At 72.2% G+C, this 55,668-nt stretch carries 53 protein-coding genes (1 of these 53 running past the window's edge); 35 read left to right on the top strand and 18 right to left on the bottom strand.

The window, feature by feature from the left end; translation table 11 throughout:
- The 12 genes from BLW17_RS13385 to modC all read left to right on the top strand — a co-directional run.
- On the top strand, positions 1 to 11 hold the final stretch of the coding sequence (locus BLW17_RS13385) for an EscE/YscE/SsaE family type III secretion system needle protein co-chaperone (RefSeq protein ID WP_036705272.1). Its footprint begins 259 nt before the window's first position; the window shows 11 of its 270 coding nt (coding positions 260-270); its start codon lies off the left edge, out of view; its stop codon occupies positions 9 to 11.
- 15 nt (positions 12 to 26) lie between these two features.
- A complete protein-coding gene (locus BLW17_RS18175) occupies positions 27 to 188 on the top strand; it encodes a hypothetical protein (protein WP_156114476.1) in 162 nt (53 codons plus the stop codon).
- 143 nt (positions 189 to 331) lie between these two features.
- Positions 332 to 1,276: a SctD/MshK family protein gene (locus tag BLW17_RS13380; RefSeq protein ID WP_074826828.1), complete on the top strand. Its 945-nt coding sequence runs from the start codon at positions 332 to 334 to the stop codon at positions 1,274 to 1,276.
- Positions 1,276 to 1,659 carry a hypothetical protein gene (locus BLW17_RS18170; protein WP_074826826.1) on the top strand — a complete coding sequence of 128 codons (384 nt, stop codon included), beginning with the start codon at positions 1,276 to 1,278 and terminating at the stop codon, positions 1,657 to 1,659. The genes BLW17_RS13380 and BLW17_RS18170 overlap by 1 nt, the downstream gene beginning before the upstream one ends.
- A complete protein-coding gene (locus tag BLW17_RS18165) occupies positions 1,656 to 2,135 on the top strand; it encodes a hypothetical protein (protein WP_074826824.1) in 480 nt (159 codons plus the stop codon). Before BLW17_RS18170 ends, BLW17_RS18165 begins: the two co-directional genes overlap by 4 nt.
- On the top strand, positions 2,132 to 4,204 hold the full coding sequence (gene sctV / locus BLW17_RS13365; RefSeq protein WP_036735220.1) for a type III secretion system export apparatus subunit SctV: 2,073 nt from the start codon (positions 2,132 to 2,134) through the stop codon (positions 4,202 to 4,204). The genes BLW17_RS18165 and sctV overlap by 4 nt, the downstream gene beginning before the upstream one ends.
- Complete coding sequence (locus tag BLW17_RS13360) at positions 4,201 to 5,427, top strand: type II and III secretion system protein family protein (RefSeq protein ID WP_036703203.1); 1,227 nt, start codon at positions 4,201 to 4,203, stop codon at positions 5,425 to 5,427. The genes sctV and BLW17_RS13360 overlap by 4 nt, the downstream gene beginning before the upstream one ends.
- Entirely contained in the window at positions 5,424 to 5,846 is a 423-nt protein-coding gene (locus BLW17_RS13355) for a hypothetical protein (protein ID WP_036735222.1), read from the top strand. The genes BLW17_RS13360 and BLW17_RS13355 overlap by 4 nt, the downstream gene beginning before the upstream one ends.
- Positions 5,847 to 5,933: 87 nt before the next feature.
- Positions 5,934 to 6,689, top strand: coding sequence for a tetratricopeptide repeat protein (locus BLW17_RS13350; RefSeq protein WP_036735224.1), 756 nt, complete (start codon positions 5,934 to 5,936; stop codon positions 6,687 to 6,689).
- Between the two features lie 91 nt (positions 6,690 to 6,780).
- Positions 6,781 to 7,542: a molybdate ABC transporter substrate-binding protein gene (gene modA, locus BLW17_RS13345; protein ID WP_036735225.1), complete on the top strand. Its 762-nt coding sequence runs from the start codon at positions 6,781 to 6,783 to the stop codon at positions 7,540 to 7,542.
- Between the two features lie 11 nt (positions 7,543 to 7,553).
- Positions 7,554 to 8,264 carry a molybdate ABC transporter permease subunit gene (gene modB, locus BLW17_RS13340; protein WP_036735227.1) on the top strand — a complete coding sequence of 237 codons (711 nt, stop codon included), beginning with the start codon at positions 7,554 to 7,556 and terminating at the stop codon, positions 8,262 to 8,264.
- On the top strand, positions 8,261 to 9,349 hold the full coding sequence (gene modC / locus BLW17_RS13335) for a molybdenum ABC transporter ATP-binding protein (protein ID WP_036735230.1): 1,089 nt from the start codon (positions 8,261 to 8,263) through the stop codon (positions 9,347 to 9,349). The genes modB and modC overlap by 4 nt, the downstream gene beginning before the upstream one ends.
- Before the next feature lie 21 nt (positions 9,350 to 9,370).
- Here the strand turns inward: modC and BLW17_RS13330 are convergent, their stop codons facing one another.
- Positions 9,371 to 11,071, bottom strand: a complete 1,701-nt coding sequence (locus tag BLW17_RS13330) for an AMP-binding protein (RefSeq protein WP_036735233.1) — start codon at positions 11,069 to 11,071, stop codon at positions 9,371 to 9,373.
- 74 nt (positions 11,072 to 11,145) lie between these two features.
- Positions 11,146 to 12,549, bottom strand: coding sequence for an aldehyde dehydrogenase family protein (locus tag BLW17_RS13325; RefSeq protein WP_036735235.1), 1,404 nt, complete (start codon positions 12,547 to 12,549; stop codon positions 11,146 to 11,148).
- Positions 12,550 to 12,659: 110 nt separating this feature from the next.
- Between BLW17_RS13325 and qhpR the strand changes: the two genes are divergently transcribed.
- The gene (qhpR, locus tag BLW17_RS13320) at positions 12,660 to 13,643 is read left to right on the top strand and encodes an AraC-like transcriptional regulator QhpR (protein ID WP_036735237.1); all 984 of its coding nucleotides are present in this window, start codon (positions 12,660 to 12,662) and stop codon (positions 13,641 to 13,643) included.
- Here the strand turns inward: qhpR and BLW17_RS13315 are convergent.
- From BLW17_RS13315 to peaA, 6 genes are read right to left on the bottom strand one after another with little or no spacing between them, the layout of a single operon-like run.
- Complete coding sequence (locus BLW17_RS13315; RefSeq protein ID WP_036735238.1) at positions 13,550 to 15,295, bottom strand: ABC transporter transmembrane domain-containing protein; 1,746 nt, start codon at positions 15,293 to 15,295, stop codon at positions 13,550 to 13,552. The genes qhpR and BLW17_RS13315 overlap by 94 nt on opposite strands.
- A complete protein-coding gene (gene qhpE, locus BLW17_RS13310; protein WP_074826821.1) occupies positions 15,292 to 15,942 on the bottom strand; it encodes a subtilisin-like serine protease QhpE in 651 nt (216 codons plus the stop codon). The genes BLW17_RS13315 and qhpE overlap by 4 nt, the downstream gene beginning before the upstream one ends.
- The gene (peaD, locus tag BLW17_RS13305) at positions 15,942 to 17,015 is read right to left on the bottom strand and encodes a quinohemoprotein amine dehydrogenase subunit beta (protein ID WP_036735970.1); all 1,074 of its coding nucleotides are present in this window, start codon (positions 17,013 to 17,015) and stop codon (positions 15,942 to 15,944) included. Before peaD ends, qhpE begins: the two co-directional genes overlap by 1 nt.
- A gap of 5 nt (positions 17,016 to 17,020) precedes the next feature.
- A complete protein-coding gene (gene qhpC, locus BLW17_RS13300; RefSeq protein ID WP_036709981.1) occupies positions 17,021 to 17,347 on the bottom strand; it encodes a quinohemoprotein amine dehydrogenase subunit gamma in 327 nt (108 codons plus the stop codon).
- On the bottom strand, positions 17,344 to 18,777 hold the full coding sequence (gene peaB / locus BLW17_RS13295; RefSeq protein ID WP_036735969.1) for a quinohemoprotein amine dehydrogenase maturation protein: 1,434 nt from the start codon (positions 18,775 to 18,777) through the stop codon (positions 17,344 to 17,346). The genes qhpC and peaB overlap by 4 nt, the downstream gene beginning before the upstream one ends.
- Positions 18,778 to 18,789: 12 nt before the next feature.
- Positions 18,790 to 20,346 carry a quinohemoprotein amine dehydrogenase subunit alpha gene (peaA, locus tag BLW17_RS13290; RefSeq protein ID WP_036735967.1) on the bottom strand — a complete coding sequence of 519 codons (1,557 nt, stop codon included), beginning with the start codon at positions 20,344 to 20,346 and terminating at the stop codon, positions 18,790 to 18,792.
- Between the two features lie 196 nt (positions 20,347 to 20,542).
- Between peaA and qhpG the strand changes: the two genes are divergently transcribed.
- The gene (gene qhpG, locus BLW17_RS13285) at positions 20,543 to 21,817 is read left to right on the top strand and encodes a flavin-dependent monooxygenase QhpG (protein ID WP_074826817.1); all 1,275 of its coding nucleotides are present in this window, start codon (positions 20,543 to 20,545) and stop codon (positions 21,815 to 21,817) included.
- Between the two features lie 38 nt (positions 21,818 to 21,855).
- Here qhpG and BLW17_RS13280 read toward each other — a convergent pair whose 3' ends face one another.
- The 7 genes from BLW17_RS13280 to BLW17_RS13250 form a co-directional block, all read right to left on the bottom strand.
- Positions 21,856 to 22,995: a M20/M25/M40 family metallo-hydrolase gene (locus BLW17_RS13280; RefSeq protein WP_170835611.1), complete on the bottom strand. Its 1,140-nt coding sequence runs from the start codon at positions 22,993 to 22,995 to the stop codon at positions 21,856 to 21,858.
- Positions 22,995 to 24,170 carry a M20 aminoacylase family protein gene (locus tag BLW17_RS13275; RefSeq protein ID WP_036735963.1) on the bottom strand — a complete coding sequence of 392 codons (1,176 nt, stop codon included), beginning with the start codon at positions 24,168 to 24,170 and terminating at the stop codon, positions 22,995 to 22,997. The genes BLW17_RS13280 and BLW17_RS13275 overlap by 1 nt, the downstream gene beginning before the upstream one ends.
- Before the next feature lie 68 nt (positions 24,171 to 24,238).
- The gene (locus BLW17_RS13270) at positions 24,239 to 25,897 is read right to left on the bottom strand and encodes an ABC transporter ATP-binding protein (protein WP_036736167.1); all 1,659 of its coding nucleotides are present in this window, start codon (positions 25,895 to 25,897) and stop codon (positions 24,239 to 24,241) included.
- Positions 25,897 to 26,682 (bottom strand): ABC transporter permease, encoded by a 786-nt coding sequence (locus BLW17_RS13265; protein ID WP_081969248.1) that lies wholly within the window; start codon positions 26,680 to 26,682, stop codon positions 25,897 to 25,899. Before BLW17_RS13265 ends, BLW17_RS13270 begins: the two co-directional genes overlap by 1 nt.
- A 74-nt stretch (positions 26,683 to 26,756) precedes the next feature.
- Complete coding sequence (locus tag BLW17_RS13260; protein ID WP_043130917.1) at positions 26,757 to 27,698, bottom strand: ABC transporter permease; 942 nt, start codon at positions 27,696 to 27,698, stop codon at positions 26,757 to 26,759.
- Between the two features lie 111 nt (positions 27,699 to 27,809).
- Positions 27,810 to 29,393 (bottom strand): ABC transporter substrate-binding protein, encoded by a 1,584-nt coding sequence (locus BLW17_RS13255; protein WP_036736175.1) that lies wholly within the window; start codon positions 29,391 to 29,393, stop codon positions 27,810 to 27,812.
- A gap of 69 nt (positions 29,394 to 29,462) precedes the next feature.
- The gene (locus BLW17_RS13250) at positions 29,463 to 31,010 is read right to left on the bottom strand and encodes a M81 family metallopeptidase (protein WP_052176611.1); all 1,548 of its coding nucleotides are present in this window, start codon (positions 31,008 to 31,010) and stop codon (positions 29,463 to 29,465) included.
- A 58-nt stretch (positions 31,011 to 31,068) separates the two neighbouring features.
- Here BLW17_RS13250 and BLW17_RS13245 point away from each other — a divergent pair, with 58 nt between their 5' ends.
- The 12 genes from BLW17_RS13245 to BLW17_RS13190 all read left to right on the top strand — a co-directional run bounded on the left by BLW17_RS13245 (position 31,069) and on the right by BLW17_RS13190 (position 42,692).
- A complete protein-coding gene (locus BLW17_RS13245) occupies positions 31,069 to 31,899 on the top strand; it encodes an IclR family transcriptional regulator (RefSeq protein WP_081969247.1) in 831 nt (276 codons plus the stop codon).
- A 234-nt stretch (positions 31,900 to 32,133) separates the two neighbouring features.
- A complete protein-coding gene (gene hemP, locus BLW17_RS13240) occupies positions 32,134 to 32,271 on the top strand; it encodes a hemin uptake protein HemP (protein WP_074826909.1) in 138 nt (45 codons plus the stop codon).
- A 22-nt stretch (positions 32,272 to 32,293) separates the two neighbouring features.
- Entirely contained in the window at positions 32,294 to 33,562 is a 1,269-nt protein-coding gene (locus BLW17_RS13235; RefSeq protein ID WP_036737056.1) for an imelysin family protein, read from the top strand.
- A 110-nt stretch (positions 33,563 to 33,672) separates the two neighbouring features.
- Positions 33,673 to 35,271: a di-heme oxidoreductase family protein gene (locus BLW17_RS13230; protein ID WP_083388377.1), complete on the top strand. Its 1,599-nt coding sequence runs from the start codon at positions 33,673 to 33,675 to the stop codon at positions 35,269 to 35,271.
- Positions 35,253 to 36,239, top strand: coding sequence for an imelysin family protein (locus BLW17_RS13225; RefSeq protein ID WP_074826814.1), 987 nt, complete (start codon positions 35,253 to 35,255; stop codon positions 36,237 to 36,239). The genes BLW17_RS13230 and BLW17_RS13225 overlap by 19 nt, the downstream gene beginning before the upstream one ends.
- Complete coding sequence (locus BLW17_RS13220; RefSeq protein ID WP_074826811.1) at positions 36,239 to 37,297, top strand: DUF1513 domain-containing protein; 1,059 nt, start codon at positions 36,239 to 36,241, stop codon at positions 37,295 to 37,297. The genes BLW17_RS13225 and BLW17_RS13220 overlap by 1 nt, the downstream gene beginning before the upstream one ends.
- A gap of 78 nt (positions 37,298 to 37,375) precedes the next feature.
- On the top strand, positions 37,376 to 37,687 hold the full coding sequence (locus tag BLW17_RS13215) for a ribbon-helix-helix domain-containing protein (RefSeq protein ID WP_036736864.1): 312 nt from the start codon (positions 37,376 to 37,378) through the stop codon (positions 37,685 to 37,687).
- Between the two features lie 69 nt (positions 37,688 to 37,756).
- Positions 37,757 to 38,152, top strand: coding sequence for a VOC family protein (locus tag BLW17_RS13210; protein ID WP_036736865.1), 396 nt, complete (start codon positions 37,757 to 37,759; stop codon positions 38,150 to 38,152).
- A 140-nt stretch (positions 38,153 to 38,292) separates the two neighbouring features.
- Positions 38,293 to 38,790: a twin-arginine translocation pathway signal gene (locus BLW17_RS13205; protein ID WP_036736868.1), complete on the top strand. Its 498-nt coding sequence runs from the start codon at positions 38,293 to 38,295 to the stop codon at positions 38,788 to 38,790.
- A 12-nt stretch (positions 38,791 to 38,802) separates the two neighbouring features.
- The gene (locus BLW17_RS13200) at positions 38,803 to 40,380 is read left to right on the top strand and encodes a GMC family oxidoreductase (protein WP_036736866.1); all 1,578 of its coding nucleotides are present in this window, start codon (positions 38,803 to 38,805) and stop codon (positions 40,378 to 40,380) included.
- A gap of 621 nt (positions 40,381 to 41,001) precedes the next feature.
- Complete coding sequence (locus BLW17_RS13195) at positions 41,002 to 42,123, top strand: PQQ-dependent sugar dehydrogenase (protein ID WP_197055314.1); 1,122 nt, start codon at positions 41,002 to 41,004, stop codon at positions 42,121 to 42,123.
- Positions 42,120 to 42,692: a c-type cytochrome gene (locus BLW17_RS13190; protein WP_036736655.1), complete on the top strand. Its 573-nt coding sequence runs from the start codon at positions 42,120 to 42,122 to the stop codon at positions 42,690 to 42,692. The genes BLW17_RS13195 and BLW17_RS13190 overlap by 4 nt, the downstream gene beginning before the upstream one ends.
- 236 nt (positions 42,693 to 42,928) lie before the next feature.
- On the opposite strand, the gene BLW17_RS13185 is transcribed toward BLW17_RS13190, so the two are convergent.
- Positions 42,929 to 44,035 (bottom strand): ParB/RepB/Spo0J family partition protein, encoded by a 1,107-nt coding sequence (locus tag BLW17_RS13185; protein ID WP_036736652.1) that lies wholly within the window; start codon positions 44,033 to 44,035, stop codon positions 42,929 to 42,931.
- Entirely contained in the window at positions 44,032 to 45,336 is a 1,305-nt protein-coding gene (locus tag BLW17_RS13180; RefSeq protein ID WP_036736649.1) for an AAA family ATPase, read from the bottom strand. Before BLW17_RS13180 ends, BLW17_RS13185 begins: the two co-directional genes overlap by 4 nt.
- 508 nt (positions 45,337 to 45,844) lie before the next feature.
- On the opposite strand from BLW17_RS13180, the gene BLW17_RS13175 reads away from it, so the two are divergent.
- Both BLW17_RS13175 and BLW17_RS13170 read left to right on the top strand, forming a co-directional pair.
- Positions 45,845 to 46,546 (top strand): DnaA N-terminal domain-containing protein, encoded by a 702-nt coding sequence (locus tag BLW17_RS13175; protein ID WP_036734632.1) that lies wholly within the window; start codon positions 45,845 to 45,847, stop codon positions 46,544 to 46,546.
- Positions 46,547 to 46,601: 55 nt separating this feature from the next.
- Entirely contained in the window at positions 46,602 to 47,036 is a 435-nt protein-coding gene (locus BLW17_RS13170) for an RbsD/FucU family protein (protein WP_036734629.1), read from the top strand.
- Here BLW17_RS13170 and BLW17_RS13165 read toward each other — a convergent pair.
- Positions 47,026 to 47,790: an IclR family transcriptional regulator gene (locus tag BLW17_RS13165; protein ID WP_036734624.1), complete on the bottom strand. Its 765-nt coding sequence runs from the start codon at positions 47,788 to 47,790 to the stop codon at positions 47,026 to 47,028. The genes BLW17_RS13170 and BLW17_RS13165 overlap by 11 nt on opposite strands.
- A 105-nt stretch (positions 47,791 to 47,895) precedes the next feature.
- On the opposite strand from BLW17_RS13165, the gene BLW17_RS13160 reads away from it, so the two are divergent.
- The 7 genes from BLW17_RS13160 (at position 47,896) to BLW17_RS13130 (ending at position 55,190) form a co-directional block, all read left to right on the top strand.
- Positions 47,896 to 48,630: an SDR family oxidoreductase gene (locus BLW17_RS13160; protein ID WP_036734622.1), complete on the top strand. Its 735-nt coding sequence runs from the start codon at positions 47,896 to 47,898 to the stop codon at positions 48,628 to 48,630.
- Positions 48,630 to 49,427, top strand: coding sequence for an amidohydrolase family protein (locus BLW17_RS13155; protein WP_036734620.1), 798 nt, complete (start codon positions 48,630 to 48,632; stop codon positions 49,425 to 49,427). Before BLW17_RS13160 ends, BLW17_RS13155 begins: the two co-directional genes overlap by 1 nt.
- Positions 49,424 to 50,938, top strand: coding sequence for a sugar ABC transporter ATP-binding protein (locus BLW17_RS13150; RefSeq protein WP_197055289.1), 1,515 nt, complete (start codon positions 49,424 to 49,426; stop codon positions 50,936 to 50,938). The genes BLW17_RS13155 and BLW17_RS13150 overlap by 4 nt, the downstream gene beginning before the upstream one ends.
- Entirely contained in the window at positions 50,935 to 51,927 is a 993-nt protein-coding gene (locus BLW17_RS13145) for an ABC transporter permease (protein WP_036734614.1), read from the top strand. The genes BLW17_RS13150 and BLW17_RS13145 overlap by 4 nt, the downstream gene beginning before the upstream one ends.
- A gap of 49 nt (positions 51,928 to 51,976) precedes the next feature.
- Positions 51,977 to 52,915 carry an ABC transporter substrate-binding protein gene (locus BLW17_RS13140; RefSeq protein WP_036734609.1) on the top strand — a complete coding sequence of 313 codons (939 nt, stop codon included), beginning with the start codon at positions 51,977 to 51,979 and terminating at the stop codon, positions 52,913 to 52,915.
- Between the two features lie 148 nt (positions 52,916 to 53,063).
- On the top strand, positions 53,064 to 54,335 hold the full coding sequence (locus BLW17_RS13135) for an L-fuconate dehydratase (protein WP_036734607.1): 1,272 nt from the start codon (positions 53,064 to 53,066) through the stop codon (positions 54,333 to 54,335).
- 96 nt (positions 54,336 to 54,431) lie between these two features.
- Positions 54,432 to 55,190, top strand: coding sequence for an L-fucose dehydrogenase (locus BLW17_RS13130; protein WP_036734606.1), 759 nt, complete (start codon positions 54,432 to 54,434; stop codon positions 55,188 to 55,190).
- Positions 55,191 to 55,668: the final 478 nt, after the last annotated feature.

Genomic DNA, 55,668 nt, shown 5'->3' with positions numbered 1-55,668 from the left:
ACCCCCTCTGACCGGAGCACTACGACATGAACGCTGCTGACCTCGGCAAGATGCTGTCCGACACCAAGGCTGAGAACGCCCAGATGCTGGCCTTCCAGTCGGCGATGAACACCCAGTCCAAGCTGTTCAACGGCGCGATGGCCGCGCTGGACGCGCAGAAGAAGGCCTGGGACAAGATCCACGGCTGATCCCGGACGGCGCGGGGCGGTTCCTGCCCCGCGCCGGTTTCCCCCCGAAGCTTTCCCGGTCCCGCTGCCCCAGTCCTGTTGACCAGTCCCGCACGTGTCACGTCGGAGCCGGCCCCGGCTGCCCGGCGTCGAGGAGTATCACGATGGCACGACCCGACACGGCGACATTCCTGCTGACCGTGCTCACCGGCCCGAACGCGGGCGCGACCGCGCCGCTCGGGCGCGGCCGCTCGACCGTGGGTGGGGCCGAGGGCGACGGCGTCATCCTGTCGGGCGTCGGCCCCGGCCTGCTGGGCGTGACGCTCGAGGAGAACCGGGCGCGGCTTCTCGCCCACGCGCCCGGCGCGCGCTGCGGGGGGCGGACCGGGCAGGATTTGCCGCTCGACCCCGGCGCGGCGCGGATCGTGGCGCTGCCGGCGATGGTGCGGCTGAACGACGAGACGCTGGTCAACATCGCCCGCTGCGCCCCCGCGAACGGCCCCCGGCTCGGCCTGCGCAGCGCCGCGCTGGTGGCGGCCTCGGCGCTGGTCGGCGGGCTGCTGATCGGCCTGCAACTGCCCCCCGACAGCGGGCTGCGGCCGGACCTCGCCGCGCGCGCCTCGGCCTTTCCGCCCGAGGCGGTGGCGCTGGCCGCCCCTGCCCCCACCCCGCCCCCGGCGCTGGTCGCCACCTCGCCGCAGATGCAGCCCTGCACCGACGCCTGCCAGGCCGAGGCCGCCGAGGCGCTGCGCGCCCGGCTGCGCAGCGCCGGGCTGACCGGGCTGTCGGTCGAGGCCGCGGACGGGGTGATGCGCGTCAGCGGCACCCTGCCCCCCGGCCAGCACCCGGCCTGGACCGAGCAGCGACGGCGCTTCGAAAGCGATCACGGCCGCAGCCTGCCGCTGGTGGTGGCGATCGGCGACACGGCGGCGGCGCCGGCGCTGGCGGTCGCCTCGATCTGGCTCGGGCGGCGGCCGGAACTCACGACGAAATCCGGCCAGACGCTGCGGATCGGGGACGTCACCCCGGACGGCTGGACCATCGCCGGCATCGCCCGCGGCCGCATCACCCTGACCCGGGGCGATGCCGAAACGGTCGTGCGCTTCTGATGGACAGCCGCATTCCGCAGAGCCCCCGCCCCGCCGGGCTGCCCGCCGCCCCCGGTCCGGCCCGCCCCGCCGGGGCGCCGGCGCTCGACCCCACGCGGCGCGGCGGCCCCCACGCCGCCCCTCACGCCGACGCCGCCGGCGAGGCGCCCGGCCGCGCCCGGCTGCGCCCCGACACCGCGCCGGGGGCGGCGGCGCTGATGCAGGCGGCGCTCGGCCGCAGCGAACTGCCCCCGCCGCTCGAGCTGATGGCGGCGCTCGACAGCGCGCTGGCGCACGCGCCGCTGGCCGACCGCGCGGTGCCCGGCCTCGGCCGGCTGGTCGGCGCGGTGATCGAGGACGAACGCTTCAAGCTGGGGCGAATGCTGGATCTCGGCCGACAGTGAACGCCCTTGCCCTGCCCGACCCGGACCTTGCCGAGCTCTCGACCCCGCCGGGGACCGAGGGGGCGCAGGCGCATGGCGTCCACCTGTCGGCGCTGGCGCTGATCTACCTGCGCCACGCCGCGCCCGCGCGGGCGATGGTGCTGGGGCTCGCGGCGATGACGATGGGCGACCTGCGCCCGCAGACCGTGCTGCTGGTCGCGGAATCGCTGATCGAGGCGGGCGACCCCGAGCAGGCGCTGGCCGTCCTGCGCCGCTTCGACGACGCCCCCGCCGCCGCCCCCGCCCCTGAGGCCGAGGCCGAGGCCGACGACCGCCCCGCCCCGCTCACCGCCCCGCTCTCCGCCGTGCCCACCCCGGCGCAGGTCGCGGCGCGGCACTACCTCGACGCCCGCGCGCTCTACCGCCAGAACCGCCCCGAGGCGGCGCGCGCCGCGCTCGACCGCGCCATCGCGCTGGCCGAGGGGGTGGTGGCATGACGACGCCCGTGCAGGCCGCATCCACCCTGCTGCGCCGGGTCGCGGCGCGTCAGGATCTGGCGCTGATCGTGCTGCTGATCCTGATCCTGTTCATGATCATCCTGCCGCTGCCGACGTGGCTTCTGGACGTGATGATCGGCACCAACATGGCGCTGTCGGTGCTGATCCTGATCGTCTCGGTCTACCTGACGCGGCCCGCGAGCTTCTCGACCCTGCCGGCGATCCTGCTCTTCGCCACGCTCTTCCGTCTGGCCATCGGCATCTCGACCACCCGGATGATCCTGCTGCAGGCCGACGCCGGCCGCATCGTCGAGACGTTCGGCAAGTTCGTCCTCGGCGGCAGCCTCGTCGTCGGGATCGTGGTGTTCCTGATCATCACCATCGTCCAGTTCATCGTCATCACCAAGGGGTCCGAGCGGGTGGCCGAGGTTTCGGCGCGGTTCTCGCTCGACGCGTTGCCGGGGCGGCAGATGTCGATCGAAAGCGACATGCGCGCGGGCGAGATCGACATGGCCGAGGCCCGCCGGCGGCGCGAGGCGCTGCAGATGGAGAGCGAGTTCTACGGCTCGATGGACGGGGCGATGAAGTTCGTCAAGGGCGACGCCATCGCCGGGCTGATCATCATCGCGGTCAACATCCTCGGCGGGCTCGGCGTCGGTGTGGGCCAGAAGGGCATGGCCTTCGGCGAGGCGATGCACCTCTATTCCGTGCTGACCGTGGGCGACGGGATGGTGAGCCAGATCCCGGCGCTGATGATGGCCATCGCCTCGGGCGTGGTGATCACCCGGATCACCAACGCCGACTCGGCCGATCTGGGGCGCGACATCGCGGTGCAGGTCGGCGCCAGCCCGCGGGCCTTGCAGGTGGCGGGGATCGTGCTGGTGGGCTTTGCCCTGATCCCCGGCTTCCCGACGGTGACGTTCCTCGCGCTCGCGGTGCTGATCGGCGGGCTGGGGGTGATGCTCGGCCGCCGGGCGCGGCTCGCCGCCGACAGCCACGACCCGCTCGGTCCCGACACGCCGACCGCGGTGGGGCGCACCGACCTGATGATGGTGCCGATGCCGCCGATCCAGCTGACCGTGGGCAGCGCCGTGGCCGAGGGGCTGAACCGGGCCGACTTCGACCGCGCGGCGCTGGCGGCGCGGACGCGGCTCTTCGACGAGCTGGGCGTGCCCTTCCCGCGGCTGCAACTGGGGACCGACCCCGACCTGCCCGGCGACCGCTGGCAGCTCAGGGTGGAGAGCGTGCCCGTGGCCGAGGGCGCGATCCCGCCCGCGATGCTGCGCCTGACCGACCAGCCCGACGCCGCCCGCATCCTCGGCCTGTCGCTGACCGAGGCGCCGCTGTCGGCGGCCGAGCGGCACAGCTGGTGGCTCGCCCCCGCAACCGCGCCCGCGCTGCGCCGCGCGGGCCTGCGGTTCGAGACGCCGGAACAGGCGCTCGCCGCCCTCGCCACCGCCCGCCTGCCCCGCCACGCGTCCGAGTTCCTGGGCGTGCAAGAGGTCGGCGCGCTGCTCGGGGCGATGGAAAGCCGCTATGACAGCCTCGTGGCCGAGGCGCAGAAGGCGCTGCCGGTGCAGAAGATCGCCGCTGTCATGCGCCGGCTGGTCGAAGAGGAAATCCCGATCCGCAACCTGCGGGTGCTGCTGGAAACCATCGTCGAATGGGCCCCGCGCGAGAAGGACGCCGAGCTTCTGTCGGAATACGTCCGCGCCGCGCTCGCCCGCCAGATCAGCCACAAATACGCCGACGGCGAGCGGATGATCCCCGCCTACGTGGTCGAGGTCGACATCGAAGAGGCGATCCGCGCCGCGATCCGGCAGGCGCCCTCGGGCGTCTATCTCGCGCTCGAGGCGCAGCAGTCGCGGCGGCTGCTCGAGGTGCTGAAATCCGCGGTCGGCGATCTCTCGGCCCACGCGCAGACGCCGGTGTTCTTGTCGGCGATGGACGTGCGCCGCTTCCTGCGCCGGTTTCTGGCCAACAACGACATGGACCTGCCCGTGCTGTCGCACAAGGAGGTCGCCCCCCATTACAAGGTTCAACCGCTCGCCATGCTGTCGCTGAAATGACCCGCCTGCTGACCTTCCTGCTGACCGCGCTGTGGCTGTCGGCCGCCGCCGCCCCCGCCGCGCTGGCCCAGGCCGCGCTGACCATGTCCGTGGGCGAGGGGCGCGACCTGACCATGCCCGACGGCGCCTCGAGCGTGCTCGTGGCCGATCCGGGGATCGCGGACGCGCAGGCGACCTCGCCCCGGTCGATCTTCGTCACCGCCGTCTCGCCCGGCAGCACGACGATCATCGTCCGCGACGCGGATGCCCGGACGATCCGCCAGTTCGCCATCAAGGTCCGCCGCGGCACGGGGGGCGCGGGCCGCGCGCTCGGCCGGAGCATCAGCCTGACCGAGACGGACGACGGCGCGATCCTGTCGGGGACGGCGATGGACATCACCGACGCCCAGTCGGTCAGCGGCGCCCAGCGGGTGCTGGACGACCAGGGGCTGCTGGTCCAGGACCGCACCACCTATGCCGGGCCGAACCAGGTCTCGCTCAGGGTGCGCTTCGTCGAGGCGTCGCGCAACGACCTGCGCCGGGTCGGGCTCGACCTCTCGGCGCTCGACAGCACCGGCGCCGGGCCGCTGCGGATCAGCGGGCTGGCCGATCCGACCGGGTTTCTCGGCGGGGCCGACTACAACACCCCCGCGGTGGGCGCGCGGATGCGGGCCGGGGGGCTGACCTTCGACACGCTCCTCGAGGCGCTGGAACAGCGCGGCGTGGTCCAGATCCTGTCCGAGCCGACGCTGACCACCGTCACCGGCCAGACCGCGAGCTTCCGCGCCGGGGGCGAGTTCGCCTATCCGGTCAACCAGGGCGACGGGGTGATCGCGGCCGAGTTCAAGGAATACGGCGTGGCGATCGACTTCACCCCGACGATCCTGCCCGGCAACCGCATCGCCATCCATGTCGCGCCCGAGGTCAGCTTCGTGGACGAATCGAACACCTCGGCGGTTGCGGGCTTCCGCGTGCCCGGCGTCTCGGTCCGCCGCGCCGACACCACGGTCGAGGTCGCCAGCGGCCAGACCTTCGCCATCGCCGGCCTCTACGAGCAGTACTCCGCCCAGTCCGGCGCCGGCGTGCCGGGCATCAGCCAGGTGCTGGGCCGCAACCAGCGCACCCGGCGCGAGCGCGAGCTGATGATCTTCATCACCCCCTATCTGGCCGAGGCGACCGACGCCGTGGCCCAACGCCCGCGCCGCGCCGCGCCCCAGTCGAGCGTAGGATTCATCACCCGATGACCCGTCCCCTTGCCCTTGCCGCCTCCGTCGCGCTGATCTGTCTGGGCGGCTGTGCCGAGCCGATGATCCCCGACAGCGACGTGATCCGCCACGCGGCCGAGCCCGCCTATACCTATGACGAGGGCGGGCGGCTGGCCGCCACCTCGTGCCGCGCCGACCGGCCGTCGAGCTATTCCGGCACCCCCTCGGCCTGCCAGCGCGACGTGGTGTTCGCGAGGCAGGTCGCCAACCCCGCCGACCTGATTCAGCCCCGCACCCCGGGGCGGCCGGTGGCAGGGCCGGTGGGCGCGGCCGCCGACGCCTATCTCTACCGCGCGGGCCGCACCCCCTGGGCGAGTGCGGCGGGGGGTGGAGGCGGCGCGACGGCAGCCTCGCCCGCCACCGCGTGGCTGCCGCCGGTGGACCCCTATTCCCGCTAGCCGCATGATCCGCTTGCCGCGCGGGCGCGCGCCGGTCCATTCCTCGACCACGCCCGCATCGTTCCGACCCGCCGCCCTGGACCGCCCGTGACACATCAGAGTTCCCGCCCTGCCCTTTCCGTTTCGCCCCTGCGCCTGTCGCTCGTCGTCGCGCTGGCCGGCCTGACCGGCGCCTGCACCGACCCGGCCTTCGGCGTGGCCGAGACCCGCCAGACCACCGCGGTCGAGCGCGTGGTCGAGCTGCGCGGCACCCTGCGGACCAACCCCACCGACACCGCCGCGCTGACCCGGCTGGGCGATCTCTACGCCGACCAGGGGATGTGGCCCGAGTCGATGGGCGCCTATCGCGAGGCGCTCATCGTCGCGCCCGGCGACCGCAACCTGCTGCTGGGCTACGGGCGCGGCCAGCTCGCCGTCGGGGATTTCGCGGGCGCCCTGCGGACCGCCAACCAGGCGGGCGACCAGGACGTGCGGGGGATGCTGCTCAAGGCCGGGGCGCTGACCGGGCTGAACCAGCTCGCCCCGGCGCGGGCGCTGCTCGAGCGGGCGCAGCGCACCGCGCCGCGCGATCTGGACGTGCGCTCGAACATCTCGCTGGTGGCGGCGCTGCAGCGCGACCCCGCCGCCTATGCCATCGCCCGCGCGGCGGCGTTTGCCCCGGACGCGGAGTATTCCCACATCCGCAACCTCGTGCTGGTCGGCGGCATCACCGGCAACGACGGCGCCGCGACCGAAGACGGAGAGCGCCGCGGCCTCGACCCCGCCGAGATCGGCGGCATCCTGACGGTCGGCCACCGGGCCCGGACGCAGGGCATGGGGGCGGTGACGGTTCTCACGCGGTGAGGGGGGCGCCGCTATATCCCCACGAAAATAACGGTTGCCCCGTTCCCGCCGTCGGTTATGTTCTCCCAGACATAACCACCGGAGGCTCCCGATGACCCGCCGCTCCCTGCTTCTCGCGCTGCCGCTCGGCGTGGCGCTGGCATTGCCCGCCGCCGCCGCGGAGGTCGTGGTCTTCGCCGCCGCCTCGATGAAGACCGCGCTCGACCCGATCGCGGCCGAGTTCCAGGCCGCCACGGGGAACACGGTCACGGTCAGCTATGCCGGCTCGAACACGCTCGCCAAGCAGATCATCGAGGGGGCGCCGGCGGATATCTTCATCTCGGCCTCGACCCAGTGGATGGACGCGGTCGAGACGGCGGGCGAGGTCGCGGACGGCACCCGCGCCGACCTGCTGGGCAACACGCTGGTGCTGGTCGCCCATGACCCGGCGGCGGCGAAGGTCGAGCTGAGCGACGCGACCGACCTGCCGGCGCTGCTCAACGGCGGCAAGCTGGCCATGGCGCTGGTCGATTCCGTCCCCGCAGGGCAATACGGCAAGGAGGCGCTGACCAGCCTCAAGCTGTGGGACAAGGTCGAGGGCTCGGTCGCGCAGGCCGACAACGTCCGCGCCGCGCTGGCGCTCGTCTCGACCGGCGAGGCGCCCTACGGCATCGTCTACGCCACCGACGCCGCCGCGGATCCCGCGGTCCATGTCGTCGGCACCTTCCCGGCCGGGACCCACACGCCCATCACCTACCCCGCCGCGCTGCTCAAGACCGCCGCCGACCCCGCCGACCGCGCCTTCTATGAGGCGCTGTCGGGCGAGGCGGCGCGCAAGGTCTTCGCCGCGCAGGGCTTCACGCTTCCGGACTGAGGCGGCGCGCGGTGACGGACTGGCTCGGCCCCGCCGAATGGGACGCGCTGCGGCTGTCGCTGCGCGTCTCGGTCGTCGCGGTGCTGACGAGCCTGCCGCTGGCGCTGCTGGCCGCCCACGCGCTCGCGCGCTGGCGGTTTCCGGGGCACGGGCTGCTCAACGGCCTCGTGCACCTGCCGCTGGTGCTGCCGCCGGTGGTGACGGGCTACCTGCTGCTTCTGACCTTCGGGCGGCGGGGGTGGATCGGCAGCCACCTCGACCAGTGGTTCGGGATCGTCTTCGCCTTCCGCTGGACCGGCGCGGCGCTCGCCGCGGCGATCATGGCGTTTCCGCTGATGGTCCGCGCCATGCGGCTGTCGATCGAGGCGGTGGACCCGCGGCTGGAACAGGCGGCGGGCTCGCTCGGGGCGGCGCGGCCGTGGGTGTGGCTGACGGTGACCCTGCCGCTGATCCTGCCCGGCGTGATCGCGGGCGCGATCCTCGGCTTCGCCAAGGCGATGGGCGAGTTCGGGGCGACGATCACCTTCGTCTCGAACATCCCCGGCCAGACCCAGACGCTGCCCTCGGCGATCTACAGCTTCCTGCAGGTGCCGGGGGGCGAGGCGTCCGCCGCGCGGCTGGTCATCGTCTCGGTCGCGGTCGCCATGGGGGCGCTGGTCGCCAGCGAGTGGCTCGCGCGCCGCGTCGCGCGGCGGATGACGGGGCTTGAGGCCGGGCGATGATCGAGATCGCCCTGCGCCACGAGTTCGGCGGCTTCGCGCTGGACCTCGGCTTCACCGCCCCGGCGGGGGTGACGGCGCTCTACGGGCCGTCGGGGTCGGGCAAGTCCACGGTGCTGAACGCGGTCGCCGGCCTGCTGCGCCCGCAGGCGGGGCGCATTGTGGTGGACGGCGCGGCGCTGACCGACACCGCGCACGGGGTGTTCGTGCCCCCGCATCGCCGCCGGCTGGGGATCGTCTTTCAGGACGGGCGGCTGTTTCCGCACCTGACCGTGCGCCAGAACCTGCGCTATGGCCGCTGGTTCGCGCCCAAAGGCCCGCGCGCCGACGAGGGCGCCATCGTCGGGATGCTGGGGATCGGCCCGCTGCTCGACCGCGCGCCCGCGACGCTCTCGGGGGGTGAGCGGCAGCGGGTGGCCATCGGCCGGGCGCTGATGTCCGAGCCGCGGCTGATCCTCGCCGACGAGCCGCTGTCGGCGCTGGACGAGGACCGCAAGGCCGAAATCCTGCCCTATCTCGAGCGGCTGCGCGACGAGCTGGCGGTGCCGATGCTCTACGTGAGCCACGCCCCCGCCGAGGTGGCGCGGATCGCCACCACCGTGGTGCGGCTCGACGCGGGCCGGGTGACCGCCGTGGGGCCGGCGGCCGAGGTGCTGTCGGACCCCGCCGTGGCCGGGCCGGGGCGCGGGGCGGGGGCGCTGATCGCGGCGCGGGTCGTGGCCCAGCACGACGACGGGATCACCGAGCTGGACGCGGGCGGGCTGCCCCTGTTCCTGCCGACGCTCGCCGCCGCGCCGGGCGCCCGGCTGCGGCTCAGGATCGCCGCGGCCGACGTGATGCTGGCCCGCGGCCGGCCCGAGGGGCTCTCGGCCCTCAACATCCTGCCCGGCACGGTCGAGAGCCTGCGCGCGGACGGCCCGGCGGTGCTGGTGCGGCTGGACACCGCCGCCGGCCCGATCCTGTCGCGCATCACCCGCCGCTCGGCCGCGCAGCTGGGCGTGGCGCCCGGCGCGGCGCTGACGGCGATCGTCAAGTCGCTGTCGCACGGCCCCGACGACGTGGGCACGCCCACCGCGGACCGGGCCTGACCCCGGCCGCGGCGCCGCCCCCTACCCCGCGGCCAGTCCCAGCTCGTCGATCATCGCCTGCCGCATCACGAACTTCTGCGCCTTGCCGGTCACCGTCATCGGCAGCTCGCCCTTGAAGCGGATGTGGCGCGGCACCTTGTAGTGCGCCATCCGCTCGCGCGCGAAGCAGCGGATCTCGTCCTCGGACGTCTGGGCGCCGGGCTTGGGGACGATCCAGGCGCACACCTCCTCGCCGTATTTCGGGTCGGGCACGCCGAACACCTGCACGAGCAGCACGGCCGGATGCTGGAAGAGATACTCCTCGACCTCGCGCGGATAGATGTTCTCGCCGCCGCGGATCAGCATGTCCTTGACCCGTCCGACGATGTTGCAATAGCCCTCGTCGTCCAGTGTGGCGAGGTCGCCGGTGTGCATCCAGCCGTCGGCATCGACGGCATCGGCGGTCTTGTCCGGCTCGCCCCAGTAGCCCTTCATCACCGAATAGCCGCGGGTGCAGAGCTCGCCCTTCTCGCCCACCGCGACGGTGTGGCCGGCCTCGTCCACCAGCTTGACCTCGAGATGCGGGTGGATGCGGCCGACGGTCGAGACGCGCTTTTCCAGCGGGTCGTCGGTGTGGGACTGGAACGACACCGGGCTCGTCTCGGTCATGCCGTAGGCGATGGTCACCTCGCGCATGTGCATCTGGTCGACGACGCGCTTCATCACCTCGATGGGACAGGGGGCGCCCGCCATGATCCCGGTGCGCAGGCTCGACAGGTCATGGGCCAGGAAGTTCTGCGAATCGAGCATCGCCGAGAACATCGTCGGCACCCCGTAAAGCCCGGTGCAGCGCTCGTCGGCCACGACGTTGAGCACGAGGTCGGGGTCGAACGCCTCGCCCGGGAACACCATCGCCGCGCCCTTGCTGACGCAGCCCAGCACCCCCATCACCATGCCGAAGCAGTGATAGAGCGGCACGGGGATGCACAGCCGGTCCTCGGCCGTCAGGCGGATGGCGGCGGTCACGAGGTGGCCGTTGTTCACGATGTTGCGGTGGCTGAGCGTCGCCCCCTTGGGCAGGCCGGTGGTCCCCGAGGTGAACTGGATGTTGATCGGGTCGTCCGCCCGCAGCGTCCGCGTCACCGCGTCCAGCCGGTCCGGGTCGGCCGGCGTCGCGGCCAGCGCGGCGAAGTTCAGCATCCCCGCCGTCGAGCGGCTGTCCCCCATCCGCACCACGATCCGCAGGTCGGGCAGGTTCGGCGTCATCAGCGCGCCGGGGGCGCAGAACATCAGCTCGGGCGCGACGTGCTGGATCATGTTGACGTAGTTCGAGGACTTGAACCGGTCGGCGAGGATCAGGCAGCGGATGCCCACGCGCCGCAGCGCGTATTCCAGCTCACCCGCGCGATAGGCGGGGTTCACGTTGACGAGGATCGCGCCGATCCGGGCGGTGGCGAACTGGGTCAGCACCCATTCGGGCCGGTTCGGGGCCCAGATCCCCACCCGGTCGCCGCGCGCGATGCCGAGATCCAGAAGCCCGGTCGCCAGCCGGTCCACGGCGGCGGCGAACTCGGCATAGGTCAGCCGGACCTCGTGCTCGGGGAAGACCAGCGCCTCGCGCTGGCCATGCCGGGCCGCGGCCCGGGCCAGCAGCTCGGGGATCGTCTCCTCCAGCAGGTCCACGTCGGTGGGGCCCTTGACGCGGCTTTCGCCGTTGCGGGGCGTCTCGCGATAGATCGACACCGGTTCTCCTCTCCTCTGTCCTTGGGGCGGGCCGCGCGACCGAAGGATCGCGCGGCCCTGCCGTTGATTGCCGCTCAGCGGGCTTCGTTGACCACATGCAGCTGGGTGAACTCGGCCAGCCCCTCCTCGGCGAACTCGACCCCGATGCCGGATTGCTTCGACCCACCGAAGGGAATGTTCGGCCCGAAGTCGAGGTGCTTGTTGATCCACACCTGCCCCGCGTCCATCCGCAGCGCGATGTCGCGCGCAAGCTCGCGGTCGCCGCCCCAGACCGATCCGCCGAGGCCCCAGGGCGTGCCGTTGGCGCGGGCGAGCGCATCCTCGGGGTCCGAGAAGCGCAGCACCGGCAGGACCGGGCCGAACTGCTCCTGCGCGACCAGCTCGGCGTCGTCGTCGATGTCGGCCACGATGGTCGGGCGGATGAAGTAGCCCGGCCGGTCCTCGGCGGTGCCGCCCGCCACCACGCGCCCGTCGCGCCGCGCCTGGTCGAGGATCGCGCGCACCTTGTCGAACTGGGCGCGGTTCTGGATCGGGCCGACGGTCGTGCCCTGCTTGAGCCCGTCGTCCACCACCGCCTCGTCGGCCAGTCGCGCCAGCCGCTCGACCACCGCGTCATAGAGCGTGTCGTGGACATAGACGCGCTTGACGGCGAGGCACACCTGCCCGGCGTTCATGAACGCCGAGCCGAAGATCCCCGGCGCCACCGTGTCGGGGTCGGCGCCCGGCAGGACGATGGCCGCGTCGTTGCCGCCCAGCTCGAGCGTGATCCGCTTGATCGTCTCGGCGGCGCTGGCCATGACCTTCTTGCCCGTCTCGGACGAGCCGGTGAAGCTGATCTTGGCGATGTCGCGGTGGGCGGTCATCCGCGGCCCGAGGTCGTTCTGGTCGGTGATGATGTTGACCACCCCGGCCGGAAAGACCTTCGCCATGATCTCGCCGACCCTGAGCGTGGTCAGCGGGGTCGTCGGCGCGGGCTTGATGACCATCGTGTTGCCAGCGAGCAGCGCCAGCGGCGCCTTGAACGCCATCAGCAGGATCGGGAAGTTCCACGGGATGATCGCGCCCACCACCCCCAGCGGGCGGCGGTACTGTTCGACCAGCCGTGTGTCGTTGTCCTCGATCACCTTCACCGGCAGGTCGAGGGGCGCGAGATGGCGGATGAAATAGACCGTATAGGCGATCTCGGCGGTGGATTCGGACAGCGGCTTGCCCTGCTCCTGCGTGAGCAGCCGGGCGAGGCTGTCGGCCTCGCGCTCGAGCCCGTCGGCCCACGCAAGCAGCATCTGCCGGCGCTCTGCGATCGGACGGCGCGACCAGGAGGGGAACGCGGCCTTCGCCGCCGCCACCGCCGCGTTGAGCTGGGCTTCCGAGGCGCGGGGGCACTGGGCCAGCACCTCCTCGGTCGCGGGGTTCACGACCGGCATGGTCTGGTCGCCGGCGACGAGCTGTCCGTCGATCAGCAGGTGATAGTCAGTCATGTCGTTTTCCTTTCGATGGGCGCGGGTGCGCGCGGTTTGAGCGAAGCCGGTTGACGGACGGCGGGGATCGCCGCGATGCTCGTCCCCCGGGGAGAGTGGAGGCGACTCGGGTGGAGGGATCGTGGATCATCTCGCGGCCGCTGTCGGTGGTCGGGGGCGGCGCAGCCGAGGGCGGCGCCGAGGCGGCGCCGACGATGCGGCTCGCGGATTTCGTGGCGAGCCTCGAGGCGATTGCCGCGAGCTCGCTCGATCCGCTGGCGATCTGGCGCGCGGGACAGGCGATGGACCTCGCCGATCTGGGCGTGCTGGGCTGCACGGTGGCGCTGGCCCCCACGCTGGGGGCGGCGCTGCGCGCGTTTCACAAGGGGTTCGGCGCGCTTCAGTCGGCCTCGAGCGTGGATTTCCAGGTCGAGGATGACCGCGCGAGCTTCAGCTACCGCATCCTCGACAACGAGGTCTGGCCCCGTCGCGCCGATTCCGAACTGACGCTCGCGGTGCTGAGCGGGATCGCCCGGCGCTTCGCCCCCGACGCGACGACCGCCTGCGCGCTGAACTTCGAGCACGACCCCCGCGCGCAGGGCGCGGCCTTCGCCGCCACCGTGGGCTCGGTGCCCCGGCAGGGCGAGACGAACGCCATCGTCTTCCCCGCCCGGCTGCTCGACCGCCGCCGCGCCGAGGGCGAGGGCCCGGACACCGCCCGCGCCTTCCGCGAGGCGATGGTCGCGCTCGAGACGCATCTGCGGGCGATGTGGCTGCGCCAGCCGGTCAGCCACCGCGTCTGGCACGCGATGATAGAGCGGATCGGGCGCGATGACATCGATCAGGACGCCATCGCGCGCGCACTCGGCGTCTCGCGCCGGACCCTGCGCCGGCAGCTCGACGCCGAGGACACCTCGTTTCACGAGCTGACCGAATCCTGCCGCCGCAACGTGGGCCACGCGCTCTTGGTGCGCACCGACCTGCCGATGATCGAGATCTCGATGCGGCTGGGCTATTCCGATCATACCGCGTTCTCCCGCGCGTTCTCGCGCTGGTTCGGCGCCTCGCCGCGCGAGCTGCGCAAGGCCGGGTCGGGGGCCAGCGCCACGACCTGATCGAAGCCGAGGTCGCGCGCAGGGCCTGCGTGGGCGATGACGATGAGCGTGCGGTCGGGGTGGCGCGCCAGGATCGCGGACAGGATCGCCGCCGCGGCGCTGGCGTCGACCTCGGACAGGCTTTCGTCGAGGACGAGCACCCGGAACGGCAGCAGGAGCGCGCGGGCGAGGACGATCCGCTGGCGCTCGCCGCCCGAGAGGTTGCGGCCCGCTTCGGCGATGGGGGCGGTCAGGTCGTGGCCGCGGTGGCGCAGGGCCTCGGCCAGGCCGACATCCCCCAGCGCCTGCCACAGCCGGGCGTCGTCCGCCTGCGGGTCGGCCAGCCGCAGGTTCTCGGCCAGCGTGCCGCGGAAGAGGACGCTCGCCTGCGGCACGACCGCGATGGTGCGGCGCAGCGCGATGGGGTCGAGGCCCAAGACATCCTCGCCGTCGAGATAGACCCGCGCGCCCGGCGCGGGCGCGGCGGCGCGGATGGCGAGCGCGGCGAGCGTCGATTTCCCGATCCCCGATGGCCCGTCGATCAGCACGCGCTGCCCCGGCCGGATGGCCAGCGTCAGCGGCAGGTGCCGCCCCGCCTGCGCGCGCGCGGCGACGAAGCGCAGCCCGCCCGGCCCCGGCGCCGGGGGCCGCGCCGGGCCGGGGCCGGGCGCATCGGCCCCGGCCTCGGCCGCCAGCGCCGACAGACGGGCCAGGGCCACGCGGGCCTGCGCCTGCGCGTGATAGAGCCCGAGCAGGTTCTGCAGCGGCCCGGTCATCATGCCGACATAGGCCAGGAACGCGATCAGCGAGCCGAGCGGCCATGTCCCCGCGATCACCATCAGCCCCCCGGCCAGCAGCACCGCCGAGCGGACGGCGGCGTTGATGACCTGCGGCACCGCGCCGGTTAGCTCGAGCCAGCGCCGCTGGCGGATCAGGAGCGCGATCTGGGTCTGCTGCAGGGGGGCGAAGCCCGCGGCGCGGGTGGCCTCGGCCCCCAGAACGCGCAGCGAGGGCAGGCCCACCACCGTCTCGACCAGCCAGGACGAGAGGGTGCCGCGCGCCTCGCGCACGGCCTCGGCCCGGGCCTGCGTGCGCGGGCGCGCCCAGGCGAGGAAGATCAGGTTCAGGGGCGCCGCCGCGACGGCGAGCAGCGCCAGCCGCCATTCCAGCACGAAGAGCATCGCCGCCCCCCCGGCCAGGCGGAACAGCGATCCGGCCGCGGCCAAGAGGCTGTTGAAGGCGAACTGCTGGATCTCGGCGGTGTCGCCGTCCAGCCCGGCCATCGCCTCGCCGACCGGCAGCGGCGGGCGGGCGGCGGGGCGGGCCAGCGCGGCGCCGAGCATCCGGCCCCGCAGGTCAGCCAGCATCGCCGCCGAATAGCGCAGGTGCAGAAGGCTGTTGACCGCCCCCGACCCCAGCGCCGCCAGCCCGACCGCGAACAGCGCCGCGGCATAGAGCCAGAGGGCGGCGGCGTCCCCCGCGACCAGCCCCTTGTCGATGAGCTGCTTGGTCAGCCACGGTGGCGCCAGCGCCAGCACCGCCGCCCCGAGCGAGGTCGCCAGCACCACCCCGATCCCCGGCAGGGCCCGGGCGATGACCGGGGCGATCCAGTCGGACCCCGCGCCGAAGACCCGCCGGGCCGCCAGCCGCGCCATCCCGTCCCTGACGCTCATGCGCAAAGCCCCCGCCGCTCGGCGCCAAGGTGGACGGCGCGCGCGGACAGCCAGCCGTGCGGGTCGGGGTGGCTCGTCCGCCAGTGGGCGGCGAGGTGGCCCGCGACACGGGCCGCGCCGAGGCTTGCGCCGCCCATCCCCCGCCCGCCCTGCTCGGGCGAGGCGCACCACGCCCCGATCCGGCCGCCGGGCAAGAGCGACAGCTCGTCCCAGCCGCAGCGCGCGTCCCCGGTCGCGGCGATGACGCCGGGATAGGCCGCGGGCCAGCACGTCCCGCCCTGCGCGGGCGCGGCCGCGACGAGGGTCACGCCCGCGCGCCGCGCCTCGATGCAGGCGGCGGCCAGCGGCGGGCGGTCGGCGCCCAGCCCGAGGCTCAGCAGGATCAGGTCGCTGCGCGGGATCAGCCACAGGATCGCGCGCGCCACGCGGTCGGCGCTGGTCACGGGGCGGTCATCGAAGACCTGCGCGTGGCACAGCCGCGCGGCCGGGGCCGCCCGGGCGATCAGCGCCGCGCAGGCGGTGCCGTGGCCCAGCCGGTCGGGCTGCGCCTCGGCCTCGCCGTCGGGCCGGAAGGCGCGCGCCCCGGCCATCGCGCCCGCGGGCCCGCCGCTGTCCACGATGCCGATCCGGGGCGCGCCCGCCTGCATCAGTCCGCCCGCGTGAACAGGCGCACCGACGCGAGCGAGATCGACGCCTTGTCCGGCATCTCGACCGAGCCCTTCCGCTCCAGCGTCTCGGCGTCATAGGCCGCGACGTCCGACAGCGCGCCGCCCAGATAGACGGTCTTGCCGTCGGTCGAGACGTTCACCGAATAATAGCTGTGCGGCAGCGGCACCCGCTTGATCGGCTTGCCGGTGTCGAGATCAAAGCTCGACAGGAAGTTGTAGGCGCCATAGGCGCGCGTCTTGTCGGGGCTGACGGCGGTCGAGAAATAGAAGATGTCGGCGACCTCGACCTCCTGCATCTTCAGCTCGCCGGTGGCGAGGTCCTGGGTCAGCAGCCCGGTGCGGAAGGCGGTGGGATCGCCGGCGGGCAGGTCGAGCCGCGAGGCATAGAAGGGCGCGGCCATCACGCCCGACACCTCGAACTGCGACCAGACGTCGAGCACGTCGGGCTGGCCGTATTTCTCGGTTTCCCAGCCGTGGATGGGCTTTTCGTCGATCTTCTGCCCCGCCCCGTCGAAGACGTGCATCCTGCGGCCCATGCCGTAGAGCTTGCTGCCGTCGCGCGACCACGCCAGCAGCGTGATCTGGCGCGGCGCCTCGGCGGTCGATTTCAGCGCCCCCGTCTCGGCGTCGTAAAAGGCGATCCGGGTCGGCTGGACCTGGAACTCGTCCACCAGCCGCCGCACCGGGCTCTGATAGACGGCGAGCGTCTTGCCGTCGGGCGACAGGTCCATGCCGAACATGCCCTTCACGCGCTCGTCGACGCTGCTCATCTCGATCCGCTTCAGCGTCTTGCCGCTTTCGAGGTCGACGATGGCGATGCTTTCCAGCGTGTTCATCAGCACATAGGCGCGGGTGCCGTCGGCGTTGACGACCGGCAGGCTGGGCAAGGGGCCCGCGTCGTCGAGCTGGATCACCTTCTCGACCGCCATCGCGGCGGCGTCGACGACGACCAGCTTGTCGGGGCGGGCGGGGACAAGCAGATAGTCCTTGGCCAGCGCCGGGGCCGCGCCCAGCAGGGTGGCGAGCGCGATGAGGGACAGGCGGTTCAGCATGGGCGTCACACCTTCGACTTGGGGAACACGGACTGAAGCTGGCGCCAGTCGTTCAGGACGTCGGCGGCCTTGTCGCTCCAGTTCGGATAGGTGCTCATGGTGTCGGGCACCTGCGCGGGCCACCAGCACGGGTCGGCGCAGCCGTAGAGGTCGGCCTCCATCGGCTGGCAGAGGTTGGCGACGCCGCCGAAGGCGTCGATCTCCCACCCCGGGTCGAAGGAGGTGGTGCAGCCCACCATCGAGTTCATCGCCACCACCTCGTCCTGCCGCCCTTCGGCTGCGGCTTCGGTGAATTGCTTGGCCTTGGCGTTGGCCGGGGTCAGGTGCTTCATTGGGGGGCTCTCCTCGGTTCGAGGTGACGACGGAAAAACGACGGGTTGGCCGGCATGATGCGGGTGTAGCTTTCGATGCCGAAATCCACCCAGTCGCGCAGCAGGTCGCAGTAGTGATAGACGGGGGCGAAGGGGTCGCCCTGCCGGGCATAGCTTTCGTGGTAGCACCCGCCCGCGCAGATCGAGCGGATGCGGCAGGTCCGGCAGCCGAACTGCGAGCGGTCCTGTGCCCCCTCGATGAAGGCGGCGAGGCGGGGCACGTCGATGCCCCGGTCGACGTTGCCGTAGGTCGGCTGGCTGGACCCGACGAAGCGGTGGCAGAGATGCAGGTCGCCGCCCTTGTCCACCGCCAGCATCCCGAGGCCCGCGCCGCAGGGGACGGCCTTCTTCATCCCCTGGGCGATGTCGGTCAGAAGCTGGTGCATGTTGGAAAAGCCGATGTTCTCGCCGCGGATCGCGGCCTCGACATAGCGGCGGCCCAGCGACTTCATGTCCTCGAACACCTGTTTCAGCAGCTCGCCGTCGAGGTTGAAGACCGCGATCGGCCCCGAGGTCGCCGGCCCGAAGCCCACTTCGGCGAAGCCGAGGTCGTTCTTCAGGTGGTCGTGGATCGCCAGCACGTCGGTGACGCCGCGGGTCAGGGTGACGCGGACGCCGACCGGCCGCGCGTCGTAGCGGGCCAGCAGCATCCGCACCTTCGCCGCCACCACGTCATAGGTGCCGCGCCCGCCGACCGTCTTGCGGTTGGCGTCATGCAGCGCGCGCGGCCCGTCCATGCTGACCGTGACCGCCACGCGGTGGGCGTTCAGCCAGTCCACGATCTCTTCGGTCAGCAGCGTGGCGTTGGTGGTCAGCGAGAAATCGACCGCCTTGCCCAGCTCGGCCACGCGGGCCTCGGCATACGTCACCACCTGCCGGATCAGCGCCATGTTCGACAGCGGCTCGCCGCCGAAGAACACCACGTTGACGCTGTCGCGGGCGGCGGCCTGCCGCAGCAGCAGCTCGATCGACTTGCGCGCCGTCTCGAAGTCCATCCGCTCGCCCTTGGCGGGCGTGGTCAGGTCTTCCTTGTAGCAGTAGGTGCAGGCGAGGTTGCAGCCGGTGTTGACGTTCAGCACGATCGTGGACAGGGCGATGTCCTCGACCTTCTGGATGGCCAGCGGCGTGCCGGGGTCCGCGGCATCGCGCAGGATGTCGAGGCTGACGAAGCTCTGCACGCATTCGGCCAGGTCCTGCGGGCTGAACCGGTCGCCGAGTTCCGATTGCAGCAGGTCTGCGTCGGCGACCCCCACCCGGCGGAACAGGTCGTAGACGTCCCGGCTGACGGCATCCATCTCGAACAGGCTGGTGGTCGGGACGTGCATCAGCATGGCGTGGCCATCGACGTCCACGCGGTGGGCGTTGTGGCGGATCAGGGAAAGCGCGCTCATCTCCGGCCTCGTTCAGTTGATCGGCATGTCGACGAAGCGCTGCACCGTCGCGTAAAGGTGCCCCTGCGCCTCGAGCGTCGTGTCGCCGTCCTTTACGGTGGCGATCACCTTCAGGTTGCCGGCGTTGTTGGTCATCATCGGGCGTTCGGGGTTCGGCCCGGCGTCGGCGGGCAGGAACTGGCCGTCCGGCTGGATTTGGCCGGCGAAGCGGGCGTCCTCCATCTGGCGGGCGGCGTCGTCGAAATCCTCGGTCCGCCAGTCGGCCGGCATCGCGCCCACGCGGATGTCGTCGGGTGTCTCGGGCTGGCCGTCGGGGCCGTTCAGCCAGCCGATCGCCTCGAACTGGGCGGGGTGCTTGGGGATCGGGCCGCCGTTGCCGCCGATGCGGGAATAGGTGAGCGCGGGTTCCACCGTCACCCGGTCGAGCACCGGATAGACCGTCAGGGCGCCGGGCAGCGCGCTGGCCCCGATCGCCACGTCGCCGGCCGCGGCGGGGGCATCGGCCGCGGCAGTGGCCTTGAGGACGACCTTGGTTGCGTCCTGCGACACCACCTCGGCCGTGACGCCTGCGGGCAGGGCCGGCGCACCGGTCAGGCCGATGCCGCTGACGGTGATCTCGGCCGTCTCGCCGGCCTTGAGGTGCCCGGGGCTGACCGACAGGATCTGCGGCGCGGCATCGGCCCGCACCGCCTTGATCCGGCCGCCGATCGTGTCCTGGTCGGTGTGGAACCAGCGCCCGTCCATCGTCCGGTCCGCGCGCAGCGCCAGCACCTGCCGCAGCGCCGTGTCGGCCGAGGTCAGGCTGCCCCGCCATTCCCCCGCGCCATAGAGGATCGCCCGCCCGCTCTGGGTCGCGGTGCTGCCGTCGGCATAGGTCAGCTCCACCGTCACGGCGTAGGCGTCGCCCTCGGCCGTGACCGTCATCGCGCCGGTATAGTCGCCCCGCCCCGGCTGGTGCCCGGCGACGCGCCATTCGCCGGTCATGTCCACCTCGGCCTTGGCCGGCGCCCCGCCGTCCACATAGCGCCGGGTCAGCTCGCCCAGCACCTCGCCATTGGCCATGCCCCACCAGTCGCGGTCGCGCGCCAGCGCCTGGTATTCGAGCGACGGGAACTGGCCGAGGTGGAAGTTGATCAGCTTCTTCCAGTCCTCGGGCGTGCGCCGTTGCAGCGCCACCCGCGCGTAGGAGTGGCAGCGCCGGCAGGTCTCGGTCATCAGCTGGTTGACGCCGGTGTCGTCGGCGACCGGCTCTTTCTCGAGCACGTAGCGGTAGCCGTCGGTCTCCTCGACCGAGAGGCCGCGGGTGTCGGCGAGGTAGCGCACCACCGCGGCCCGATCCGCGTCGCTGAGGTTGAGGCCGTAGTTGCGGATCATCCGCACCACGTTCATGTCCCAGCCCTCGGGCGTGCGCCGGCTGGCGTCGATGCGGGAATATTTCCCGTCGGCGTCCTTGGCGTGGCAGGCCGCGCAGATGGTGTCGAGCACCTCTTGCCCCGTGGCGCCGAGCGAGGGGGCGGCAAGGGCCAGCGTGGCGCAGGTTGAAAGCATGGCTAGGGTCAGGCGGTTCATCCGGCGATGGTCCTCTGGCTCGGCGGGCGGCGGCCCGCAGGATGCTTGGTTCGGCCCCAGTCTTGCGAAGGCCGGCCCCCGAAAGTTGACATTTCCGGACAAAGATGCGGCGCGATGTCGCGCGCCCCGAGATTGGCCGGAAATGTCAACTTTCCGCCCGGCGCGCGGGCAAGCTGGCCGGGAATGGAGGGGCGGGATGGGGCAGACGGCGGATCTCGTGGTGATCGGGGGCGGCCCGGCCGGCGCCGTGTCCGCCTGGCTGGCCGCGCGGGACGGGGCGCGGGTGGTGCTGATCGATCCCGACGAAGCCCCCGACCGGATCGAGGGCATGAGCCCCCGCCTTCACGCCTGGCTCGGCCGCAGCGGGATGCTGGAGGCCGGGGCGCTTCAGCCGGTCCCCGCCCCCCGCCGCAGCCTCTGGTCCGGCACGATGCACGAGGGCAACCACGAGCTGCTCGTGGCCCGCCCCGCGCTCGACCGCGCGCTGCGCCGCGCCGCCGCGCGGGCCGGGGCGCGGGTCATCACCGGCGTCGCCACCCCCGAGCCGGGCGCGGCCGTCCTCGGCTCGGGCGAGCGTCTCGCCGCCGCCCTGGTCCTCGACGCCCGCGGCCGCCGCGGCGCGGCCCGGCGCCCCGTCCGCCGCGGTCCCGCGACGGTCTCGCTGGGCGCCTGGCTCGCGGGCCCGCCGTCAACACCGCCGCAGACGATTGTCCTGCCGTTCGACGCCGGTTGGGCGTGGTTCGCCGGCATGGGCGGCGGGCGGGCGTGGCTGCAGGTGACGCTCGACGCCGCCGACCCGCATCAGGCGCGCCCCGCCGCGCGGCTGGCGCGCAGCCTCGCGCAATGTGCCGCGTGGCTGCCGGAGGGGTTCCGGCCCGAGAGCGACGCCGTGCTGGTGCGCGAATCCTCGCCGCTGCTGTCGGGCGTGCCGGCGGACCTGTCGGTGCTGCCCATCGGGGACGCCAGCGCGGCGATGGACCCGCTGTCCGGGCACGGGATGTTCTGGGCCGTGTCGAGCGCGCTCGCCGCCGCCGCCGTCCGCCGCACCCTCGCCACCGGTCGTGACGCGGGGGCCGACGCCCTCGCGCGGCGCTTCCTCGGGCAGCGGGCCACGGACCTCTTCCTGCGGCAGGCCCGGATCGGGCGCGACTTCATCCGCGCCGAGACGGCCCGCGCCGCCGCGCCCTTCTGGCGCGCACGCTCGGGCTTCCCCGACGACGCGCCCGCCCACGATACCGCGACCGCAATCACCACAGAACGCCGCGTGGTGGTCGAGGACGGCCGCCTGTCCGAGCGCGAGGTGCTGATCACCCCCCGCTCCCCCGCCGGGGTCGCCTGGTACAACGGGCTGTCGGCGGTCGCGCTGTGGCGGGCCTCGACCGAGCGGCCGGGCGCGCCGCTCACCGACAGGTTCGGCGCCGCGGCCGAGGGTTTCGAGGCGTGGCTGACGCGCGAGGCGACGGTCGGGTGAGAGGGGGGCGACCCGAACGGCCGCCCTGCCCCTTCGTCCTACCCCCGGATCTCCATGAACAACCCCGCCGCAAGCCGGGCTCGTTCGACGAGGCTGTCGGTCTCGATATGCTCGTCCAGCGTATGCAGCCCGGCGCCGCGGACGCCGATGGAATCGAGCGTCGGAATCCCCAGCGCGCCGGTGAAGTTCCCGTCCGAGCCGCCGCCCGAGCTCTCGTGCGTCAGATCGAACCCCAGCCGGCCGCAGATGTCGCGGGCGAGGGCGTAAAGCTGCATCGTGCCGGGCTGCTCGGGCGCCCACACCGGGCGGGTCACGCCGCGGGTCACGGTGAACTCGACCCCGTTGCGCTCGCCCTGCATCGCCATCAGCGCCGCCACCCCGCCGTCCAGGTCACCTTTGGTCTTGGCCATGCTGAGCAGCTCGGCCTCGCAGCGCGAGGGGACGCAGTTCACCCACTGCCCGGCATGGATCACGCCGACCGAGAAGGTGCAGTCGTCGCCCGTCAGCGCCTCGATGTCGAGGATGCGGCGGGCCATCTCGGCGATGGCCGAGCGGCCCTCGCGCAGCGCCCAGCCGGCGTGGCTCGGGCGGCCCTCGGTCAGCAGGTCGAAGCGGGCGATGGCGTAGCGGCCCGTCACCGCGCCGCCGTCGCGGAGCGCGGGTTCGGGCAGCAGGACGGCGGCGTTGCGGCGCGCCTCGTCCTCGATGAGCGTGCGGGTGGCGGGGGTGCCGACCTCTTCGTCGGGGGTGAAGAGGAAGGTGACCGGCAGCGGCGTCCGGGCGCCCGCCGCGTGCAGCAGCCGCGCGGCCTCGAGCATGGCGAAGTTGCCGCCCTTCATGTCCTGGATGCCCGGCCCCCAGGCCTTGCCGCCCTCGACCCGCCACGGGTTCTTCTCCAGCACGCCGACGGGGTGGACCGTGTCCATGTGCCCCGAGACGAGCACCCCCTTGACCCGCCCGTGATCGGGATGCGGCACACGGATGCGGATCGAGCCGCCGAACCCGCCCGAGGCAGGGATGCGGTCCACGGTGCAGCCCCAGCCCTCGGCATCGCGGGCGGCGAGGTCCATCATCCGGGTGACGGCGTCCGCGTCCCAGGTCGGGCTTTCGCATTCGATCCAGGGGCGCAGCCGGGCGAGCATCTCGCCCTCGTCGAAGGGCAAGGCCAGCGGGTCCATCACGCGGCCTCGCGCAGCGGCAGCCGGCGCTCGACGATCCGGGCGAGGATCGAGGCGCCGACCGGCAGACAGCCGGGGTCGAGCACGAAGCCCGGGTTGTGCAGCGGCACGGTGCCCGCGTGGCCCAGCCGCAGATAGGCGCCGGGGACGACCTGCAGCATGTCGGCGAAATCCTCGGACCCGGTCATCGGCGGGTCGCCGTCATGGACCAGATCGGCGCCGACCACGTCGCGGGCCGCGTCGAGATAGGCGTCCGACAGGTCGGGGTCGTTCATCAGCACGTCGAAGGCGTTGCGGATGTCGACCTCGATCGTGACGCCGTAGGCGAGCGCCAGCCCCTCGCACAGGGTCCGCATCCGGCTTTCGGCCAACTCGAGCACCTCGGGGCGGAAATAGCGGATCGTGCCGGCGAGCGTGGCCGTCTCGGGCACCACGTTATAGGCGGTGCCGGCGTGGCTTTGCGTCACCGACAGCACGCAGGTGTCGAGCGGCGGGACGTTGCGGGCCACGATGGTCTGCAACTGCCCGACCAGCGTGGCCGCGATCACCAGCGCGTCGCGGGCGTGCTGGGGCTGGGCGGCGTGGCTGCCGCGGCCGGTGATGGCGATGTCGAAGAACGCCGCCCCTGCCATCGCCGCGCCCTTGGTCAGGCCCACGCGGTTCACCTGCCCGTCGGGGGTGTTGTGCAGCCCGTAGGCCTCGTCGACCGGGAACCGCTCGAACAGCCCCTCGTCGATCATCCGGCGCGCGCCGCCCAGCCCCTCTTCGGCGGGCTGGAAGATCAGCACCGCGGTGCCGTCGAACTCTCGCGTGGCGGCGAGGTATTCGGCGGCGCCCAGCAGCATGGTGGTGTGGCCGTCATGGCCGCAGGCGTGCATCGTGCCGGGGTTCTGCGAGGCGTAGTCCACCCCCGAAGCCTCATGGATCGGCAGCGCATCCATGTCGGCGCGCAGCCCGATGCGGCGGTTGCCCTGCCCCTTGCCGCGGATCACCGCGACGATGCCGGTGCCGCCGATCCCCTCGTGGATCTCGTCGACCCCGGCCGCCCGCAGCGCCTCGGCCACGCGGGCGGCGGTGCGGGTCTCCTGAAACCCCAGCTCGGGATGGGCGTGGAGGTCGCGGAAGAACGCCGTCAGCGCCTCGGCGCGCTCGGCGATGGGGGACAGGGTGGGCATGGTCGGTTCCTTTCGTCAGGCGGGCGGTGCAGGTGGGCCACGGGCGGCGAGGGCTGCCCGCGGCCGCCTCAGGCGGCGGGAGGGGGCGGCGACGCGGTCGCGGGCGCCGCAGTTTCCCGGAAATGCTGGAAATCCCAGCCCCGGCCGGGCGCGGCCTCGATCAGCGCGCGGGTGTAGGCGTGGGTTGGGTGGGCCAGCACCTCGGCCGCGGGGCCGTGTTCCACGACCCGGCCCCGCTGCATCACCAGCACGTCGTCGCAGATCTGCGCCGCGACGCGCAGGTCGTGGGTGATGAAGACGATGGCGATGCCGAAATCCTGCTGGATGCGGTCCAGCAATTCGAGCACCTGCGCCTGGACCGAGACGTCGAGCGCGCTCACCGCCTCGTCCGCGACCAGCACCTCGGGGCGCATGGCGACGGCGCGGGCGATGGCGATGCGCTGGCGCTGGCCGCCCGAGAACTGGTGCGGATAGCGGTCCATCGCATCCGCCGGCAGGCCCACGATCTGCAACAGTCGCCGCGCTTCGGCCAGCGCCTCGGCGCGGGGCGTGCCGTAGTTGCGCGGCCCCTCGATCAGGCTGTCGGCGATCTTCCAGCGCGGGTTGAGCGAGCGGTTGGGGTCCTGAAAGACGATCTGGATGCGCTTGCGGTGGGGCCGCAGCGCGCCGCGCGAGAGATGCGCGATGTCGGCCCCGGCGAGGGAGATGCGGCCCTCGGTCGGCTCGATCAGGCGCATGATGCAGCGCGCGACCGTGGACTTGCCCGAGCCGCTTTCCCCCACGATGCCCAGCGTCCGGCCCGGCGGCAGGGCAAACCCCACATCGGCCGCGGCGCGGGTCTGGCCATAGCGCTTGCCCAGCCCCGCGACGTCCAGCACCGCGGGCGCCGCCGCGCCGGCCGGGCGCGGCTCGCGCGGCACGAGGCTCGGCACGGCGGTCAGAAGCTGGCGCGTATAGGCCTCGCGCGGGTCGCGCAGGATGGTGCCGATGGGGCCGGTCTCGACGATCCGCCCGTGCCGCATCACGGCCACGCTGTCGGCGATCTCGGCCACCACCCCCATGTCGTGGGTGATGAAGAGGACCGCGGTGCCGTGCGCCTCTTTCAGCTCGTCGATGAGGGTCAGGATCTGCTTCTGCGTGGTCACGTCCAGCGCCGTCGTCGGCTCGTCGGCGATCAGCAGCGCCGGGCCGAGGATCAGCGCCATGGCGATCATCACCCGCTGGCGCTGGCCGCCCGACAGCTCGTGCGGATAGGCGCGCAGGATGCGGTCGATGTCGGGCATGTGGACCTGGGCGAGGATCTCGCGCACCCGCGCGTCCGATCCCGCGCCACCCTGCCCGTGCAGGCGCAGCACCTCGGCCACCTGCTCGCCCACCCGCAGGACCGGGTTCAGCGCGGTCATCGGCTCCTGGAAGATCATCGCCATGCGGCTGGCCCTGAGCGCGCGCAGCTCGGCCGGGGACTTGTCGAGCAGCGCCTCGGCCCCCAGCCGGATCGCGCCGCCGGTGACGGTCAGCGCGTCGGGCAGAAGCCCCATCGTGGCCAGCGAGGTGACCGACTTGCCCGAGCCGCTTTCGCCCACCAGGCACAGCGTCTCGCCCCGGCGGATGGTCAGGTCGATGCCGTCCAGCACCGGGGGGGCCGAGGCGTTGCCGGCCAGCCGCACGGTCAGGCCGCGGATCGTCAGGACCTCGGGTTCGGCGGAATAGTCGCGGGTGCGGTGCATCAGCCGGCCCTCTTCTTCAGGCGCGGGTCCAGCATGTCGCGGGCCGCGTCGCCCAGCAGGTTGACCGACAGGATGCAGAGCGACAGCACCAGGCCGGGCCACAGGATCAGTTCCGGCTTGATGCGGAAGAAGGTCCGCCCCTCGGCCATGATGTTGCCCCAGGTCGGCGTCTCGGTGCTGACGCCCGCGCCGAGGAAGGACAGGATCGCCTCGGTCAGGATCGCCGAGGCGAGGATATAGGTGCCCTGCACGATCATCGGCGCGATGGTGTTGGGCAGCAGGTGGCGCACGAGCACCGAGGGCAGCGGCGTGCCGAGGGCCAGCGCGGCCTCGACATACGGCTCTTCGCGGGCCGACAGCACCACCGCGCGGACGAGGCGGACGACGCGCGGGATCTCGGGGATGGTGATCGCGGCGATGACCGAGCCGATCGAGGGCCCGTTGAGTGCCACCAGCGCGATGGCCAGCAGGATCGCGGGGATCGCCATCAGCGCGTCCATGATCCGCATCACGATCGCGTCCATGGTGCGGAAGAAACCCGCCACCAGCCCGATCGCCATGCCGATCAGGACCGAGACGACCGCCGCGCCGATCCCGATCAGCAGCGAGACACGGCCGCCCCACAGCACCCGGCTGAACAGGTCGCGGCCGAAGTTGTCGGTGCCCAGCGGATGGTCGGCGGTGGGCGGTTTCAGCCGTTGCAGCGGGTCCATGGCCAGCGGGTCATGCGGCGCGATCCACGGCGCGGCCAGCGCCGCCAGCGCGATCAGCGCCAGCACCACCATGGCCACGCGGGGCGCCCAGCCGAACTGCGCCAGGACCGCGCCGAGGCGCGATTGGGGGGGAAGCGTCGCGTCGGTCAATAGCGGATCCTCGGGTCAAAGAGCGTGTAGGACAGGTCGATGAGCAGGTTCACCAGCACATAGATGGCGCTGGTCAGCAGGATCATGGCCTGGATCACGGGGTAGTCGCGGGCCAGCACCGCATCGACCGTCAGCCGCCCGATGCCGGGGATGTTGAAGACGCTTTCGGTCACCACCACGCCCGAGATCAGCAGCGCGAAGCCCGTGCCGATCACCGTCAGGATCGGGACGGCGGCGTTCCTGAGCGCGTGGTGGAACAGCACCGTGCGCTCGGGCGCGCCCTTGGCGCGGGCGGTGCGGATATAATCCTCGCCCAGCACCTCGAGCATGTTGGCGCGCGTCATCCGGGCGATCAGCGCCACATAGATGGTGGTCAGCGTCAGCGCCGGCAGGAAGGCCTTGTGCAGGAACGGCAGCAGCCCCTGCGAGATCGGGGTGAAGCCCTGCACCGGGAACCAGCCCAGCTTGATCGAGAACAGCAGGATCAGCAGATAACCGATGACGAAGACGGGGACGGAAAAGCCCAGCACCGAGAACGTCATCACGAGGTAGTCGACCCATTTCCGGTGCCGCCAGGCGGCCAGCACCCCCATCGGCACGGCCAGCGCCACCGACATCAGGATGGTCAGCACGGCGATGGACAGCGTCGGGCCCAATCGCGCGCCGATCAGCTCGGTCACCGGCTTGTTCGAGATCAGCGACGTGCCCAGATCGCCGCGCGCGAGCTGCCCGACCCAGGTGACGAACTGCACCGGGATCGGATCGTTCAGCCCCATCGCGTCACGGATGCGCTCGAGCTGGGCGGGGGTGGCCTGATCGCCCGCGATGATCGCCGCGGGGTCGCCCGGCGTCAGCCTCAGCAGCAGGAAGACGAACACCGCGACGATGACCAGCACCGGGATCACGGCGAGGATGCGGCGCAGGATATAGCCCAGCATGGCTGTCCTTTCGCGGGGGAAGCAGGTCGGGGAAAAGCAGGGCGGGGTACGCAGGTCGGGGGCGAGGCAGATCGGGGGGCGGACCGGCTGCGGCCCGCCCCCCGGCAGCGGTCAGCCGTCGGTCTTCTCGATGTTCCAGAACACCGGGACGGGCGAGCCGATCATGTTCTGGATGTTCGCCCGCCGCGCCTGCGGCAGCGTGTACTGCCCCAGCGGCACCAGCAGCACGTTGTCGAGCGCGTGGGTCTGGACCTTCTCGGCCACCGCCTTCTGCTCTTCCGGGGTCTGGGCGGCGATGAACTCGGTCTTGAGCGTCTCGGCGGCCTCGTCGGTCGGCCAGCCGAACCACGCCTCGTTGCCGCGCCCGTTCAGCATCGGGTTGCCCAGCGGATTCGAGATTTCCGGCACCATCCAGTTGGTGATGAACATGTTCCAGCCGCCCTCGGCGGGCGCGGCCTGGCTGGCGCGGCGGGTCACCAGCGTCTGCCAGTCCATCGGCTGCAGCTCGACCGTGAAGCCCGCGTCGCGCAGCATCTGGGCGATGACCACCGGCTGGGCCTGCAGCGCGACCATGTCGGTCGGCTGCATGATGACGACCGGCGTGCCGTCATAGCCGGAGTCCTTGAGCAGCGTCTTGGCCTCCTCGATCCCGCCGCCCTTGGTCAGGCTGTCGGCGCCCGTCTCGCTGCCGAGCGGCGTCCCGCAGCCCAGCACCGCGCCGCAGATCTGGTAGTACTGGGGGTTGCCGATCATCGCCGCCAGCACCGGCTCCTGGCTGATCGCCTTGAGCGCGGCCTGCCGGACCTTGGGGTTGTCGAAGGGCGGGTGCAGAAAGTTCATCCGCACCATGGTCTGCATCCCGGTCGGCTCGCGCACCTCGACCTTGACGTTGTCGTCCCCCTCGAGCAGCGGCAGCAGGTCCACCTGCATCTGCTCGATATAGTCGATCTCGCCCGACATCAGCGCATTCGCGGCGGTCTGGACGTCGGGCATGGTGATCCACTTCACCTTGTCCACCTTGACCGTCTTGCCGCCCGCCATCCAGTTGGCCGGCTCGCTGCGCGGCACGTAGTCGGGGTTCTTCTCATAGGTGACGCTGACGCCGGGCTGGAACTCGGCCTCGACGAAGCGGAACGGGCCGGAGCCGGTATAATCGGTGATGTTCTCGTCGACCGAGGTCGCCGCGACCCGCGCCGGCATGATGAAGGGCGGCAGGGCGGACTGCTTGGACAGCACGTCGAGCATCGGCACGAACGGCTCTTTCAGCGTCCAGGTGATGGTCTTGTCGTCGGTGGCGGTCAGGCTCGCGGTCTTGTCCATGATGATCTGGCCGCCGGCATCCTTCTTGGCCCAGCGTTCGAGCGAGGCCACCGCGTCCGCCGCCGTCACCGGCGCGCCGTCGTGGAACTTGAGCCCGTCGCGCAGGGTGAAGGTGTAGGTCAGCTTGTCGTCCGAGACGGTCCAGTCGGCCATCTGCGGCTGCGGCTGGAACTTGTCGTCCTGCGCGATCAGCACGTCATAGATCATGTAGGCATGGTCGCGGGTGATGTGCGCGGTGGTCATCACCGGGTCGAGCACGCGAAGGCCCGAGTGCATCACCGCGGTGAGGGTGGTCTCGGCCCAGGCCGCGCCCGAAAGCGCGGTGGCGGCAAGCAACCCGGCGGCAAGCCGGGTGGTCAGGCGAAAGTGGAACATGGTCGGTCGGTCTCCTTGCTGGGGGGCGCGGCCGGTCTTGGTGCCATTGGCGCAGGTGAAACGGGCAGGCTAGGGCGGCGCGGCTGCCGCGGCGGGGGCGGTGGCGGCAGCAGCGTCGTCCGCGGCGGGACGCGGCGCCAGCCGCAGACCGGGCCGCAGCCGGGTGAAGGACAGAGAGGCGGGCGACAGCGGCATCGGGCCGGGCGCGACGGCGGTCAGCAGCGCCTCTGCGATGGGCTGGAAGTCGGCGCGGAAATGGGCCGAGCTCTTCACCACGAGGATCGCCTGATCCTCGGGCGCGATGCCGACGAAGCGGAACATCTCGCGGTCGGCCATCTGGGTCTTGGCCGAGGTCAGCACCACCCGCACCCCCGTCGCCTCCACCGCGCGCAGACTGGCCGAGGGCCCCAGCTCGAGCGTGGCCCCGCCATAGAAGGGGCCCGTCGCATGGCAGAGGCCGTCCGACAGACGCTCGACCGTGAACCGCCCGGCGTAGGGCGCGTCGCCCGGCGTGCCCGAGCGGCCGCCGAGGGTCAGGTCCAGCGTCGCCCCCTCGCCCGCCGCATGGGCGGCCGCGGCCGCGGCGGCATCGACGATCAGCCCGATCGCGGCCCGCTCCGCCCCGCAGGCGATGAGCGCGGCCAGCATCCCGGTCGTGTCGCTGTCCCCGCCCGCGCCGGGGTTGTCCTGCGTATCGGCGATGACGACCGGCCGCGCGGCGCCCTGCGCCAGCGTCATGGCGCGGCGCACGGCCTCCTCGGGGGCCAGCGCCTCGCCGGCGAACTCCGCCTCGGCGGCGGCCACGGCGGCGGCGACCTCGTCGCAGGCGGCCTGCACCGCCGCCGCGTCGGGCCCGTATGCCACGACCGAGGGGCCGCAATCGGCGATGTCGGCGGCCGGGAAGCCCATGAAGAGCGACAGCGACGCCACCCCCGCGCGCGGCCGCGCGGCGAGGTCGTAGAGCCGCCCGCCCGGCTGGCCCAGGGTGGACTGCCAGGCGATGGGGATGAGGAAATCGAGCTGCCGGAACGCCTTGTGGTCGCGCGCCCCGCCCATCAGCCGGTCGAGCTGCGCGGCGGCCCGACGGCCGGTGTCGTTCATGACCACGTGGGGATAGGTGCGGAACCCCTCGAGCAGGTCGGCGGCCGCCACCATCCGGGCCGAGACGTTGCCATGCAGGTCGAGCGCCGCCACCACCGGCACCCCGGGGCCGACCACGGCGCGGACCCGGTCCAGCAGCGCGCCCTCGCCGTCCTCTTCATGCGCGGCCACCATGGCCCCGTGCAGGTCCAGGAACACCCCGTCCAGCGGCAGCGCGGCGGCGATGCCGTCCACGATCTCGGCGGTGATCCGGTCATAGGCCTCGGCGGTGACGGGGGCCGAGGGGACCGCCCCGGCGTAGAGGACCGGCACCACCTGCCAGCCCACCGCATCGGCATGGGCGAGTGCCCCCGAGATCGGCAGGTTCAACCCGCGGTCGGCCGCCAGCAGGGCCGGGCCACGCGACAGGGGCAGGTAGCCGCCGCCGTGGCGGAACGCCTCGAGGCCCGCCGGAGTCGGGGCAAAGCTGTTGCTCTCATGAACGAACCCGGCAAAGGCGACGCGCTTGCGGCTCATGTCCTCCCCGCGGCAAGGTGTATTGCCTGTCGATACGATTGCATTGCATGATCAGCCTATGGAGCCCCACGACCACGAGTCAAGCACCAACCTGCCCGCCTCAACCCTCGGTGCGACCGAGGCCGGCGCCGAGGGCGACCGGCTGTTCATCCAGTCGGCAGCCCGCACGATGCGTGTGCTGGAAAGCTTCGCCGGGGCCGCCGGGCCGATGTCGCTGTCCGAGATCGCGGCCGCGACCGGCATGAACCGATCCGCGGCGCAGCGCGTGGTCCACACGCTGCGATCGCTGGGCTATCTGATCCAGGCCGAAGGCGGGACCGGCTTCCTGCCCGGCCCGCGGGTGCTCGACCTCGCCTACGGGCAGCTGCGGCTGCACCCGTGGATCGCCCAGGCCAGCGGCGTGCTGATCGAGCTTCGCCGCAATGTGCGCGAGCGCGTGGACCTGTCGCTGCACGACGACCTGCGGATGATCTATGCGCTGCGCCAGCAGTCCAAGCGCGAGACGTGGTTCGCCACGCTGGTCGGCCACAGCGTGCCCGTCTGGTGCACCTCGGGCGGGTGGGCGGTGCTGGCGGCGCTGCCCGAGGCCGAGGTCGACGACATCCTGGCCCGCGCGCCCTATCACAAGATCACCGCCCGCACCCTGACCGACCCGGCCGAGATCCGCGACCGCGTGGCCGAGACGCGCGCGCGCGGCTATTCGCTGGCACTCCACCAGATCCAGATCGGCGAGATCGCCCTCGGCGTGGCGCTCACCGGGCGCGACGGACGCCCCTGGGGCGCCGTCCACGTCGCCGCCTCGCTGTCGGAGTGGTCGCCCAAGGACTTCGCTGCCCGCATCGCCCCCCTCGCCATCGAGGCGGCGCTGGCGATCCGGATGGGGGGGTGATGGTCGGTGCTGGCGGGATAGCGACTGGACGTTAGAGGTGCCGCCTGGCGCCCCCGCCCGCGCGGTAGAAGCGCGCAGCACTTTCTCGTTAGCCCCCTCATCAACCCACCCACACCCCCCCCTTGACACCGCCCACTCCTGACGCAATGACTCAGGCATATTAGCCGACCAAAGTAGTCACCTTAGGGGCGCCTCATGAACGACCTGAGCTTCCGCGGCAGCGACCGCGTCGCCATGCCCGTCTTGCCCACTGTGCCGCTGCACGATGCGACCGCGCTGACCGAGGGCGGGCATCTCGCGCAGATCGCGCTCGACGGGCAGATCTACACGCTGCGGATCACCCGCGCCGGCAAGCTGATCCTCACCAAGTAACCCACGAAACGGAGCCTCGCCGATGCGGCTGACCCCCTCTTTCCTCGCGCTGGCGCTGGCCCTCGGCGCGCAGGCCGGCCACGCCGCGGCGCCGGCGCCCACGCCCGATGGGGTCGTCTCGACCTATGCCGACATCGCCGCGGCGGCCTATGGCGACAGCCTCACGACCGCGCGGGCGCTGCAATCGGCGGTGGCCGCGCTCGTCGCGGCACCCTCGGCCGAGACGCTCGACGCCGCGCGCCGCGCCTGGATCGCCGCCCGCGCGCCCTATCAGCAGACCGAGGCCTTCCGCTTCGGCAACCCCATCGTCGACGACTGGGAGGGGCGGGTGAACGCCTGGCCGCTGGACGAGGGGCTGATCGACTACGTCGCCGCGGGCACTCCGGCGGCCGAGGACAACGAGCTGGCGCAGCTCAACGTCATCGCCAACCCGACGCTGCAGCTCGGCGCCCAGACGCTCGACGCCACGACCATCACCCCCGACACGATCCGCGCCCTGCACGAGGCCGGCGGGATCGAGGCGAACGTCGCCTCGGGCTATCACGCGATCGAGTTCCTGCTCTGGGGGCAGGACCTGAACGGCACCGGGCCGGGGGCGGGCGCGCGGCCCTTCACCGACTACGTGCAAGGCGCGGGCTGCACCGGCGGCAATTGCGACCGGCGCGCGGCCTATCTGACCGCGGCGACCGAGCTGCTGGTGAGCGACCTCGGTGAGATGGCCGGGAACTGGGCCAAGGGCGGCGCGGCGCGCGCGGCGGTGACGGCGAACCCGCAGGCGGGGCTCAACGCCATGCTGACCGGCATGGGCAGCCTCAGCTATGGCGAGCAGGCGGGTGAGCGGATGCGGCTCGGCCTGATGCTGAACGACCCCGAGGAAGAGCACGACTGCTTCTCGGACCAGACCCACATGAGCCACTATTACGACGGCCTCGGCATCCAGAACGTCTATCTCGGCCGCTACGCCCGCCCGGACGGCAGCGTGGTCGAGGGGCCGTCGCTCTCGGCGCTCGTCGCGGCGCGGGATGCGGGCGTGGATGAGGCGCTGCGGCGCGATCTCGACACGACGATGACGGCGCTCGGCGCCTTGCGCGACAAGGCCGAGGCGGGGATGGCCTATGACCAGATGCTCGCCCCCGGCAATGCCGAGGGTGCCGCGGCGATCACCGCGGGGGTCGATGCGCTGGTCGCGCAGACCCGCTCGATCGAGCGGGCGGTGGCGGCGCTGGGGCTCGACAAGATCGCGTTCGAGGGGTCGGACAGCCTCGACAACCCCGACGCGGTGTTCCAGTGAGCCGCGGCCGGGGCGGGTCGGCGGCCCGTCCCGACCCGGCCGCCTGAACCCCCTGCCCCGGCCGCCCCGCGCGGCCGGCGCCGTTCCCCTGACACACCCCGCAGGCCCCGATGATCCCGCGCCCCCTCATTGCCCTCTGCGCCCTCGGCCTCGCCACGGCGGCCTGGGCCGAGACGCCGTCCGACGCGGTGCGCGCCGTGCCGGTCGCCCCCGACACCACCCCCGCCGCCGACCCCGCCGCCGCCACGCGCGACTGGCGGACCGAGCCGCATCTCTCGATCATCCCCCGCACCGCGGCCGAGACGGCGCGGATCGCGGGCGTCCTCGCCCCGCCCGCCGATTTCACCGCCCCCGAGCCGTTCGAGACGAAGCCCGCGGGCGCCGCCACCACCCGGCTGATCCCCACCGCCGACGCCTTCTCGCAGTTCTCGCCCAACATGGCGGTCGAACGCGAGATGGACTTCAAGATCGGCAACGGCATCTTCCGCAAGCTCTGGGTCGGGGCGCCGTCCTCGACGCGGGGCAGCGACGGGCTGGGGCCGCTCTTCAACGCGCGGGCCTGCCAGAACTGCCACATCAAGGACGGCCGCGGGCATACGCCGGACGGCCCCGAGGACAGCCGCGTGTCGGCCTTCCTGCGGCTCTCGGTCCCCGGCGGGCCGGGGCGGCCCGAGATCCCCGGCTATCACCCGACCCGGCCCGACCCGGTCTATGGCGGGCAGCTTCAGGACCTCGCGCTCGAAGGCTATCTGGCCGAGGCGCGGATGGGGGTGCGCTGGACCGAGCAACCGGTGACGCTGGCCGACGGCACGGTCGTCAACCTCCGCGCGCCTACCTATGCGGTCGAGGCGCCCGCCTACGGGCCGCCGCATCCGGCGCTGCAGACCTCGCCCCGCGTCGCGCCGCAGATGATCGGGCTGGGGCTGATCGAGGCGATCCCGGTCGCCGACATCGTCGCCGCCGCGGACGAGGACGACGCGGACGGCGACGGCATCTCGGGGCGGGCGCAGATCGTCTGGTCGTCCGAGTTCGACCGCCCGATGCTGGGCCGCTTCGGCCACAAGGCGGGCAACGCCACGATCCGCGAACAGTCGGCCAGCGCCTTTGCCGGCGACATGGGGCTGTCGAACCCGCTGTTCCCCGACCCCGCGGGCGAGTGCACCGAGGCGCAGCCCGACTGCCGCGCCGCCCCCGCGGGGCAGGAACCGGGGGTCCGCGACGGGCTCGAGGTGGACGGGCCGAGCCTCGACCTCGTGACCTTCTACTCGCGCAACCTCGCCGTGCCGGAACGCCGCAACGCCGCCGACCCGCAGGTGCTGCGCGGCAAGGAAATCGCCTATGCCATCGGCTGCACGTCCTGCCACCGGCCCAAGTTCGTGACCCACCGCCTGGCCGACCGGCCCGAGCAGAGCTTCCAGCTCATCTGGCCCTATTCGGACCTGCTGCTGCACGACATGGGCGAGGGGCTGGCCGACCACCGCCCCGAGGCCCGCGCCGACGGGCGCGAGTGGCGGACCGCGCCCTTGTGGGGGATCGCGCTCAACGGCAAGGTGACCGGGGTGGAAAGCTATCTGCACGACGGCCGCGCGCGGTCGCTGATCGAGGCGGTGCTGTGGCACGGCGGCGAGGCGCAGCCCGCCCGCGACGCCGTGGTGGCGCTGCCCACCAAGGAGAGGGAGGCGCTGATCGCATGGCTCGCATCGCTCTGACGCTGGCGCTGGGGATGCTCGCCGCGCCCCTCGCCCACCCCGCCACCGCCGACGTGGCCGAGGCCGTCGCGGTGATCGCCCCGGCCTACGAAACGCTCGCGGACCGCACCGCGGCGCTGGCCGAGGCCGCGGCCCGCGACTGCGCGCCCGAGGCGCTGCGCCCGGACTATCAGGACGCCTGGGACGCCTGGGCGCGCATCGACTTCCTGCGGCTCGGCGCGGTGGAACGCGACGGGCGCGGGCTCGCGATGGCCTTCTGGCCCGACCCCAAGGCCTCGGGCCTGCGGGCGCAGCAGGCGGTGCTGGCCGATGGCGCGGCGGTCGCCGACCGGCCCGCGGACTTCGCCCAGCTGTCGGTCGCCATGCGCGGGCTCTCGGGGCTTGAGCGGCTGCTCTACCCCTCGGCACTCACGGGGTCCGAGGCCGATGTCTGCCGCCTGACCCGCGCCACCGCCGCCGACCTCGCCCGGATCGCGGCCGAGATCGCCGCCGACTGGCCGGCGCAGGCGGCGCTGCTGACCGCGCCGGGCGGCGCCAACACCACCTATCTGACCGAGACCGAGGCGCGGCAGGCGCTGTTCACGCAACTCGTCACCGGGCTCACGACCCTCGAGACGACGCGGCTCGGCCGCCCGCTCGGCAGTTTCGACAAGCCCCGCCCCGAGCGCGCCGAGGCCGCCGCCGCCGGCCGCAGCCTGCGGAACGTGGCGCAGTCGCTCGGCGGGATGCGCGACCTCGCGCTGGCACTGCATAGCCCCGCGCCGCAGACGCAGGCCGCCTTTGACCGCGCGCTGGCGCTGGCCGAGGGACTGGACGACCCGGTCTTCGCCGGGGTGGCCGACCCTCAGGGGAGGCTCAAGGTCGAGATCCTGCAGCAGGCCGTCACCGCCGCACGCGCCGCGGTCGAGGCCGAGATCGGCCCGGCGCTCGGCGTCTCGGCCGGGTTCAACGCCCAGGACGGCGACTGATGAGCGACCGCCGCACGCTGCTCAAGGGGCTGGCCGCTGCCCTGCTGCTGCCGGCCCGCGGCTGGGCCACGGTCGGCGCCCCCGCCTGGGTCGCCGCTGCCCGCCACCCGGACGGCAGCCACGCCCTGCACGGCATCGCCGCCGATGGCGCGCTGACCTTTGCGGTGCCCCTGCCCGGCCGCGGCCACGCCGCCGCCATCCACCCCGAGCGCGCCGAGGCGGTCGCCTTTGCCCGCCGCCCCGGCGTCTTCGGCGTGGCGCTCGACTGCCGCACCGGCGCGGTGATCCGCCGCCTTGCCCCGCCCGAAGGCCGCCAGTTCAACGGCCACGGCGCCTTCTCGCCGGACGGGACGCGGCTCTATACCTCCGAGGTGGTGGCCGAGGGCTCGGCCGGCCGGGTCGGCATCTGGGACAGCCGCGACTATCGCCGGCTGGGCGAGTGGGACTCGGCCGGGATCGGCCCGCATGAGCTGCGCGTGCGTCCCGACGGCACGCTGGTGGTGGCGAACGGCGGCATCGCCACCGACCCCGAGGACCGCACGCCGCTGAACCTCGACACGATGCGCGCGAACCTCGCCGTGCTGGACGCCGAGGGCGCGCTGCTCTCGCGCCACGAGCTGGCGCCCGAGCTGGCGCGGAACTCGATCCGCCACCTCGCGCTGACCGGCGCGGGCGTGGCCTTCGCGATGCAGTGGCAGGGCGAGGCGACCGAGCCGGTGCCGCTGCTCGGGCTGGCGCAGGGCGACGGGCTGACCCTCTGCCCCGCGCCCGAGGCCGAGGCGCTGGCGATGCAGGGCTACGCCGGCTCGATCGCGGCCAACGCCGGGCTGATCGCGGTCACCTCGCCGCGCGGCGGGGTGGCGTTGATCCACGACGCGGCGGGCGCGCATCTGGCGACGCTGCGCCGCGCCGATCTGTGCGGCGCGGCCCCCGCCCCGGACGCGGCCTTCACCCTGACCGACGGCGCCGGCGCCGTGTGGACCGCCGACCCCGACGGCCTGCGCCTGCGCGCCCGGCACGAGCTGGCGTGGGACAACCATCTGATCGCGGTGGGGTGAGGCCCCCCCTCCCCCGCCTTCCTTGACAGACCGGCCCCCTGCGCCGCATCGTCGGGGTCAGGCGTAAGGAACCCCGCCATGTGCCGAATGTTCGCCCATCAGGACATGAGCCGCTACCAGCCGCTGACCCGGCGGCTGCGGCTGAACGGGCAGTCGACCTCGATCCGGCTCGAGCGCGCGTTCTGGAAGATCCTCGACCAGATCGCGGCCGAGGAAGGGCTGACCACCCCGGCCTTCATCTCGCGCCTGCACGACGAGGTGCTGCTGTCGCAGGGCGAGGCGACCAACTTCACCTCGCTGCTGCGCTGCGCCTGCCTGACCCGCGCCGAGATGGGGGCCGCGGCCGCGCTGCTGGCACGGGCGCCGGAGCTCGACCGAAAGTCGGCGTAGTAGCCCCCTACTACCCCCGCCGCCGCCAAGGCCGCACACTGGCCCCCTGCACAACCGCAAGGGGGACAGATGGCCAAGGCCGTGCACATGATGATCCGGGTCCTCGACGAGGCGCGGGCGATCGCCTTCTACCGCGACGGCTTCGGGCTGGACCGGATCGAGACGCATCGCTTCGACGGGTTCTCGCTCATCTACCTGTCGAACGCCGAGACCGGGTTCGAGATCGAGCTGACGGTGAACGCCGACCGGACCGAGCCCTATGACCTGGGCGACGGCTACGGCCATGTGGCCTTCGTCGTGGACGACCTGCCCGCCGCCCACCGGCGGCTGGCCGACCTCGGCCACGCGCCGCGCGACATCAAGTCGTTCCTCAAGGACGGCCAGCCCTTCGCGCGGTTCTTCTTCGTCGCGGACCCCGACGGCTACCAGATCGAGGTGATCGAACGGGGGGGCCGCTTCGCCTGAGCGCCCCGCCGCGCGGGGAGGCGCGGCCGGGCCAGTTCCAAAGCAACCCAAGGGGGAGGGGGAAGCCAGTGGAGACCACCGAGACACGCGCCCGGCCGGATGCGGGCGCCGCGGCGGGCGCAGAGCCCGCGCCGCGCGGGCTGACGCGCCGCGCCCTGCTGGCGCGCGGCGCCGCCTTCGGCACGACGCTGATCGTCGGCGCGGGCTTCGTGACCGCGCGGGACGCCGCCTGGGCAGTCGAGGTCACGACGCTCAAGCCCGAGACCATGGCCACGCTGATCCAGATGGCGCGCGACATCTATCCGCACGACCGCCTGGCCGACCGCTTCTACGCCGTCGCGGTCAAGGGCTACGACGATCCCGCCAAGGCGGAGATGGTCGAGGCCGGGATCGCCGCGCTGGACGCCGCCGCCCGCGGCCGCGGCTTCACCTCCTACGCCGCCGCGCGGTGGGAGAGCGACCGCACCGCCATCCTGCAGGACATCGAGCGCGGCGACTTCTTCCAGACCGTCCGCTCGGGGCTGGTGACCGGGCTCTACAACCAGAAAGAGGTCTGGCCGCTCTTCGGCTACGAGGGCGAGAGCTACTCGAAAGGCGGCTACATCAACCGCGGCTTCGACGACATCGACTGGCTGTAAGGGGGACGGATCATGGCAAATCCTGCACGTTTCGATCTGGCCGACGACAGCGTCGTGGTCGTGATCGGCACCGGCGCCGGGGGCGGCGTCCTGGCCAACGAGCTGGCGCAGAAGGGCGTCAAGGTCGTGGCACTCGAGGCCGGGGGCCGCTACCTGCCCGAGGACTACATCAACGACGAATGGGACAGCTTCGGCCAGCTCGCCTGGACCGACACGCGCACGACCAGCGGCGACTGGCGCGTGGCCCGCGACTTCAAGAACCTGCCGGCGTGGATCGTCAAGGCGGTGGGGGGCACCTCGATCCACTGGGCCGGCGCCTCGATCCGCTTCCAGCCGCACGAGTGGAAGGCGCGCACGATCTATGGCGCGGTGGCGGGCGCGAACCTGCTCGACTGGCCGATCGACGCCGACGAGATGGCGCCCTGGTACGACCGCGCCGAGGCGAAGCTGGGCGTCACCCGCACCGGCGACCGCCCCGGCCTGCCGGGGTCGAACAACTACAAGGTGTTCGAGACAGGCGCCCGCGCCATCGGCTGCACCGAAGTCCACACCGGGCGCATGGCGATCAACAGCGTCGAATACGACGACCGGATGGCCTGCCAGCAGACCGGGTTCTGCTTTCAGGGCTGCAAATGGGGCGCCAAGTGGTCGGCCGCCTATACCGACATCCCGCGCGGCGAGGCCACCGGCAACCTCGAGGTGCGCGAGCGCTGCCACGTCATGCGGATCGAGCATGACGACAGCGGCAAGGTCACCGGCGGCGTCTACAAGGACGCCAACGGCACCGAGCAGCGGCAGGGCGCGCGCGTGGTCTGCGTCGCGGGCAACTCGATCGAAAGCCCGCGGCTCTTGCTCAACAGCGCCTCGAACCTGTTCCCCGACGGGCTCGCCAACAGCTCGGGCCAGGTCGGGCGCAACTACATGCGCCACACCACCGGCTCGGTCTACGGCATCTTCGAGAAGCCGGTGCGGATGTGGCGCGGCACGACCATGGCCGGGATCATCCAGGACGAGGCGCGCCACGACCCCTCGCGCGGGTTCGTCGGCGGCTACGAGCTCGAGACGCTGAGCCTCGGGCTGCCGTTCATGGCCGCGTTCCTCGACCCCGGCGGCTGGGGGCGGTCGTTCACCACCGCGCTCGACGCCTATGAGAACATGGCCGGGATGTGGATCGTGGGCGAGGACATGCCGCAGGAAACGAACCGCGTGACGCTGAACGCCGAGGTCACGGACGACCACGGGATGCCGGTCGCGGACGTGCACTACAGCGACCATCCGAACGACGTGGCCATGCGCGAGCACGCCTATGAGAAGGGCATCGCCATCTACAAGGCGGTGGGCGCCACGCGGACGCTGCCGACGCCGCCCTACCCCTCGACCCACAACCTCGGGACCAACCGGATGTCGGAACACGCCCGCGACGGGGTGGTGAACCGGCACGGGCAAAGCCACGACATCGCCAACCTGTTCGTCTCGGACGGCAGCCAGTTCACCACCGGCGCGGCCGAGAACCCGACGCTGACCATCGTGGCGCTGGCGATCCGGCAGGCCGAGCACATCGCCGGCGAGATGGCCAAGGGCAATCTGTGAACCCGTCTGCGCCGCCGCGCGCGGCGCAGTCCCCCTTATCCGCGGCCGGGGTCCGCCCGTGACCCCCGGCGCAACCCCCGGGAGGACATGATGACGAGACTGCTTTGCACGGCCGCCGCGCTGGCGCTGGCGGCGGCGCTGCCGGCGGCGGGCCAGACGGCGGCCCCCGCTCCGGCCGCGGCCCCTGCCCCGGCCGCGGCCCCTGCCCCGGCCGCGGCACCCGCCCCAGCCACGGACACGACGGCGCAGGGCACGGGGGCGACCCCCAGCGCCGCGCCGGCGCCGATCGCCGCCGCCACCGCGCCCGAGGGCACCGCCGCCGCGCCCGACGCCGCGACCGCGGCGGTGACCGCCGAGACCCCACCTGCCCCGCCGCCCGACACGGCCCCGCCGCCGGTCGAGGCCCCGCCGACCGCCGCGACCCAGCCGGCGGCCGAGGCTGCCGCGGCGCCCGCGGCGGCGCCCGCGGCACCGCCTGCAGCAGTAGCCCCCCCGCCGGCCGTCACCGCGCCCGCGGCCCCGGACGCCAACGCCGCCCCAGCCCCTGCCCCAACAGCCGGCGACGCCAACCTCGGCAAGCTCTCGAACTTCCAGCAGTCCGCGGGCGCGACCTTCACCACCATCCCGCAGGACGGCCCCTTCGCCGACGGAATCCGCAAGAACCTCGAGGCGATCACCCTGCCCGACGGGTTCAGGATCTCGCTCTATGCCATCGTGCCGGACGCGCGGCACATGGCGGTGGGCACGCAGGGCATCGTCACCTTCGTCGGCACCCGCAAGGAAAAGGTCTGGGCGGTCACCGACCGCAACAAGGATCGCGTCGCCGACGAGGTCAAGGATTTCGCCCCCTCGCTGCAGTTCTCGATCCCGAACGGGCCCTGCTTCTCGCCCGACGGGGTGCTGTTCATCGCCGAGCAGAACCGCATCCTCAAGTTCCCCGCCGCCGAGTTCTTCTATGAGGGCCCGGACGTCGCGGCCTTCGAGGCGGTGCCCAAGGGCGCGCTCATCCCCGCCAGCGAGGAAAGCTACAACCACACCGCCCGGGTCTGCCGGATCGGGCCGGACGGCAGACTGTATGTCGCGCTGGGTCAGCCCTTCAACGTCCCGCCCAAGGACAAGCGCGAGGTCTTCAAGAGCCACGGCATCGGCGGCATCGTCCGCATGACCCAGGACGGGGCCGAGCGCGAGGTCTATGTGGACGGCATCCGCAACTCGGTCGGCATGGACTTCCGCCCCGGCACGACCGAGCTGTGGTTCACCGACAACCAGGTCGACGGCATGGGCGACGACACCCCACCCGGAGAGCTGAACCGCGCCACCGCCCAGGGGCAGAATTTCGGCTTCCCGTGGTACGGCGGCGGGACGGTCCGCACGGTCGAGTACCAGGACGAGACGCCCCCCGCCGACGCCGTCCCCCCGGTGGTCGAGATGGCGCCGCACGCCGCCGACCTCGGCATGGTGTTCTATACCGGCGACCAGTTCCCCGACAGCTACAAGGGCGCGATCTTCTCGGCCCAGCACGGCTCGTGGAACCGCACCGAGCCGGTCGGCGCCCGCGTCATGGTCACGCGGATCGCCGCCGACGGCACCGCTGTGACCGAGCCCTTCGCCGAGGGCTGGCTGACGCCCTCGGGCGAGTATCTCGGCCGTCCGGTCGATGTGGCGATGCTGAAGGACGGCTCGCTGCTCGTCTCGGATGACCTGGCCGGGGCCATCTACCGCATCTCGTACGACGGGCCATGACCGCGTGGCGTGTCGCCGTCCTCCTCGCCGGCCTGTGGGTCGGCGGGGGGTGGGCTGACGAGGTGGCGGCCCCCGGCGATGCCGCAGCGGGCGGCCGGATCGCCGTCCAGTGCCGGACGTGCCACGGGGCGAACGGGGTGGCGGTGATCCCGGTCGCGCCGAACATCGGCGGCGAGTCCGCCAGCTACCTGACCCGCCAGCTCGCCGCCTTCCGCAGCGGCGCGCGCGAGAACGAGATGATGAGCGTGGTGGCCAAGGGCCTGAGCGACCGCCAGATCGCCGACGTGGCCGCCTATTACGCCGGCTTCACCGCCACGGCCGAGGCTCCCGCCGCCCAGCCCGCCCCGCCCGCCTGCGTCGCCTGCCACGGCGCGAACGGGATCGCCGTGATCCCCGAAGCGCCGAACCTCGCGGGCGAGACGGCGATGTACCTCGACACGCAACTCAAGGCGTTCCGGTCGGGCAAGCGCAGCAGCGCGGTGATGGAACCCGTGGCCGCGGCGCTCGACGACGCCGCGATCCGCGCGCTGGCGGATTATTTCAGCGCGGCGCGGTTGGTGGTGCGGTAGGTCGGGGCTTCCCGCGGGGTTCCGGCCTGCGGGCGGCTCACACCGTTCGGCGCGGGATGCGCGCCCTGCCCCGTCTCATGCGGGCGGCAGGGGCCGATCTTCTCCTGATCCGGCAGCCGTTCAGCGTGACCCCGAGAGCGCTTCGGAAGGTATGACCCTTCGAAAGCGCGTCTGGGTAGACATGTAACCTATTGATTAAAAACGTTTTTTCAATTCACTTTCCCCGCGGGGAAGGTTCACTCCAACTGGTCCAGCATCGACGCCACGGCCGCCTCGAGCCGCCGCCGGTCGATGGCGGTGAAGTCGCGCGGCAGGCGGATTTCCAGCCGCCCGTTGGCGGCCACGCATTTCGCCTTGCCCTGCGGACGGGTGAGCTGGAACGTCGTCCGGGCCCGCGCCTCGGGGGCGACGGGCGGGTGCGCGGGGCCGGCGGGCTCGGCAGCCCCCTGCCCTTCCCGCACCGAGGCCCCCTGCCCCGCATAGCGGCGCAGCACGTCCAGCTCGTCCTTCACCGAGCGATTGTCCCAGCCCTTGAGATCGGCCTTGATCGCCGCGACCGTGCCCGGCACCTCGTCGATGCGGTCGGCGAGCGCCAGCCCCAGCGCCCGCGGGATCTCGTGGATGAATTGCAGCGTCTCGCCCAGGCGTTCGACCACCGGGATGAACTTGCGGATGTAGCTGCGCTTCTGATAGCCGGCCGAGCGGAACAGGATCGCCACGGCCTTGTCGGCGTCGTGCTCTTCGGTCAGCGGGTCCATCGCGTAATGCAGCGCAAGCTGCGCCATCTCGCCGAACGAGATGTCCTTGCGGACCATGTTCTCGTCCACCATCCGGCGGTAAAGCTCGCTCAGTTCCGCGCCCCGCGCGACGATCCCGGCCGGGATCGTGCCCCAGCGGGCGGCGTCGCCGGTCTCCTCCAGCAACTGGCGATAGGCGGTCAGGCGGCGCCAGCCCTGAATCAGCTCATAGCGCCCCTCGCCCGCCTTCTCGACCCGGATCGGGTTCGACAGGCCGATGTCGCGGATCGAGTCCACCAGCTCGCCCAGCTCGGGGTCCGGCCCCGGCGCGCGGTCGCGGATCAGCCGCGTGGTGTCGATCGCGTCGAGCGGGATCAGGTCGGTGATCAGCCCGGCCTGCTTCAGCCGCACGTGCTCTTCGGCGAGCGCGTCGTTCTCGGCCCGGATCTGCGCCTCGATCCGGGCGCGGTCGCGGCTCGACTCGGCCGTCTCGGTAATCGCGGTCGCCATCGGCCCGCGCCGCGCCGGCGCCACATTCCCCGCGGGGAAGGTTTCGTCGTCGCCCTCGGGCAGCTCGATGTCGAACATGCGGCGCTTGCGGGTCATGCGGCGTCCTCCAGTTTGTCCCAGGCGGCGAGCGCGTGGGTGCGGAATTCCTCGTAGGCCTGGTCGAAGCTGGCGCGGGCGCGGCGCCAGGTGCCGCGGGTCATCTGGCGATAGTCGATCTCGTAGATCGAGCTGAGGAAGCGGCCGGACTGCTCGACCGCGCGGGTCAGCTCGATCGGGTGCTGCGCCAGCCGGTCGCCGAAGACCTGGCGGAAGGCGTTGAACATCGCCTGGTGCAGCTCGTTCGAGGGCTCGTAGCGGGTCATCAGGAAGCGGATGTCGGCGAATTCCTTGGGCAGCGAAATCTTCCCCGCGGGGAAGTCGGCGAAGCCGTGCGACAGGTCGGCCAGCGCCTCGGCCAGCTGGCCGATGAAGCTGGTGGTCGAGTCGTATTCCCAGTAGCCGGGGCCGGAGGGGATATAGAGCATGTCAGCGGCGAAGACCGCGTTCATCGACTGGTAGCCGATGGCCGGCGGGCAGTCGAAGAGGATCAGGTCGTAGGCATCGTCCGGCAGCGCGTCGAGGAAGCGCGAGACGGCGCCGAAGAAGGTCCATTCCGGGTTCAGGTGCCGGTACTGGGCGCTCGCGAACTCGACGAAGGCGGCGTTGGCGCAGCTCGGGATGATGTCGATGGTGGCCCAGGCGGTCGGCTTGATGAAGTCGCCGGGCCGCAGCGCGCCCAGACCCATGTCGCGGATCGAGGCCGGCAGCTTGCGCCGGGGCAGGGCGGTGCCCGACTCGGCGCCCTTGGCCGCGCTGTTCATCCGGTCCGTCTCACGCTCGAGGTCGCGGGCCATGATGCCCCAGACGGTGTGATCCTCGCCCACGTCGTTCAGCCCCATGCTGTGCGAGAGCGTCGCCTGCGGGTCGAAGTCCACCGCCAGCACGCGATAGCCGTCGAGCGCCGCGGCGTGGGCGAAGTGCAGCGCGACGGTGGATTTCCCCGCGCCGCCCTTGAAGTTGGCGATGGCCGCCCGCAGCGCCCGCTTGGCCTCGGGCCGCGGCGGCAGCAGCGAGCGGCGGCCGATGCGGATGCGGCGGCGCAGCTCGTTGATCTCCTCGAGGCTGAACCAGCGCTGGCGGCCGTCCTCCTCGACTTCCCCGAGGGGAAGGTTCGGGTCGGCGGCGAGCTTCCCCCGGAAGGTCGACTGGTTGATGCCGAAGATCAGCTCGGCCACCTCCCAGCTCGAGAAACGGCGCAGGGTCTTTTCGTTCTGCGGGCTGAAGGTCTGGCGCCGAATCCAGCCCTGCATCTTGAGGGATTGCGCCTGAAGCTGCGCGAGGTCGTCGTGCGTATACATCTTGTGCCTGCCTGTCCGGACGCAAAATATGGCTCGATCCAGATTTACGCCGAATTTGCAGCTTGGGTAAAGATGCGCTTTGCTGTCCTGGGGAATTACCAGATCGCAGCCCCTGTTGCGCGAATCGGCCCGGCAACGCTCGCCGGGCAGGGCGGGCGGGCACCGCGGCGGGGGCGGGGGCTGCGCCCGCGATCAGGGGACGCGCCGGGCGGGGCAGGGGCCGATCAGGGGACATCGCGGCCCGAACAGAAGACGCCCAGTGTGTCCCCCTATACCAATGATACCCTTTCTTTCGATCGAGGACGGATCGGCAACGACCGTCCGCCGCGCAACGGCTTGACAGAATCGCGATCGCAAACGCTAATGCGGACAGGTCGGCGAAAAGCGTTGCGGATGGCACAAGATCATCACGCCGGCTCAGGGCAAGCCCGCGCGCTTGCCGGGGCGCCGTCGGGGCGCGTCGGTCGCGCGGGCACAAGGGCAGCCGGGTCAACCGGCGGGAGCAGTGATGCAGGTGATCCGTCCCGGCACGAGTGCCGTGGGCCGCGATGCCGCGGTCCGCAAGTATGACGCGCTGTCGGCGCTGATGGCGTTCGCGCTGGCGGGCGACCCGAACCGGCAGCGGCTGGTGCTGCGGCTCATGGCGCTGATCACCACCCGCTACAACTGGCAGCGCAACGAGCTGGCGATGGGCCAGCGCGAGATCGCGCGGCTCTGGTGCGTGGACGAGCGGACGGTCAAGCGCGACATGGCGCGGCTGCGTACCCTGGGCTGGGTGCAGCTGCGCCGACAGGGGACTCGGGGCCGGGTGGCGCAGCTCGCGCTCGACTGGGCGCGGATCATGGCCGACACGCGGCCGGTCTGGGACAACATCGGGCCGGATTTCGTGGCCCGCGCCGGGGCAGGGGAGGCGCCAGAAGCGGCAGCCCCGGCCGACAGCACCGTGGTCCCGTTCCGCCGCCCCGACGCGGCCCCCGAGGGCGGGGTCTGGGGCGCCGCCGCCGCACGGCTGCGGGCCGAGGACGCTGCGCTCTTCTCGGCGTGGTTCGCGGGGCTGGCCGAGGCAGGGCTGCGCGAGGGCTGCCTGCATCTCGTCGCGCCGACGCGGTTTCAGGCCAGCTACATCCACACCCATTTCGCCCATCGCCTGCTGATAGCGGTGCAGGCCGCCGACCCCTCGATCCGCGGCGTCGCGGTCGAGGGCGCCTGAGCGGCAAGAGGGCAGGGAGGTCACGCGGCCCCGGTCACCGAGAGGAGGGGCCATCATGCTGAAGGGGATCGATCCGCTGCTGGGGCCCGAGGTGCTGCGGGCGCTTGCGGCGATGGGCCACGGGGACGAGATCGCCCTCGTCGACGCCAATTTCCCCGCCGAATCGGTGGCGCGCGGCACCGTCACCGGCACCGCGCTCAGGATCGAGGCGGACGCGCTGCGGGTGCTTTCCGCGGTGCTCTCGGTCCTGCCGCTCGACGCGCATGAGCCGGACCCGGTGCTGACCATGCAGGTGGTGGGCGATCCCGCCGCCATCCCCGAGGTGCTGGCCGCCGCCGCCCCGCAGCTCGCCGCGCTCGGCGTGACGCCCGCGGGGCTCGAGCGCTTCGCCTTCTACGACCGCGCCCGCCGCGGCTTCGCCGTCATCCGCACGGCCGAGACGCGGCCCTACGGCAATTTCCTGCTGCGCAAGGGCGTCATCAACCCGTGAAGGAGAGCGCGGCGGCGGTCTCGCGCAGCATCGCCAGCGCGCCGGCGCGGTCGGTGCGCGCGTCGTCGCCCGGGTGCAGCACATAGGCGCAGGTCAGGACCGCCGCCGCGTCCCCGTCCGGCCCCAGCACCGGCGCGCTGAGGTCCACGACCCCCACCACCTGCGCCGAGGGCGCCTCACGCCACCCCTGCGCGCGGATCGCGTCGAGGTGGTCGCGCAGGGGCGCCAGCACCGCCGCGGCCTCGGCCACCCCCCACTGGGACAGGGTGTCGGCAGCGCGGTCGGGGTGCTGAAAGGCCAGCAGCGTCAGGCCCGAGCCGGTCCGCGTCAGGTCCAGCGGCGCGCCGATGCGGACCCGGAACTCCCACGTGTCCACCGGGCTCGCCTGCGCCACGACGACGCCCATGCCGCGGTCGGGCGCGACGAGGTGGCAGGATTGCCGCGTCTGGCGCGCGAAGCCGTCCATCAGCGGCTGCGCCTGCGCCACCAGCCGGCGCAGTGGCGGATGGCGGTGCGCGAGCAGGAACATCTTCATCGTCAGCGCATAGCGGTCGCCGCCGCCCAGCCGGGCGACATAGCCGCGCGCCACCAGCCGCTCGAGCATCCGGTAGATCTCGGAGGCGCTGCGCCCCATCGCGGCGACCAGCTCGGCCCGCGTCATCGCCTCGTCCTGGGCGGCCAGAATCTCGAGGATATCCAGACCCTTGTCGAGGGCCGGGGCGCGGTAGCGGGTGTCCGGGTCGGGACGGTTCATCGGGGGTTCCTCGCGGGCCGCGGAAGGGAAAGCGCCAAAATGACCTTGCGTCACAAGATCACAAGTGAATAGTCTGTTCATATGCGAATTGACCGGGAGGGGGCAATGCGCCTGAAGGACAAGACCATCCTGATCACCGCGGCGGGGCAGGGGATGGGGCGCGCCGCCGCCATCGCCTGCGCGGCCGAGGGCGCCCGCGTCATCGCCACCGACCGCGACCCGGCGCTGCTCGAGGGGCTCATGGTCGAGACCCACGCCCTCGACGTCACCGACCCCGCGGCGCTGATCGAGATGGCCGCGCGGGTCGGGCCGCTCGACGGGCTCTTCAACTGCGCGGGGTTCGTCCACCACGGCACGATCCTTGAGGTGACCGACGCGGACTGGGCCTTCAGCATGGACCTGAACGTCACCGCGATGATGCGGCTGACGCGGGCCTGCCTGCCGGGGATGATCGCGCGCGCGGCCGAGACGGGCAGCGCGTCGGTGCTGAACATGGCGTCGATGGCGTCCTCGATCAAAGGCTTCCCGAACCGGCTCGTCTATGGCGCCTCGAAGGCGGCGGTGATCGGGCTGACCAAGGCGATCGCGGCGGATTTCGTCCGCCAGGGCATCCGCTGCAACGCGCTGTGCCCGGGCACGGTCGACACGCCGAGCCTGCGCGGCCGCATCGCCGCCGCCGCCGACCCGGCGCAGGCCGAGCGTGACTTCGTGGCCCGCCAGCCGATGGGCAGGCTCGCCACCGTGGACGACATGACCCCGATGATCGTCTATCTGCTGTCGGACGAAAGCCGCTTCGTCACCGGCCAGGCGATGCTGGTCGATGGCGGCGTGACGATCTGATGGCGCGCGCGCGGCCCGACGTCCTGCCGATCGACGCCCATGCGCATTTCTGGGCCGTGGCGCGGGGCGACTATGGCTGGCTCGACGCCGCGGCGGTGGCCCCGATCCGCCGCGATTTCGCCCCCGCCGACTATCCCGGCGCGGGCCGGGTGATCGCGGTGCAGGCCGCGCCCACCGAGGCCGAAACCGCGTATCTGCTGGGCCTCGACGATCCGCGCATCCTCGGCGTCGTGGGCTGGACGGACCTCACCGCGCCGGGGGACCTGTCGCACCCGCGGCTGGTCGGGCTGCGTCCGATGCTGCAGGACATCGCCGACACAGACTGGCTGATGACCGCCCCCGCGCCGGGGGTGTGGGCGCGGGTCAAGGCGCGCGGGCTGGTGCTCGACGCGCTGGTGACGACGCGGCACCTGCCCATGCTGGCGCGCTTTGCGGACGCCCACCCCGACCTGCCCATCGTCATCGACCACGGCGCCAAGCCGCAGCCGGGCTTTGGCGCGGACTGGCGCGCGGGAATGGCCGCGCTCGCCCGCCGCCCGAACGTCGCCTGCAAGCTGTCGGGGCTAATGACCGAGCTGCCCGACCGGGCCGAGGTGACGCGCGCGATCCACGCGCTCGTCGCCCTTTTCGGGGCCGAGCGGCTGATCTGGGGCAGCGACTGGCCGGTGCTGACCCTCGCCGCCCCCTACGCCGACTGGCACGCGCTGACCGCGGCGGCGCTCGCCGACCTCACGCCCGACGCGCGGGCGGCGATCATGGGCGGCAACGCGGCGCGCCTCTATGGGGTGGGGCCGTGACCGACCTCGTCCGCATGAGCGCCATCGACAAGCGCTTTCCCGGCGTCCACGCGCTCAGATCCGTCGACTTCGACCTGCGCGCGGGCGAGGTGCACGCGCTCATGGGCGAGAACGGCGCCGGCAAATCCACGCTGATGAAGGTGCTTTCGGGCGTCTATCAGCCCGACGGCGGCACCGTGACGCTCGACGGGCAGGCCGTGACGCTGCCCAGCCCCAAGGCCGCGCGCGACCTCGGGATCGGGATCACCCACCAGGAACTCGCGCTGATGCGCGACCTGACCGTGGCCCAGAACATCTGGATCGGGCGCGAGCCGCGCCGCAGCTTCGGGCGGCTGGACGAGGGGCGGCTCAACGCCGACACGGCGGCGATCTTTGCCGCCATGAACCTGCGCATGGACCCCGAGGCGCGGGTGGGCGAGCTGACCATCGCCCGCCAGCAGATGGTCGAGATCGCCAAGGCGCTGTCCTTCCGCTCGCGCGTGCTGATCATGGACGAACCCACTGCGGCGCTGAACGACGCCGAGATCGACGAGCTGTTCACCATCATCCGGCGGCTGAAATCCGAAGGCGCGGGGGTGATCTACATCAGCCACAAGATGGACGAGATCAAGCGCATCGCCGACCGGGTGACGGTGATGCGCGACGGCGAAACCGTGGGCACGGTCGCGGCCGGGGACACCCCCATCGGCACGATCATCCAGATGATGGTCGGCCGGGCGCTCAGCGACGAGGCGCTGGCGATCCCCGACCTCGCGGGCGCAGAGACCGCGCTCGAGGTGCGGGGGATCACCCGGGCGCCGGACCTGCACGCGATCAGCTTCTCGCTGCGGCGGGGCGAGATCCTCGGCCTCGCCGGGCTGATGGGCGCGGGCCGGACCGAGGTCGCGCGCGCCATCTTCGGCGCCGACCCGCGCGACGGGGGCGAGATCCTCGTCCACGGCCGCCCCGTCGCCATCGCCAGCCCGCGCGACGCGGTGCGGGCGGGGATCGGGTATCTCTCCGAGGACCGCAAGCACTTCGGCCTTGCGCTCACCATGGACGTGCGCGCCAACATCGCGCTCGCCAGCCTGCCGCGCCACGCCGACCGGCTGGGCCGCATCGACGAGCCGGCGCTCGCCCGCATCGCGCGCGACTACATCGCCCGGCTGGCGATCCGCACCCCCTCGGACCGGCAGGAGGTGCGGCTGCTCTCGGGCGGGAACCAGCAGAAGGTGGTGATCGCCCGCTGGCTGCTGCGCGACTGCGACATCCTGATCTTCGACGAGCCGACCCGCGGCATCGACGTCGGCGCCAAGGCCGAGATCTACCGCCTGCTGGCCGACCTCGCGGCCGCCGGCAAGGCGATCATCGTGATCTCGTCCGAACTGCCCGAGATCCTGCGCCTGTCGCACCGCATCGCGGTGATGTGCGAGGGGCGGCTGACCGGCATCCTGCCCGGCGGCGCGACGCAGCACGACATCATGGCGCTGGCCACGCAGCGCCCGAGCCTTGCGACGGAGGCGCACCCATGACCCCCACCACGACCACCGCAACCCCGCGCCTGCGCGGCAGCGCCCAGCAGAAGCTGCTGGCGTTCGCGAGCCTCATCGTCCTCGTGGTCGGGTTCTCGCTCGCCAGCCCGAATTTCTTCCAAGTCGCCAACATCATGTCGATCCTGCAGGCGGCGTCGGTCAACGGCGTCCTTGCCATCGGGGTGACGCTGATCATCATCACCGGCGGGATCGACCTGTCGATCGGCACGCTGATGACCTTTTGCGCGGTGATGACCGGGGTGGTGCTGACCTGGGCCGGGATGCCGCTGATCCTCGGCGTCGCGACCGCGATCGGGACCGGGGCGCTCTGCGGCCTCATCTCGGGGACGCTGGTCGCCAAGGCGAAGATCCCGCCCTTCATCGCCACGCTGGGGATGATGCTGGTGCTCAAGGGCCTGTCGCTGATCGTGACCGGCACCAAGCCCATCTATTTCAACGCCACGCCGGGCTTCACGCAGATCGCGCAGGGCTCGCTCATCGGGCGGGTGCTGCCGGGGTTTCCGGTCCCGAACGGGGTGCTGATCCTGTTCCTCGTCGCGGCCGCCACGGCGTGGATCCTGTCGCGCACCGTGCTCGGGCGCTACACCTTCGCGCTGGGGTCGAACGAAGAGGCGGTGCGCCTCTCGGGCGTCAACACTGACGCCTGGAAGATGGCGATCTATGCGCTCGCGGGCGGCATCGTCGGCATCGCCGGGCTGCTGATCGCGAGCCGCCTGAACAGCGCCCAGCCCGCGCTCGGCCTCGGCTACGAGCTCGAGGCGATCGCGGCGGTCGTGATCGGCGGCACCAGCCTGTCGGGCGGGCGCGGCACGGTCATGGGCACGCTGATCGGGGCGCTCATCATGGCGGTGCTGACCAACGGCCTGCGGGTGATGTCGGTCGCCCCCGAATGGCAGACCGTCGTGACCGGGGCGATCATCATCGTGGCGGTCTATGCCGACCAGCTGCGGCATCGGAGAAAAACCTGAAAGAAGGGCGGTCCGCGCCCCACCGACGTGAACCTTAGGGAGGGAAACCATGTTCACCAGAAGAACCCTGCTGGGCGCGGCCGCGGCGCTGTCGCTGATGGCGCATGGCGCGCTGGCGCAGGACAAGCTGTACGTGCCGCTGATCTCGAAGGGCTTCCAGCACCAATTCTGGCAGGCCGTGAAGGCCGGCGCCGACAAGGCCGCGGGCGAACTCGGCGTCGAGGTGACGTTCGAGGGGCCGGACAACGAAAGCCAGGTCGACAAGCAGATCGACATGCTGGCCGCGGCGCTGGCCAAGAAGCCCGCGGCGATCGGCTTTGCGGCGCTCGACAGCCAGGCGGCGATCCCGCTGCTGACCCAGGCGAAGGAGGCGGGCATCCCGGTCATCGCCTTCGACAGCGGCGTGGACAGCGACATCCCGCTCGCCACCGCGGCGACCGACAACGTGGCGGCCGCGGCGCTTGCCGCCGACAAGATGGCCGAGCTGATCGGCGGGTCGGGCAAGGTAGCGGTGGTGGCCCACGACCAGACCTCGCGCACCGGGGTGGACCGCCGCGACGGCTTCGTGAACGAGATGAAGTCGAAGCACCCCGAGGTCGAGATCGTGGCCATCGAATACGGCGGCGGCGATCACCTGAAATCGACCGAGATCACCAAGGCGATCCTGACCGCGAACCCCGACATCAAGGGCATCTTCGGCACCAACGAGGGCAGCGCCATCGGGGTGGTGAACGGCGTGCGCGAGTCCGGCGCCAAGGTGGTCGTGGTCGGCTACGACAGTGGCAAGGCCCAGACCGACGCGATCCGCGAGGGGCTGATGGCGGGCGCCATCACCCAGAACCCGGTCGGCATCGGCTACGAGACCGTCAAGGCCGCCGTCGCCGCCGCCAAGGGCGAGAAGGTCGAGCCGAAGATCGATACCGGGTTCTTCTGGTACGACAAGACCAACATCGACAGCCCCGAGATCGCGGCTGTCCTTTACGAGTGACCCCGTGCGCCGGGGGGGCTTGCGCGCCCCCTCGGCGTTCGGACCGAGGCTGCCGGACGGGCAGGGGCTGGGTGCCTCGCCTGCGCCGTGCGGGTCGTGACGCGAAGGGGGGGGGTGAGGGCATGAGCAGGAACGTGAGGGGGCGGGCATGAGGATCACCGGCCTGCGGACGGTGGACGTGCGGTTTCCGACCTCGGCCGCGCTGGACGGATCGGACGCGATGAACCCGGACCCGGATTACTCGGCGGCCTATGTGGTGCTCGAGACCGACGGGCCGCTCGAGGGGCACGGGCTGACCTTCACCATCGGCCGCGGCAACGAGATCTGCGTGGCCGCGATCGAGGCGCTGCGGCCGCTGGTCGTGGGCCTCGACCTCGACTGGATCGCGTCCGACATGGGCCGGTTCTGGCGCCATGTGACCGGCGACAGCCAGCTGCGCTGGATCGGCCCGGACAAGGGCGCGATCCATCTGGCCACCGGCGCGGTCGTCAACGCCGCCTGGGACCTGTGGGCCAAGGCCGAGGGCAAGCCGGTCTGGCAGCTCGTCGCCGACATGACCCCGGCCGAGCTCGTGCGCTGCATCGACTTCCGCTATCTGACCGACTGCATCACGCCCGACTGGGCGCTCGCGTTCCTGACCGCGCAGGCCGCGGGCAAGGCCGACCGCGTGGCGACGCTGCGGGCCGAGGGGTATCCGTGCTACACCACCTCGGCCGGGTGGCTCGGCTACGACGACGAGAAGCTGCGCCGGCTCTGCCGCGCGGCGGTCGAGGCGGGGTTCCGGCACGTCAAGATGAAGGTCGGCCGCGATCTCGACGACGACATCCGCCGCCTGACCATCGCCCGCGAGACGGTGGGCCCCGACGTCGCCCTGATGATCGACGCCAACCAGGTGTGGGAGGTGGACGAGGCGATCGACTGGGTGAAGCGCCTGTCGTTCGTGAACCCGTGGTTCATCGAGGAGCCGACCAGCCCCGACGACGTGGCCGGCCACGCCCGCATCCGCGCCGCCGTCGCCCCGGTCGAGGTGGCGACCGGCGAGATGTGCCAGAATCGCATCCTCTTCAAGCAGTTCATCATGGGGGGCGCGATCGACGTGGTGCAGATCGACGCCTGCCGCCTCGGCGGGCTGAACGAGGTCCTCGCCGTGATGCTGATGGCCGCGAAATACGGGCTGAAGGTCTGTCCCCACGCCGGCGGGGTCGGGCTCTGCGAGTATGTCCAGCACATGTCGATGATCGACTATCTGTGCATCGCCGGCACCCGCGAGGGCCGGGTGATCGAGTTCGTCGATCACCTGCACGAGCATTTCCTCGACCCCGTGCGGATCGAGAATGCCGCCTACATGCCGCCCGAGCGGCCGGGGTTCTCGATCGAGATGCGGCCCGAGAGCCTGCGGGACTATCGCTTCGCGGGGTGACGGGGTCCCGCGCCGCCGGGGGGCCAGCCCCCCGGACCCCCCGGGATATTTGGGCAAGAAAGAAGCGGGCCGCGGGGTCCGCAGAAGGGGGGCAGGGTGGATCTGCATCTGGCGGGCAAGCGCATCGTGGTGACCGGCGGCGCCTCGGGGATCGGGGCGGCGATTTCGGAGGTGCTGGCCGAGGAGGGGGCGGTGCCGGTTATCCTCGCCCGCCGCGCGCCCGATCCGGCGTGGCTGGCGCGGTTGGGCGGCAGCTTCGTGCCGGTCGAGCTGTCCGACGACGCCCAGTGCGCCGCCGCCGTCGAAGAGGTGCGATCCGGCGGCGCGGTTCACGGGCTGGTCAACAACGCCGGGGCCAATGACGGCGTCGGGCTGGGGGCGGGGCCGGCGGCCTTCCGGGCGAGCCTCAGCCAGAACCTCGTCCACTACTACACGATGGTCCACCTGCTCGCCGACGATTTGCGCGCGAGCCGCGGGGCGATCGTCAACATCAGCTCGAAGACCGCGGTGACGGGGCAGGGGGGCACTTCGGCCTATGTCGCGGCGAAGGCCGCGCAGCTGGGGCTGACGCGGGAGTGGGCGGCCGAGTTCCTGGCCGACGGCGTGCGCGTCAACGCCATCGTCGTGGCCGAGGTGATGACGCCGCTCTATCGCCGCTGGCTGGACGGCATGGACGACCCCGAGGCGGCGCTGTCGCGGATCACCCGGCGCATTCCCCTGGGCCAGCGCATGACGACCCCGCGCGAGATCGCCGACACCTGCGCGTTCCTGCTGTCGGACCGCGCGAGCCACACCACGGGGCAGTGGGTCTTCCCCGACGGCGGGTATGCGCATCTGGATCGGGCGCTGGGGTGAGGGGGCGACGGCTGGATCGCACGCGACCTGCGCGCCCGCGCGGGTCGGCGTCGGCCATGAGAAGCGCGCCTGACGGCCTCTGGTCGGCGCGGTTGGGCCGTTGACCATCCACCTCGTTTCGTTAAAGAAACAGAAGTTTCGGCGTGCGATAATCGCGTTGCGATTTGTGTGTGCGAATTGGCGAGAGGTCGCGCGGCAAGCCAATCTCACTTGAGCTGACGTTCCGAAATCCGGGAAAGCGATTGCGACCCCCGCCCCCCTGCGTTAACAGCACGACGTCCCATTATCGGAATTGTACCGTTCAAGGAGTCGTCCGCGCAGTCCAATTAGTCAAATATTCCAGCGTGTTGTGCGTGGTCGACGGGTGATTGCCACATCGCAGGGGCGATTGGCTGCAACGTTGGGAAATGCAATTGAATCAACATGCTGCGATCCGGCGAGCGATTGGAGCGCAATGATCTTACACCCTATCGCACGG

The sequence above is a fragment of the Paracoccus sanguinis genome (assembly GCF_900106665.1).
GTDB classification, from domain to species: Bacteria; Pseudomonadota; Alphaproteobacteria; order Rhodobacterales; family Rhodobacteraceae; genus Paracoccus; species Paracoccus panacisoli.
Note: the sequence above shows the minus strand (reverse complement) of the source record. Positions and strands in the feature narration are given on the sequence as shown.

What these genes read in the sequence shown, in the direction of transcription:
- BLW17_RS18175 (WP_156114476.1), top strand. Translation starts at nt 27, where the DNA reads ATGAACGCTGCTGACCTCGGCAAGATGCTGTCCGACACCAAGGCTGAG.
- BLW17_RS13380 (WP_074826828.1), top strand. Translation starts at nt 332, where the DNA reads ATGGCACGACCCGACACGGCGACATTCCTGCTGACCGTGCTCACCGGC.
- BLW17_RS18170 (WP_074826826.1), top strand. Translation starts at nt 1,276, where the DNA reads ATGGACAGCCGCATTCCGCAGAGCCCCCGCCCCGCCGGGCTGCCCGCC.
- sctV (WP_036735220.1), top strand. Translation starts at nt 2,132, where the DNA reads ATGACGACGCCCGTGCAGGCCGCATCCACCCTGCTGCGCCGGGTCGCG.
- BLW17_RS13360 (WP_036703203.1), top strand. Translation starts at nt 4,201, where the DNA reads ATGACCCGCCTGCTGACCTTCCTGCTGACCGCGCTGTGGCTGTCGGCC.
- BLW17_RS13355 (WP_036735222.1), top strand. Translation starts at nt 5,424, where the DNA reads ATGACCCGTCCCCTTGCCCTTGCCGCCTCCGTCGCGCTGATCTGTCTG.
- modA (WP_036735225.1), top strand. Translation starts at nt 6,781, where the DNA reads ATGACCCGCCGCTCCCTGCTTCTCGCGCTGCCGCTCGGCGTGGCGCTG.
- modC (WP_036735230.1), top strand. Translation starts at nt 8,261, where the DNA reads ATGATCGAGATCGCCCTGCGCCACGAGTTCGGCGGCTTCGCGCTGGAC.
- BLW17_RS13325 (WP_036735235.1), bottom strand. Translation starts at nt 12,549, where the DNA reads ATGACTGACTATCACCTGCTGATCGACGGACAGCTCGTCGCCGGCGAC.
- BLW17_RS13315 (WP_036735238.1), bottom strand. Translation starts at nt 15,295, where the DNA reads ATGAGCGTCAGGGACGGGATGGCGCGGCTGGCGGCCCGGCGGGTCTTC.
- qhpE (WP_074826821.1), bottom strand. Translation starts at nt 15,942, where the DNA reads ATGCAGGCGGGCGCGCCCCGGATCGGCATCGTGGACAGCGGCGGGCCC.
- peaD (WP_036735970.1), bottom strand. Translation starts at nt 17,015, where the DNA reads ATGCTGAACCGCCTGTCCCTCATCGCGCTCGCCACCCTGCTGGGCGCG.
- qhpC (WP_036709981.1), bottom strand. Translation starts at nt 17,347, where the DNA reads ATGAAGCACCTGACCCCGGCCAACGCCAAGGCCAAGCAATTCACCGAA.
- peaB (WP_036735969.1), bottom strand. Translation starts at nt 18,777, where the DNA reads ATGAGCGCGCTTTCCCTGATCCGCCACAACGCCCACCGCGTGGACGTC.
- peaA (WP_036735967.1), bottom strand. Translation starts at nt 20,346, where the DNA reads ATGAACCGCCTGACCCTAGCCATGCTTTCAACCTGCGCCACGCTGGCC.
- qhpG (WP_074826817.1), top strand. Translation starts at nt 20,543, where the DNA reads ATGGGGCAGACGGCGGATCTCGTGGTGATCGGGGGCGGCCCGGCCGGC.
- BLW17_RS13280 (WP_170835611.1), bottom strand. Translation starts at nt 22,995, where the DNA reads ATGGACCCGCTGGCCTTGCCCTTCGACGAGGGCGAGATGCTCGCCCGG.
- BLW17_RS13275 (WP_036735963.1), bottom strand. Translation starts at nt 24,170, where the DNA reads ATGCCCACCCTGTCCCCCATCGCCGAGCGCGCCGAGGCGCTGACGGCG.
- BLW17_RS13270 (WP_036736167.1), bottom strand. Translation starts at nt 25,897, where the DNA reads ATGCACCGCACCCGCGACTATTCCGCCGAACCCGAGGTCCTGACGATC.
- BLW17_RS13265 (WP_081969248.1), bottom strand. Translation starts at nt 26,682, where the DNA reads ATGGTGGTGCTGGCGCTGATCGCGCTGGCGGCGCTGGCCGCGCCGTGG.
- BLW17_RS13260 (WP_043130917.1), bottom strand. Translation starts at nt 27,698, where the DNA reads ATGCTGGGCTATATCCTGCGCCGCATCCTCGCCGTGATCCCGGTGCTG.
- BLW17_RS13255 (WP_036736175.1), bottom strand. Translation starts at nt 29,393, where the DNA reads ATGTTCCACTTTCGCCTGACCACCCGGCTTGCCGCCGGGTTGCTTGCC.
- BLW17_RS13250 (WP_052176611.1), bottom strand. Translation starts at nt 31,010, where the DNA reads ATGAGCCGCAAGCGCGTCGCCTTTGCCGGGTTCGTTCATGAGAGCAAC.
- BLW17_RS13245 (WP_081969247.1), top strand. Translation starts at nt 31,069, where the DNA reads ATGGAGCCCCACGACCACGAGTCAAGCACCAACCTGCCCGCCTCAACC.
- hemP (WP_074826909.1), top strand. Translation starts at nt 32,134, where the DNA reads ATGCCCGTCTTGCCCACTGTGCCGCTGCACGATGCGACCGCGCTGACC.
- BLW17_RS13235 (WP_036737056.1), top strand. Translation starts at nt 32,294, where the DNA reads ATGCGGCTGACCCCCTCTTTCCTCGCGCTGGCGCTGGCCCTCGGCGCG.
- BLW17_RS13230 (WP_083388377.1), top strand. Translation starts at nt 33,673, where the DNA reads ATGATCCCGCGCCCCCTCATTGCCCTCTGCGCCCTCGGCCTCGCCACG.
- BLW17_RS13225 (WP_074826814.1), top strand. Translation starts at nt 35,253, where the DNA reads ATGGCTCGCATCGCTCTGACGCTGGCGCTGGGGATGCTCGCCGCGCCC.
- BLW17_RS13220 (WP_074826811.1), top strand. Translation starts at nt 36,239, where the DNA reads ATGAGCGACCGCCGCACGCTGCTCAAGGGGCTGGCCGCTGCCCTGCTG.
- BLW17_RS13215 (WP_036736864.1), top strand. Translation starts at nt 37,376, where the DNA reads ATGTGCCGAATGTTCGCCCATCAGGACATGAGCCGCTACCAGCCGCTG.
- BLW17_RS13210 (WP_036736865.1), top strand. Translation starts at nt 37,757, where the DNA reads ATGGCCAAGGCCGTGCACATGATGATCCGGGTCCTCGACGAGGCGCGG.
- BLW17_RS13200 (WP_036736866.1), top strand. Translation starts at nt 38,803, where the DNA reads ATGGCAAATCCTGCACGTTTCGATCTGGCCGACGACAGCGTCGTGGTC.
- BLW17_RS13190 (WP_036736655.1), top strand. Translation starts at nt 42,120, where the DNA reads ATGACCGCGTGGCGTGTCGCCGTCCTCCTCGCCGGCCTGTGGGTCGGC.
- BLW17_RS13185 (WP_036736652.1), bottom strand. Translation starts at nt 44,035, where the DNA reads ATGACCCGCAAGCGCCGCATGTTCGACATCGAGCTGCCCGAGGGCGAC.
- BLW17_RS13180 (WP_036736649.1), bottom strand. Translation starts at nt 45,336, where the DNA reads ATGTATACGCACGACGACCTCGCGCAGCTTCAGGCGCAATCCCTCAAG.
- BLW17_RS13175 (WP_036734632.1), top strand. Translation starts at nt 45,845, where the DNA reads ATGCAGGTGATCCGTCCCGGCACGAGTGCCGTGGGCCGCGATGCCGCG.
- BLW17_RS13170 (WP_036734629.1), top strand. Translation starts at nt 46,602, where the DNA reads ATGCTGAAGGGGATCGATCCGCTGCTGGGGCCCGAGGTGCTGCGGGCG.
- BLW17_RS13165 (WP_036734624.1), bottom strand. Translation starts at nt 47,790, where the DNA reads ATGAACCGTCCCGACCCGGACACCCGCTACCGCGCCCCGGCCCTCGAC.
- BLW17_RS13160 (WP_036734622.1), top strand. Translation starts at nt 47,896, where the DNA reads ATGCGCCTGAAGGACAAGACCATCCTGATCACCGCGGCGGGGCAGGGG.
- BLW17_RS13155 (WP_036734620.1), top strand. Translation starts at nt 48,630, where the DNA reads ATGGCGCGCGCGCGGCCCGACGTCCTGCCGATCGACGCCCATGCGCAT.
- BLW17_RS13145 (WP_036734614.1), top strand. Translation starts at nt 50,935, where the DNA reads ATGACCCCCACCACGACCACCGCAACCCCGCGCCTGCGCGGCAGCGCC.
- BLW17_RS13140 (WP_036734609.1), top strand. Translation starts at nt 51,977, where the DNA reads ATGTTCACCAGAAGAACCCTGCTGGGCGCGGCCGCGGCGCTGTCGCTG.
- BLW17_RS13135 (WP_036734607.1), top strand. Translation starts at nt 53,064, where the DNA reads ATGAGGATCACCGGCCTGCGGACGGTGGACGTGCGGTTTCCGACCTCG.